We start from the raw sequence: 57671 nt of genomic DNA, 5'->3' as shown, positions 1-57671 counted from the left end.
ACTGATGGGGCTTCTTAACAAGACTGACCCCATATTTTTTTACCAAAAATCGGTTCTAGCCCCGTCATCTGTATTGGTTGATATATTTTACCATAAGCTCAGGAGAGCTAGAAACGTTATATATTCCTGCGTCTCGGATTGATATAAAAAAAGAAAATTAATAGTGTAGGTTTTGTTTCTCAACCTAACCTACACTATTAATAATTTGTGTAAGGGGAATGTTTATTCCTAACTCTCATTCTTCACGACACGGAAGTTACGGAAATACGGATAACTGTTGTTTTCCTGATTCCTTCTTCTTTTTTGCTTATTCCTTCTTCTTTCAACCTCCCAATTCCTCGTTACTAATTCCCAAATGACTCGCTTAGCCACAACAATAGAAGCCATACTTTACCTAAAAGGTCAGCCAGTGTCGATCGCAGAAATTGCCGAGATTGCCAAGTGCGATCGAGCCGAAGCCGAAGACGCCATCATCGAACTCATGTCTGACTCGTCCCACCGCGACAGTGCATTAGAAGTCGTCGAAACCCCCACAGGATACAGCCTGCAACTCAGAGAAGAGTTTGCCAGTTTAATGCAAACTTTAATACCTCCAGAATTAGGTGTGGGAGCTTTGCGAACGCTGGCTGCGATCGCCCTCAAAGGCGGCATCGCTCAGCCAGACTTAGTTAACTTGCGAGGTTCAGGCGCTTACCAACAAGTGCAGGAACTTGTAGAGATGGGTTTCGTCCGCAAACGGCGACCGAGTGAGGGGCGGTCATATTGGTTACAAGTTACCGAGAAATTTCATCGGTACTTTCAAGTAGACCAACTGCCAAAACAATTGCAACTTGACTTTCAGGCAAATTTGTACCCAAGCAATGACGAGTAGTTTGAAGTAGAATGTAACCAGCCAGAAATTAAGAATCGCCAAATGGTTTTTCACCCTGACTTTGACACATCCAATGCCCAACAAACCGCAGTCAATCCACTGCTGAAGTACCTCCAACACCAATCCCCGGAGGTTCTAGCCCGCGTCGCCAAGTCTGTGAGCCCCGACATCAGAGAAATAATCTCTCATAACGTTCAAGGACTTGTCGGCGTTTTGCCTTCCGAAAATTTTAACGTCGAAATTACCACGGATCGCGAAAACTTAGCAGGTTTGCTAGCTTCAGCGATGATGACAGGCTATTTTTTGAGGCAAATGGAGCAAAGGATGCACCTAGAAGAAAATTTAGCAAGCACCAGCTCGATTAAACCAAACTCACCCAAAGACAAGTAAAAAAATCAACGGGTTGGGGAAGCAAGAAAGATGAAAGTTGTTCAGAAAAATCCATAATCCTGAATCATGGAGGCACAGGGAATTAAGAAACCGGGCTGTTAACCGGCTATCCCTCGCGCTACACCGAGGCTTTTGGTAAAAAAACCCGGTTACTGCTTCTAGGACTATAAAGCATCAGATTCATCTTCCATCCTCCACCCTTGCAACTAATACCAATTTAAAAAAAGAATGCAACTGCTGATAAGCTCCAAATCCTTATGCAGTAAGTCATTCTTAATTATTTAATCGAAAATCGAAAATCGAAAATCGAAAATCGAAAATGGTATTACCCACCGGCGGAGCTACCCGATAGGGGAAAAGCACCCGGACGTACTTTAATATTCTGAACTTGACCCAAACGGTTAATTTCCAGTTCGAGTTCTTTGCCCACAACCGTGTTTTCCACCCGTTCTTGCACGTCACCGGGAGTGTTAACCGCAATTCCGTCAACTTTTTGAATGACATCTCCGGGACGCAAGTCTGCTTTTTGAGCGGGGGAATTTTCCACGACTCGCGCCACGGCTACGCCTTGATCGAGGGTAATTTTATTATTATCGAGCTGTTTGTTGAGTTCTGCCTTGGTGGCGGCAGTCAAGCTGACCATTTGAATGCCGAGATAGGGATGTTCGGCTTTACCTTTGGCGAATAGCTGATCGGAAACTCGTTTGGCGGTTTCGATCGGAATTGCAAATCCCAAGCCTTGAGCGTCCGCGCGGATAGCGGTATTGATGCCAATTACTTCGCCTTGGTCATTCAGCAGCGGGCCACCAGAATTGCCGGGGTTGATGGCAGCATCGGTTTGGATGAAGCGGACTCGCTTGTCGGGGATGCCGACTTGGGAACTCGATCGACCCGTAGCGCTGATAATGCCCACAGTCACGGTATTGTCGAGACCTAAAGGATTGCCGATCGCGATCGCCCACTGTCCCGGTACAATATTGTCCGATCGACCCAAAGCCACCTGCGGCAGTTCCTTAGCATTAATCTTAACCACAGCCACATCCGTCAGCGGATCGACTCCCTGCACCTTACCCTCAAACTCGCGGCCGTCTTTGAGCGTCACCTTAACAGTATCAGTCCCGGAGACAACGTGAGCATTAGTAACGATGCGGCCGTCAGAAGTGAGAATAAACCCGGAACCGGTACCTCTCTTGACTCGTTCTTCCGGCTGTGGCAAATTCTCCCCAAAAAACCGACGAAACAAAGGATTTTTGAATGCTTCCGGCACTTGATTCGCCACCTTGCTTGATGCGTCAATCCGCACTACAGCCGGGCCGACTTTTTCCGCTGCTTCAGCAATAAAATTGGGATTGCTGCGATCGACTGCCCGATTTTCCTGAACTGAAGGAGAGGGATACGGGGGGATTTGCTGGCGTACTACTGGCAAAACCAATCCGGTTTCCAGATTGTTTGAGCCTTGCAGATAGCGATTTCCCAACCATCCCATACCTCCGCCGATTGACAGCAGAGTCACATAAAGGGTCGCTTGCTTAAAAGATAAACTCATTTAATAACTCCCGCTAAATACCTCATCCCCGCAGACAGGTTCCGAATCAAGCATTTTTGTCTTGGCGACGGGAAGGAAGCGGGGCGGGGCGTACCGCTTCCTCAAGAACATAGCTGTTAACAGGCAGGCGCCCATCGGCATCACAGGCAATTTTGCCGGATTTGCCAAGAGCGAATCAAACTAATAATTCTCATCCTAACTTGGCTTAGCCTGGGATTTACAGTCTGGGGGGTGGCTAGAGCTTGTAAATATGCAATTTTACAGGATTTTAAAATTGTCAACTGTCCGAAATGAATACTTTTTTATGTACATAATGACTTTTAAACGCTTATTTCCGCTGATTTTTGCACTAATTTGGTCGATCGCACCCGTTGAGAAAACGGCGGCAAATACCGAAATCCCACCTGCAAATCTTCCTTTAGGTACACCTGTAGAAAACCCCGACCCCGCCCGCGATTGCCCGAGTCCGGCTATGTCTCGGTTGCGTCGCCACACTGTGGCCCAGGGCGAGACAATAGAAAGCATCGCGCGGCAGTACAATGTGATTCCTGCGGCGCTGATCGGGATAAATCCGACGTTGCGGGGCGGTGAAGTATCTGCTGGAAGTGCGATCGTCATTCCTCCGTACAGTGGCATCGAGGTAGAAGTGCCTGCAGGCTGGAATTGGCAAAAAGTGGCCGAAGCTTACAAAGTGCCCGCAGATTTGCTATTTGAGGCGAACGGGTGCAGGCCTTTGGGGAAAACGGTGTTTGTGCCAGCGGTGAATAGGTCGATCGGGCCTTCTATCAATCCCGATGCAACGCCATCGGTGCAAGGATTTCCGCTGCCCGCCCCAGCAGTGGAAGCTTTGGGTTACGGGCGGCAATTGCATCCGGCGCGGCGCGAATTTTTTTTCCACAGCGGCGTAGATTTTTTGGCGTCGGAGGGTACGCAGGTTTTGGCGGCGGGCGAGGGGACTGTCGCCTTTGCCGGGCCGCAGGGGGATTACGGGAATTTAGTGGTGGTGAACCATGAAGCGGGGAAGCAAACGCGCTACGCTCATTTGAAAGATATTGCGGTAAAAGTCGGTCAAAAAGTGCAGTCTGGAGAAGTTTTGGGAACTGTGGGGACGACGGGAAAACGGGACATTACGCCATCTCATTTGCATTTTGAAGTTCGGTACAATTCGGGTTTGGGTTGGGTTGCTGAAGACCCGTTGCTTTATTTGCAAGCGACTATTAAAAAATAGGATTGTTAGTGTGCTGGGGGGGTGACAACCCGCCCTAAATCCAGAGGGGGTAAGGATTGATCTGTGTGGTGGTAAAAAAAGATAGGCAGCAGAATTGTTACACGTTTGCCTATCCCAAAAAATATGTTACCAACATTTGACCAGACTCAGTTACAAAAACAAATGATGAAAAACCCGTTGATTTTACTCACAATGTTTTTGAACCTGATAGAATTTCAGAAACAAGTAACGATCGCACTAATCTGGTTCCTATTAATCACTTATTGGTTAACTACTTAGGAATGAGAATTAAATAACTTCCACAAGTTTGTGGGATGGGCGGGACGCCCATCCCACAATAATAATTAAAATTGTAAGTTATTTAATTCGCGATCCTTATTGCCCGATCGCACATTTCTCTCAAATTCGATCGCCCGTTTCCCAAAAAGTCGATCGCACCTCCACAAAAAACCCGATCGCGGGGCCCCAGAAACCGGGTTTTTACCGAAATACTTCGTTACAACCAACAGATTCGGACAAAAACCCGGTTTCTTGGATCGGCGGGGCCCCAGAAACCGGGTTTTTTCCGAAATACTTCGCTACAACCCACAGATTCGGGCAAAAACCCGGTTTCTTGGATTATCGCCCGTCGCTAACTCCCTCCAATCGCAGGAAATGCACCCGGCCCGATCGATCGCCCGCTACAACTGTCACGCCATCAGGGGCGATCGCACAGCAAGCAAACTCAGCATCTCCACTGAAACTAGCAATCTCTTTACCTGTGAGCAAATCCCAGATTTTCAGGGTATGATCCCATGAAGCGGAAATCGCTGTTTTACCGTTGGGTGCGATCGCCACTGCATTTACCCAGTGAGTATGACCGGTGAGAGTTTTCAGTTCCCTGCCACTGTCTGTGTCCCAGATTTTCAGGGTTTTATCCGATGAAGCGGAAATCGCCGTGAGGCCGTCTGGTGCGATCGCCACTGCTTTTACGAAGTCAGTATGACCGATGAGGGTTCTAAGTTCGATGCCTGTCTCGGTGTCCCAGATTTTCAGGGTGTCATCCTCTGAACCGGAAATCGCTGTTTTACCGTCTGGTGCGATCGCCACTCCTGTTACCGGGCCAGTATGACCGGTGAGAGTTTTCAGTTCCCAACCCCAGTCTGTATCCCAAATTTTCAGGATTTGATCCCATGAAGTAGAAATCGCTGTTTTGCCGTCTGGTGCGATCGCCACTGCTATTACCGAGTTACTATGACCCGTGAGAGTTCTAAGTTCGGTGCCTGTCTCGGTGTCCCAGATTTTCAGGATTTGATTCAATGAAGCGGAAATCGCTGTTTTACCGTCTGGTGCGATCGCCACTGCATTTACGAAGCTAGTATGACCGGTGAGGGTTCTAAGTTCGATACCTGTCTCGGTGTCCCAGATTTTCAGGGTGTTATCCCGTGAAGCGGAAATCGCCGTGAGGCCGTCTGGTGCGATCGCCACTGCATTTACCGAGTCAGTATGACCGGTGAGGGTTCGCAGTTCGGTGCCTGTCTTGGTGTCCCAGATTTTCAGGGTTTTATCGTATGAAGCAGAAATCGCTGTTTTACCGTCTGGTGCGATCGCCACTGCATTTACCTCGCCAGTATGACCGGTCAGGGTTCTCAGTTCGATACCTGTCTCGGTGTCCCAGATTTTCAGGGTTTTATCGTATGAAGCAGAAATCGCTGTTTTACCGTCTGGTGCGATCGCCACTGCTGTTACATAGCTACTATGACCGGTGAGGGTTCGCAGTTCGGTGCCTGTCTCGGTGTCCCAGATTTTCAGGGTTTTATCGTATGAAGCAGAAATCGCTGTTTTACCGTCTGGTGCGATCGCCACTGCTGTTACCGCATAGTTATGACCGGTGAGGGTTCGCAGTTCGGTGCCTGTCTTGGTGTCCCAGATTTTCAGGTCCGATGAACCGGAAATCGCCGTGAGGCCGTCGGGTGCGATCGCCACTGCACTTACCCCGGAACTATGACCCGTGAGAGTTTTCAGTTCCCGGCCTGTCTCGGTGTCCCAGATTTTCAGGGTTGTACCATCGGAATCCGAAATCGCTGTTTTACCGTCTGGTGCGATCGCTACTGCATTTACCCCGGAACTATGACCCGTGAGAGTTTTCAGTTCCCGGCCTGTCTCGGTGTCCCAGATTTTCAGGGTTTTATCCGATGAAGCGGAAATCGCTGTTTTACCGTCTGGCGCGATCGCCACTGCATTTACCCCGCCAGTATGACCGGTGAGGGTTCGCAGTTCGGTGCCTGTCTTGGTGTCCCAGATTTTCAGGGTGTTATTCCGTGAAGCGGAAATCGCCGTGAGGCCGTCTGGTGCGATCGCCACTGCATTTACCGAGTCAGTATGACCGGTGAGGGTTCGCAGACACCCTTCTCCCGATCGCTCTAAACTAGCCCTCAAAGGCCGCAGCCAAGGACTATCTTTCCACTGCTTTGCCTGTTCCAACATCCCCCGAATCTCAGGCATTTCAAAATCCACCAACCTCCCCCACAAATGCTCTACCAGTTGCGTTTTATCCAATTCCAAAACGTGCGCCGACTTGCGAATTGCCCCTTGAATCAACTTCAGAGTTTCAGTTTGCCCCTCCGACAACAGAACATCAGAAACTCTCGCCAAATCGTAATCCTCAATTAACGCTTGAACCCCCAACGCATCCAGCTTCGCCTCAATAAAATCAAAATCCGTCAACAATTGATGCAGCCGTTCCCCTTGAACACTCTCTGCCAAATGCCCCGGCAGAGTTTCCAAAGCATAAAGCCGCTTTTTCGGCGACAGTTTCCCCAACCGTTCTTTAAACTTACTCATCGCCGTACAAATCCTCCCACAAATTATCAGAAATCGCCGCTTCGATATCCCGCAGCGAAACCCCAGCTTTCTGCACTACATCCTTACGATGCAGAAATCTTTGGAAACTCGCGTGATAGATACTGTAATCTGGCGGAGTGTCGCTGCTACGGCGCAGAAACTGTTCCCAATCATCCAGAACTTCTTGCAAATCTAAAGCATCTTCCTCAGCAAAATCCGCCAAAATATCGCAGGAAACAGGCTTACGAGTTTTAGTCAACAAATAAATCACCTTCAACTTCCGGCGGCGCAATTCTTTATCTCTAACCGCCATTTCCATGCGCGCCCAGTGCTTCTCATAATATCCTTCCAACTCCCTCGGCAAATCTTGCAAATTCACATCGCTGTACTTGCCGCTATCGATATCATTCAGCACATAGCGCAGGTACATAAAGTTATTCTGGCTTTTTTCAGCTACCGCCGCCACAAACTGTTCTCGCTGCAAATTTTGACGGTTAATCCAACTCTGAATTGACGCGCTGTTGCTGGTGCGTTTGTCAATATAAAGCTTGACATCCGCCAAACTTTCTGCACTGTACTGCATCAAATCAAAAACCTGATGATTTGGCAAAGGCAGAGATTCCGGTCGCTTCGAGACAATAAAATAAACATTATCCGGCAAAGCATCAGGCAAATAGAGGACATTGCTGCCACGCCCATGATCGCTCCGATCTACTTCATCCAGGGCATCCACAATAAAAACTAACTTTTTTCCGCCCAGTTTAGCACTGACTTCCCCCAACAATCGACTGAGAAAATTGCCATCTGTAGTCGCATTTTCTGGCAATTTTGGGTAATCCAGTTTAAAGGCTTGAATTAACTGAGTGCAGGCATTTTCCAGAAATTGCTTTGCCTTAACCGTGCCTTGAGATTGCGAGTTAAAATGGACAACACAGCGCCGCTTCATCAGCAGCACTAACTTTGCCATAATTGAACTTTTGCCGACACCCGGATCGGCTTCTAAAACAAAATATCCTTTGGGATTTTTCTGCAAGAATTCGATAATGGCTTCAAAGACAAATTGGCGGCCGGTAAAGTCTTGAGTGCGGTCTTGAATAATCGTTTCGCACTCGTAGGGAAGCGGCAATCGGGGCGCGGAAGTATCAACAAATCGTTCCAGCAAATTCTGAACTTGCGCCAAATCGGATCGGATACCAATTTCTATGGCTTCCAATTTGACCATCACTTGACAAATCTGCTGCCCAGTTGCCACGGCCTCCAATTTGTCCAGAATTTCCCCATTTTGCAGCCCCAAATCTTTGAGTTGTGCCAAAGCAATTTGGTGCAGATTCAACAGCATCGCGGCAAACTTTTCTCCTCCCTTCGCGGCATCCAGTTTCAGCACTTCGCGGTACGCTTTCGGGAAAGTTGCGTACAGTTTCTCCGCGACAAATTCCACAATTTCCGCATCGAAGGATTTGCCCTCGCTGGCGGCGAATTCGTTGACGAAACTTGCCCAATCTGCCGTTGTCAATCCGGTAACTCGATCGAACTCCTCGGCCTCCGCAGAAAAAATCTTGGTTAGCTGGTCTTCGGAAATATTTAAACCCCTTGACAAGTCGGCTGTATTCGTGTTAATATCCAGCCAGTATTCAGGAGTTTTCTCTGCTAATTGACTGAGTGCTGTTTCTGGATAAGGCAAATTTTTGGTTTCGGCGATCGCAATTAGGCGATCGGACTTCGCAACCTCTCTCAAAATATAGCCGATCGCCTCACCCGCCGCCTTAATCAAATCGTGATTATCGAGAATCCTCGGATTTTTGCTCAACCCTTCCGTCAACCGATTTCCGAGGTCATTAGCCGCGATATTCCCCGCTATACCAGTAGCAATCGCTGCTAAGATAGAAGCTCCCCCAAGTGCGATCGGGCCGCCCATCATACCCGCTGCTGCTTGAGTTGCCGGATTGGCGATCGCACTTGAAATAACTTGTCCAATAGCCATCACCGCACTGCATCCAATTACCCTAGTTTTAAAATTAGCTAAGTCCATTAGTGGCATACAATAAATATTTTTCTTTTCAAAAGTTAGGAGTAATTATATCTTGCCGGCTGCCGTTTAGTCCGTCGGGGGTTGAAATCCACATTATGCACCATTCTCACTAAGTCTTTCATGAACAGGCAAGATGCCTGTTCCACAAAGAGTAAATTTCTTGTGGAACAGGCATCTTGCCTGTTGCTGACGCAAGATGCCTGTTCCACAAAGAGTAAATTTCTTGTGGAACAGGCATCTTGCCTGTTGCTGACAATATTAATTATCTCGAAGTTCTTTTTCTTGCAAAAGTTGGGTAGCCCAAACCCGATCTTCTTCCGATAGAGACGGTACGGGTTCTTGATTATAGTCGATCCGATAATCATAGCCAGCGCGATCGTAAACACCTGCAAATATTTCTGGGAAATTAACAATAGGTTCTACATCTTCCTCGCGCAAGGGAAGCGGAAATATAGGTAGAGAATCGCGGAGATTAAAAGCATAAAGTTCGGCAAACGGACGGCGATTACTGGGACTGACCAAAACCCGATAATCGCTTTGAATAGAATTATTAAGAATGGGCATAGATTCCCATTTTCGTAGTAAATCGATTTCGACTAAATTGGTTAAGCTACCTAAAATACTCTGGCGTTTTTTGAGATAAGTAATTCTTCCTTCTCCACTACGTTTGTTGACAGGAGAAAGAATTTCAATTGCGGTGACAACTTGTTTCGTTGCCATTTCTCGCACTTCCAGGTAAGTCTGTTTAATTTTTTCAGGAGCAGGCACTTTAACGGTAGTCGGAAGTGTTATATTTAAAGTGGCAACTGAACCTGTAGGAAGATTCGGGTTATTAGATTGACGCTTAATCGCCACATCGGGGATACCTACTAAAAGGGAGTCGCTGTTACTGTCATTTGGATCGGTAATTTCATAGATGCGTTTGTCGATTGCAACCTCATATTTAGGGCGAATTTGAGGCATGATGGTATCAGCGATCGCGATAATCAATCGATTGTGAGTTTCCTGCCAGAAATCGGGGTGTTCTAAGTAGGGGTCCATTCCAGGAAAAGGTGAAGGCATAGGACTGTTTTCCGATGTATTGACTTTCAAATCATTTTAGCATTTTTAATTTGGTAGGTGCGTCGCTTTAAAGCGAGGCAGAGCCTCTGGATATAGGTTCCCAGGCTGGAGCCTGGGAACCAGTTAAAGCTTGTCAAGAACAGGCATCCTGCCTGTTCCACAGTAATTATTGGAGATGTCTATTTGTAGATGAATTTAATCTGTTGTGGAACAGGCCGGAAAGCCTGTTGATTTTGGGCGGGCAAGATGCCCAACCCCTACTCCCCACAACAAATTTAATCTACTGTGGAACAGGCCGGAAAGCCTGTTCATAAAATCAGAGACACCCCAAATATCAACTACAAAACAGCAGCAACACTTGCCATCAGCAACCCTTGAAACAATTTCACCCCATCAGTTTCGCCCAACATCGGATCGGAAGCCCTCTCAGGATGCGGCATCATTCCTAATACATTGCCCGCCCGATTACAAATACCGGCAATATTATTTAACGAACCGTTGGGATTGCCAGCATCGCTAATTTTGCCCGCCGGAGTACAGTAGCGAAACAGCACTTGCTTGTGCTCTTCTAGTTCTGCTAAAGTATCGGCATCGGCATAATAGTTGCCTTCGCCGTGGGCGATCGGCAAATCGATGATTTCACCCGTAGTATAAGCCGCAGTCCAACGAGTATTACCGCGCTCGACTTTCAAAGAAGCCCGATCGCAAATAAAATTCAATCCCGCATTCCGCACCAGAGCACCGGGCAACAAACCAGCTTCAGTCAACACCTGAAAACCGTTGCAGATGCCCAGTACAAGCTTTCCTTGTTTCGCGTGTTCCGCAGTAGCCCGCATCGCCGGAGAAAAACGGGCGATCGCACCGCACCGCAAATAATCTCCGTAACTGAAACCACCGGGAATTACAATGATGTCAATATCCGAAATATCGGTATCTTCGTGCCAAATCATCCGCGTCGGTTGGTGGAGTAACCCTTGAGTCACCCACACCACATCGCGATCGCAATTTGAACCAGGAAAAACAATAACTCCAAATTTCATAAGCTGAAGGAAGAAGGAAGAAGGAAGTTCGGCAACGGATTATGTAACGGATGTAACGGATGTCAGGAAGAAGGAAGAGGTGTCAACATAAGACTAAAATCTTATGTTTTTCTCCCTTGTATCGAAGTCTCGATCCCCCTAAATCCCCCTTAAAAAGGGGAGTAGGGGTTGACTTTGAGTGTTCCGAGTGCCCGCTTTTTAACAGAGATTTTGAGAACCTCTTGTCCCCCCCTTATTAAGGGGGGTTAGGGGGGATCTCCGGGTTTAAAAACACCCTAGGGACGATCGCATTTATGCTGCCGCTGTCTCCACAGCAACAGGAATTTCAGTCAAATCAAAGCGATAATTTTCAATCACTGGATTGGCCAAAAGTTGGTCGCAAACGCGATCGAGTTGTTCGCGGGCCTCCGACTCACCAGCAGCAGTCAGCGTCAATTCAACGTATTTCCCAATACGCACGCGCTCAACATTGTCGTATCCCATGTGTTGCAAACCAGACTGTACGGCAGTGCCGGCGGGATCTAAAACAGAAGGGCGGAGGGTAACATAGATTTGGGCAAGATATTTCTGAGTCACGGGAATGTTGCGGTAGGTGATGTGAAAGTTAGCCCCATTGTATTCTACAACCGAGCAGCGCGCCGATCGCCCTTTGGTTCGCCCAAGTAAGATAGCCTAGAAACAGGGACTGATTTGACTCTAGCAGATTACACAAAAAAATTATGAGAACCAACCGCACCCGCAGTCAGGAGCGTATTTTACACTTGCTCAAGCACTTGAATCGATCGCTCTCAGCACAAGATATCTACTTAGAACTGCGTAACAGCGACCAAAGCATGGGCCTAGCAACAGTTTACCGCTCCCTCGACGGTTTAAAGCGAGAGGGGTTCGTTCACGTCAGAACGCTTGCTAGTGGCGAATCTCTCTACGGTGCCGCCCACCAAGACCAACATCACTTAACTTGTCTGGAATGTGGCGCGTCAATTACGATCGACGAATGCCCCGTCCACCACTTAGAAAGCCAACTACAACAATCTCATTCTTTCAAGATTTATTATCACACTTTGGAGTTTTTCGGATTGTGCGCTCGATGTACTTTGGCTCAAGAATCTTAGAGAAGTTATTAGTCATGAGTGATATCAATTCCGGTTGCACTCAGAAAGGATAGTTGACTGTTGACTGTTGAGTGTTGACTGTTGACCGAAAGCATCCAGGATACCAGCCCCCGGATTCATTCCGAAAGCAGACTCAGGACCCAGAAATAAAAAACCTGTATCCGATAAAGGAGCCCCCGAATTTATCCGTGGGGTCAATGCTTCAATCTAAAATCTAAAATCTAAAATCTAAAATCGATTGACTCGGTGTCGAACCGCGCAGGCTGGTTTTGTTTGTGTAGCGACAGATTTCAACCTGTCGTTTTATTAACTAGCTCAAGGATTCAAAAACTCTAAATGGTCTCCTGGAATCGCTCGCAATTTTGCAGCCGAGCCTTGCATTTTCAACCGGCCGCGTTCTAACATGATAATCCAATCGGCGCGATCGATCACTCGCGGCCTGTGACTGATAAAAATCGTCGTTTTCCCGTGCCGATACATCAACAACTGTTCTAAAACTTCCGCTTCGCTTGCGGGGTCAAGCCCTGCGGTAGATTCGTCTAAAATCAATACGGGCGGGTTGTTGAGAATGGCGCGGGCGATCGCCAATCTTTGTCTTTGTCCGCCAGAAATATTCGCTCCAAACTCCCCTAAAACTGTTTGATATTTATCCGGCAATTGGCTGATAAATTCATCCGCCCCCGCAATTTTGCAGACTTTAACAATCTGTTCAAAGCTGATATCTGGACTGCCCAATCGAAAATTTTCCATAATCGAACGGCTCCAAAAATGCGCTTCTTGAGGAACCAATACTACCTGCTGTCTGAGACTGTCGAGAGACAAATCCTGTAAGTTGTAACCGCCAATTCTAATATTACCAGATTGCAGCGGGTACAGACCAGCAATTACTTTTGCTAGCGTACTTTTTCCGCAGCCGGAATTGCCGATTAAAGCAATTGCTTGACCGCCGGGAAATGTGACAGAAAAATTTTCCAGCAAGTCAAGTCTGCCGGGGTAGTGAAAATTAACACTCTTGCAAACAATACCGTCGCGGTCTTGAATAGTTACAAAAGGTTTATTCGTATCGTCTTTAGTTTCCGGTTCAGCATCGATGACTTCCGACAGCCGTTGAGTAGCTGTCTGCACGCGAGTCATCTCATCAGTAAATCCTACTAGCGAATTCACCCAAGTAGTAACGTTTTGATTCATGCTAATAAACGCTAGCAACTGACCTATACTCAATACCTTGTCAATCACCAAACCGCTACCAAGCCACAGCAGAGTAATGCTGCCAGCAGAGGCAACAAAACCAGAAAATATATTGTTGAGAATGCCAATTTGTGTAGTGCGGAAAGTGAGCTTTGCTAAGCGACCGAAGCGGGTTTGAAATTCTTCCCAAAGTTGCTGACCGCTGCTAGTAGTTTTGACAGTCAGCGCGCCTTTAAAAGTTTCTACTAAAACGCCTTGAGTTTCTGCTTCCAGCACAAATAAACTGCGCGTTTTTTGCTGCAATACGGGCAGAAATACCACTGTAGAGGCAGTCATTAACAGAGCTATAGCTGTAGCTGCTAAAGTCAGTTCCTTGCTGTAAAATAACATAAAAATAAAAGAAACTACAGCGATAAAAAATTGACTAGGCAAGCTGATAGCGACTTGAGAAACTAATTTATTGATTTCTTGGATATCTTGTAATCTACTGACGATTTCGCCACTGCGTCTGGTTTCGTAAAAGCTCAAAGGCAATCGCAGGAATTTGCGCGCGAATTCCATCACCAATCCCAATTCTAAACGCTGGGAAAACTGAGCAATTAAGTTCGACTCTACCAATCCTAAACTGCTGCTAAAAAGGTTCATAACTATAACTGCGATCGCCACACTCGCCAGGAGTTGTCTGTCGCCCCGCACCAGGATGTCGTCGGTGAGCAGTTGAACTAGAAAAGGCGAAGAAATCGACAGCAAACCCAACACCATATTCAGCAAAAATGCTTCCATTAAAATCGGGCGATAAATCCCAATCCGGCGCATCCATTTTTGTAAGGAATTAGCGGGCGGTTGACCCTCTGCTGCTGCAAAAAACCGCTCCGCATCGGGTTCTACTAGCAAGCACAGCCAATCTGTCCAAGCTGCTGCTAATTCTGCTTTAGAAACATAGCGCATACCGACGGCTGGATCGCCGATCGCATATTTGTTGCCCTTTTTGCCGTACAAAACAACCCAGTGATAGCCGCTCCAGTGAATAATCATCGGTAGAGGGGCATCATCGAGCTTGTCTAAAATAGCAGCCGCTGCTCGCACCGATCGAGCATTAAAGCCGATCGCCTCACCGCCTTGTTTCAAGCCCAGTAAAGTCGTTCCTTGCTGGCCGGTACCGACCAATTCTCGCAAGCGACTAATTGTAAAGTTCTGTCCGTAAAATTTGGCGATCGAAGCCAGACAAGCTGCACCGCAATCTTCTTCGCTCTGCTGGAGAACAACCTGATATTTCAGAGAATTATTTGTTTTTCCATAGAATGGTATTCCTGGGAAAAATGGGATATTTTTTAGCATTTTTTCAAATGAGTAGAGCCTAAAGAACAATACCCACCGCCGCCTGGCCAATCAGCAAAAAGCACCCATAAAATTATGGGTGCTCGCTTTCTTCACAGTTTTCTAACTGAATTAAATGAAACAGCCCTGGGGGTTAGGGGGCTGGGGGGTTAGGGGCAGGGCGGTTTCATTCTCACGAAAATCGCGATTTTGACTCTTGTAGTGTCCTGAATGCCTACCCCCCCACAGACAACTTCACAGGCGTTTGAGACATGGGGGCAGCCACGGGGGGCAGCCCCTACAAGAGAATGAAACAGCCCTGGGGGTTAGGGGGGTGGGGGTTAACTGAACCGTATTGGTACAAAATCTATCCAAATAATAAGAAATATGTAGAGTCTATTGTATAAGTCCTGTTCAGTATGCTTATATAGATTCAAGGCTTTGGTATAGCCCTACACAAGTAGCACCTAGCCAACTTAGACGATTGATCCTCGGTCATCCTAAGTTCCCTCGTCTGGCAAGCATAAGATTGTGCAGCACTAAAACTAATTCCTAGGGATAAACCAATTGTCCTAATTTTTCTTTTCAAAAATTAAATTTGTGGCAGCATACGCACCACTAGTTTACCTTGAAGGTAAAAACGCACGTATCTATCAATAGGTGTAAAAAAACTACTCTATGCTGATTAGTGTTTGGAATACGTTTAAATGCTAGATACATTAAGTACGCTCTCCCAGGGAGATAGTAGTATTTGTATCGCCGTTTTGGATGGTCCTGTTGACCAAAATCATCTTTGCTTCCAAGGCGCCGACTTAACGTTTCTTCCCACCTTGGTTAAAGCCCAGGCCCAGGTCGGTGGCAATATGTCCACCCACGGAACCCACGTTGCCAGCATTATCTTTGGGCAACCGGGCAGTCCGGTGGAGGGGATAGCTCCCAAATGTAAGGGAATAATTGTCCCTGTCTTCGCCGACGATCGCCTCAGAACTTCCCAGCTAGATTTGGCTAGGGGGATCGAGCAAGCAGTCAATGCCGGCGCCAATGTTATCAACCTGAGTGGGGGACAACTAACCGACTTTGGCGAGGCCGATGGCTGGTTACAGAATGCCGTTCGTCTGTGCCGAGAGAACAACGTCTTGCTCGTCGCTGCCGCTGGCAACAATAGTTGCGATTGCTTGCACGTACCCGCTGCCTTGCCCTCTGTGCTAGCAGTAGGCGCGATGGATGCTAATGGCAAACCCTTGGACTTTAGCAACTGGGGCGAAGCCTACAAAGACCAAGGCATCCTTGCCCCAGGCAAGGACATCCTGGGAGCTAAACCCGGTGGTGGCACCGACCGCCTGAGCGGTACGAGCTTCGCCACTCCGATTGTCTCAGGTGTAGCAGCCGTGCTGCTGAGTCTTCAGCGGGAGCAGGGAGAAACCCCCGACCCCCACAAAATTCGTCAAGTGTTGTTGCAGAGTGCCTTACCCTGCGATCCTGACTTGCCAGAAGAAACCCGTCGGTGTCTCGCGGGCAGACTGAACATCTCTGGAGCCATAACGTTATTAAGAAAAGGAGGAAAAATGGCTGAGAATTTCGCATCGGTGGGTGCATCAGAAGTAGAAGCCGCAGGCTGCGGTTGTGATGGCGGCTTAACCAACGCCAGTGAAGCGATGGCTAATCAAGGGCAACCGGCTCCTAGCTTGGTTGCTGCTGCCGCCAAGCCAGGAGCGGCTGAGGCTGTCCCTAGCAACACCCCTAACTTGCAAAACTTGATGCAATCGTTTCCTACATCTGTAACCCAACAACAAATGATGCCCAACATAACTGCTAACTCCGTCACCGCCAGCCAAGCCCCCAGCGAACTTCCCGATCTCGGTCAGATTGTTTATGCCCTAGGAACCCTCGGCTATGACTTCGGGAGCGAAGCCCGCCGGGACTCGTTCAAGCAACTGATGCCACCGTTTGACATAGGGGGAGGGGTGATGGTGCCCGCGAACCCCTACGACGCCCGCCAGATGGTGGACTACCTGGGCGACAATATTTCTGAGGCCCGATCGCTCATTTGGACACTCAACATTGAATTGACTCCAGTCTATGCGATCGACCCCACGGGTCCCTTCGGAGCCGAGTCCTACCGCGCCCTCCACGAACTGCTATCCGGTCAAATCCAACCCGAAAACGATGCCGAATACGTTGAGCGCGTCAGCATCCCCGGCATCTTGACCGGGCGCAAAGTCAAGCTCTTCTCCGGTCAAGTTATCCCGGTAATTGAACCCCAAAGCACCCGCGGCATCTACGGTTGGAAAGTCAACAGCTTGGTGAGAGCGGCGATGGCAGCGGTTCAAGCTGAAGACGGCACTGCTGATGAAGACCGCATCCGCAACACCTTAGATGGCTTCCTCAACCGCATCTACTACGACCTCCGCAACTTGGGAACCACTTCCCAAGACCGCGCCCTCAACTTCTCCGTCACCAACGCCTTCCAAGCCGCCCAAACCTTCAGCCAAGCGGTTGCCGTCGGCATGGAACTCGACAGCATTACTGTTGAGAAAAGCCCCTTCTGTCGCATGGATAGCGACTGCTGGGATGTGAAGTTGAAGTTCTTCGACCCTGAAAACAGCCGCCGTGCCAAGAAGATTTTCCGCTTCACCATTGATGTCAGCGATCTGATTCCGGTCACATTGGGCGAAGTTCGTTCTTGGTCTTCACCGTATTAAAGGGCAATACAATTGCGGTGAGAGTTCCACAACAAAATGGACTCTCGCCAAGACATCTAGATTTGTTCACCCTATCCATACGGAGAATCCTTAACCATGCGACTTCCTGTATTGTCTCCCCCCGTCAAACGGCCTCATTTCATCCAGCCTGCGCTGTGCGTGGATGTGGAAGATGGTCTTACCGAGGATTTGGTGCATATTCGGATGGATCTGCTCCATGGCGCTAACTATAACGATCCTTCAGCCTATGCCAACCGTAGTTTCAACCAAGTGATGCACTCTAGTGTCAGCCCGAGTTCAGCCAGCCAGGGCTGGGGCGGCTTTGGGGGCATGGGACGATTTTATTAACGGGCCACTGATAAGCCCCTAATCACGATGCCTCAGCAAACTGAAACCCTATGGCAAATTGGTCAAGCTGGTAAAGGAGGTCAGGAGTTTTCGCAGGTAGGTGGCTGGCAAGAGGAATTTACCTACGTTGTTGGGTCAGATCCAGACCCGATTAACCAGCCCCAAATGCCATCGTTGCTCGTGGTTCCCGGTCGCAAGACCAAACCAAAGAGCAAAGGAAAGCAGCTTTTTTCCACCGACAAACTGAATATCCAATTCACTCTTGCCCAAAGCTACAGCACAGGCGAACTTACGCTCTTTTACAACTTTTTTGGATCTCAAGTTGACACCCTGTGGGTTGATGGTGAGCCAGTGACCGAACTCGTCGGGGTCGGGTCAGGCAAGCCAACCAAAACCCAGATTCCCTTGCCAGCCCTCAGCGCTGGGCAACATACCCTGACCCTGACCACAGATCGTGGGTTGGGAGATGGGGCACACCGGATCGACTACCTCAAGCTAGAGGGGGTTGTGGTTCCCCAGCAACGGCAAACCCTCCAAACACCCCAAACACCCAAGGAAACTAAGGAAACTAAGGAAACTATGGCTAACGAGAAAAAGGAAACGGTGGCTAAGGAGAAAACAGAAGTAAAACCCTCGGATGTCTCCTCCACCCTTGAAGAGAAAAAGTCTTACGTGCCCACTTCCCAGACCGGGCTGCAAGATTATGCCTACTGGTGCGACTACGCCAAGAAGCAAGCCAAGGAGTCAAAGAGACACCCTAAACCCTTCCGCCGGGGCCGCATCTGGTCCTAATCCCTAGCCTGTCTTGTTATCGTCCACTTAATGACTGACTGTTCGCTCTATGCAATCCACCACACTCCTCCAAATTAAGCCGCACTTTCATGTTGAGGCGATCGAGCCAAAGCAAGTCTACCTCCTTGGCGAACAGAGCAACCACGCCCTCACCGGGCAACTCTACTGCCAAATTGTGCCCCTCTTGGATGGGCAATATACCCGGGAGCAGATTGTCGAAAAGCTGGGTGGGGAAGTCCCAGAAGAATACATCGACTATGTACTCGATCGCCTCGCAGAGAAAGGCTACCTCACCGAGGTTGCCCCGGAACTATCCTCGGAAGTCGCAGCATTTTGGAGCGAGTTAGGGATTGCACCCCCCGTAGCAGCCGAGGGGCTACAGCAGCCGGTCACGCTGACAGCGGTGGGCGATAACATCAGTGAAGTAACCGTTGCTGCCCTCGCAACTGCCCTGCGGGACATGGGCATTCCGGTGCAAAACCCCACAGACGCGGGTTCGGAGGCGGCGCTCAACATCGTCTTGACCGATGACTATTTGCAGCCGGAACTAGCCACCATCAACAAGCAGGCTCTGGAGCGCCAACAAACTTGGCTGCTCGTCAAGCCTGTGGGCAGTGTCCTCTGGTTGGGCCCAGTGTTTGTTCCCGGAAAGACAGGGTGTTGGGGCTGTCTGGCTCATCGGCTGGGGGGCAACCGCGAAGTTGAGTCGTCGGTGTTGCGGCAAAAACAAGCCCAACAGCAGCGCAATGGTCAAAACGGGAGTGTATTAGGCTGCTTGCCCACAGCACGGGCGACGCTGCCTTCGACCCTGCAAACGGGGTTACAGTTCGCCGCGACTGAGATTGCCAAGTGGATTGTCAAGCAACACGTCAATGCCACTGCACCGGGAACGGCACGCTTCCCCACCCTCGACGGCAAGGTTATCACCTTCAACCAGACAATTCTGGACTTGAAAAGCCATATCTTGATTAAGCGGCCGCAATGTCCGACCTGTGGGGACTCGGGAATTTTGCAGCGGCGAGGGTTTGAACCGCTAAAGCTAGAATCGCGGCGCAAGCAGTTCACCCGTGATGGCGGTCATCGCGCCACCACTCCAGAACACACGGTGCAGAAATATCAGCACTTGATCAGTCCAGTGACGGGCGTGGTGACGGAACTGGTGCGGATTACCGATCCGGCTAATCCGTTGGTACATACCTACCGGGCGGGGCATAGCTTCGGCAGTGCTACCTCCTTACGGGGTCTACGCAATACCCTGAAACACAAGAGTTCGGGCAAGGGTAAGACCGATAGCCAATCGCGGGCGAGTGGCTTGTGTGAAGCAGTGGAGCGCTATTCTGGCATCTTTCAAGGGGACGAACCTCGTAAACGGGCAACCTTGGCGGAACTGGGAGACTTGGCGATTCATCCAGAACAGTGTTTGTACTTTAGCGAGGCGCAGTATGCCAACCGGGAGAGCTTGAACGCGCAAGCAACGGCGGCTCACGATTGGATTCCCCAGCGGTTTGATGCGAGTCAAGCCATTGACTGGACTCCGGTGTGGTCGTTAACAGAGCAGACCCATAAGTATCTGCCTACGGCGATGTGCTACTACCACTATCCCTTGCCCCAAGATCATCGCTTCAGCCGGGGAGATTCCAACGGTAATGCTGCCGGGAACACCCTCGAAGAAGCCATTCTGCAAGGGTTTATGGAACTGGTGGAGCGCGACGGTGTGGCGCTGTGGTGGTACAACCGCTTGAGGCGTCCGGCGGTGGACTTGACGAGCTTTGATGAGCCGTATTTTGTCCAGTTGCAGCAGTTCTACCGGGAAAATGACCGAGAATTATGGGTGCTGGATTTGACAACAGACTTAGGCATTCCAGCTTTTGTCGGGGTGTCGAATCGGAAAACGGGAAGCTCGGAACGATTGATTCTCGGCTTTGGGGCGCACCTCGACCCCACTATTGCCATCATCCGCACCCTCACAGAGGTTAACCAAATTGGCTTGGAACTGGACAAAGTGCCAGACGAGAACCTGAAAAGCGACGCAACGGATTGGTTACTCACTGCGAAGCTGGCGGATCATCCCTACCTTGTCCCTGATGCCACACAACCCCTCAAAACAGCCCAGGATTACCCCAAGCGTTGGAGTGATGATATTTACGCCGATGTCCTCACCTGCGTAGACATTGCCCAACAAGCGGGACTGGAGACCTTGGTGGTGGATCAAACCCGACCGGACATTGGTTTGAATGTGGTCAAGGTGACAGTGCCAGGAATGCGGCATTTTTGGTCGCGCTTTGGGGCAGGGCGGCTCTATGATGTGCCGGTGAAGCTGGGGTGGCGAGATGAACCGCTCGCTGAGGCTCAGATGAACCCCACGCCGATGCCGTTTTAAGTTTTTTAAAGTTTGCGGGCGATGGGTAGTCGCTACGTACCGGATGTCGCCCGACTAAGCTTCTTCTTACGAAGAAGGGGACTGGCCCACCCCAACGGGTCAATACGCCAAACAACACAATGAGGATTATTCTCATGAACAAGAAGAACATCCTGCCCCACCAGGGCAAGCCCGTACTCCGCAGCACCAACGGTAAACTCCCCAGCCACCTGGCTGAACTCTCTGAGGAATCTCTCGGTGGTAATGGTGTGGGTGCGTCCCAGTGCTTCGTAATCTGCTCCTATGACGACGGTGTGGGCGCGTCTCAGTGCATGCCCTGCGTCTGCGTCCCCGTCTGCTCCTACGACGGTGATGATGCCTAAATGCCTCTGATTTAGTCATCGCCAGCGAGCGATGCCATCTTGATCTTCTAAGTTCGGTAACATTAGGATTAATTATCCTATGCATCGAAACGAAGAAAAGCTGGGCTCTGAGCTAAAAACGGGGCTAACAATGCTTGCACAGTAGACGTTATTTTCAAAGTCTGGTGTTCCTTCGTTAGCCTCGTTTTTTATTTAAAGTGCTATTACACTGACAGTCTAATCATTCTTTTGGCTCATCATCTTCACTGGAAATCATGAACAGCAACCTCATCCGTCCTCATATTTCTACTCAGAGCAATCGGGCTGCTGAAGTCGAAAAAGTTCGTACTTTTTATAACAAAAATTCTATCAACTTTAGTCGAATGGTTCCTGATGCAGTAGCTAGATCGCACAACCTTAGTCTAGCGACTCGGATGGGAATACAGCCCGGAAACTATATATTTGATGCTGGTTGTGGAGCAGGAATTCCGGCAATTCATATTGCCCAGTCGTTTCCAGGAGTGCGGATTGAGGGTCTCACGATTTCTGAGGTGGAAGCGGCAGAAGCCCAAATTCGGATTGCCCAAGCAAATTTAGTGGATCGGGTACGGGTACAAGTGGGTGATTTTCATGCCCCACCCTTTCCTGATGCTGTTTTTGATATCGTTTTTTTTAATGACAGTATTAAGTATTCTAATCAGTTGCCTCAAGTTCTTGCCGAAGTTAAGCGTTTACTCCGGCCAGGGGGGACTTTGTACATCACCGGTCTCTTTGTCAAAGAGCCTCCTCTCTCCGTTCTGGAAGAACAAGCCTTGAATGAAATCAATCAACAAGAGTTACAAGGTAGCCATGTTATTCCGCTGAATAATTTGGTTGAAGCTGTTAGACAAGCAGGTTTTCAAAACATTGATTATGACAAAGATCAAACCCTTAAGATCCCAACCTTGGCTTTACGTTTAGCTAATGCAAACTTGATTCATCCTCATCTACCATTATTTTTTGGCGATATTAAAGCAGTCAGGCCTGCAAAAGTCAAGGTTCAAACTCAAAAGCATGGTGTTTTTGTCGCCTCTAGCCATATTGCGAATCGTCACGAAGATAACTTGCGTTACATCGAAGAACACAAACAAATCTTTGACATTGAAAACACCTATCTCCTCAACTTGTTTGAGGAATTTGTTGGCAAGCGGCGTCAAGATAAAGGCGGGTCTATCTCCTGTTGCTGCAATATTGAATGCGATCGCTACTATCCAGGGCGCTTTTATTACCTTTCTGAGGTTTATGTCCCCAATCCAGCGGTCAGATTGATTGATCTTGAAGATTTTCTGACGTTCTCTCGCCAAATCGAAGCCCGGTCAGAAGTGCAGCTTAATTTGGGACTACTTCAGCAGTTTTTGGCTGCGGGTCTAGATCCTTCTAAGCTAGATATGGTCAGTGTTGGTATTGATGTTCGTTCAGAACTAAGACCGTCGCGGATCAAATTGTACTTTAACATTAGGGACTATCCAGAAAAGACGGCAATTGCAACTGCGCTTTGTGGAGAACAGCGCAATTGGGAACAATTAATTGTCAATGGAACATTGTTGGTTGGGTTTGACTTTTTCTTTGACAATCGAGCAGCCGTAGAGGTTTACCCCACGTTCTACCCCAATGACCTTCAGCGGCCAGATGTCCAAGGCTATCTAGCCGACATTCTCCCAGCCAGAGCATTTCAGCTCGTCAAGGAGACTCAGGTTCTTCAAATCGGCATTAGTAGCGAGAATGATAGTGATGTGATATACTTTTGCATGGTCAATTCTCCGAACAGCTTCGTTGACTATCTTGGGAATGAGATGGTTAAGCAAGTTCACGAGCCCTATCGAAATCGAGTTTTTCATGGTTTATATATTGGTGTTCCTGAATCGGAGTTTGCTGCCAATTCAATCCAAAGGGTAAAAATGTACTATCACATGAATGACTCTGTGAACCAGACGAAATTAAGATGAAGATCAACTCAGGACAAACTCTGAATGAGTGCATATAATTCGCCTTAGATCCTTAAAAAACGTTGTATGAGGAAATACGATTATGACGATCACTTCTGTGTTTTCACCTGATTATCTACGAGAGCAGCGCCTTCGGTTCATGCGGACTCATCAAGATGGTTTTGATGTAGAACCTAGTTTTCCGATTCCTCTTTTTGAAGAAGCTGTTCTTAAAATAGAAGGCTCGTGTGGTGTTGAGCCTACTTGTAACGTTGAAGGCAATCGGTTATTCGCAGGAGACTTTCAAGTTGCTAATTACGGACACACTTGGCCTAGATCTCTGACCGATGCCTCAAATTTTTTAGACAAAATTGAAAGCAGAGTAGGTGTTAAAATCAATCGTCACTTGCTCGATCAATTTTCAGCCCTATACATTGGCTCTAGCAAAATCGAAAATAACACTATAGGCATTGACTTACGTCCGACACTTCAAGATTCTCTGATCAAGATATATATGCATATACATCCTGGGGAAAGTAACGGAGATTTAGTGATGACAGCGATCGCACTTGATAGTGCCAAATATTCGGCTGAGTTGACAGAAGTTCTGCTCAGAGATGTTGTTGTGATTGGATTTAATCTTTTCTTGGATGGTCGTAGTAACATAGAAATATGGGCGGGTTCTCCAGGAGGAAAATACCAAACTCAAGAAAATTTTGGAAGATATCTCGCTGCCTACATACAAAAAAGATCCTCACGCAAAGTAAATTCTATTTTTAATGTTTCAGATTCGATCTCGGCGAGTTTTTCTAGGGAAAAGATAGAGCCACTCTTCCATTTTCACTTTTTTGATATCAAAGACATACCACAATATTTTGCGTTCAATAGCTTGGGCGATAAGATTTATGACTTTTGTCAGAGTCAGGATTGCGTTACCTATGCTGGTATCACCGCTAAAGCGAGAGATTTGGAAAGTATTCGATTGGAAAACTATGGTTTTTTCTACAACCAAAGTGATACATGTCAACCGGATATAGATATAGGTAGATTGGCGAAATTTGTTTAAGAGTGAGTCATTTGTGCTTGTCGATGTTGCTGCGACTAATCTTCAAACAAAATACCGCTCCCGATCGCTTCACCGATCGCTGCCGTCATAAACTCACTTTCCCAATCATCGTTTCCCATTATCCATCGCTATGAGCAATCACCCCTTCGCTGTTTCCCTCAATCCCAATATCCAAGTTAAAAGCACCGAAGACCACTACACGCTGCACTCGGCAGAATCAGATCCGACTGCTTGGCTCACCCTAGCTACAACCCCTGGATTCGGTATTGCTCTCGATCGTCTCAAGGCAGGCAACACCACCCCCGACTCACTGGTGCAAGGGTTAGCCGAACTCGATGGTCGGGTAGCCGGGGAACAGTTCGCACTGACGCTACAACAATTGGATGAGCGAGGTTGGCTCAATTACGCCGTGTTGCCGCTGGCAGTGGCGATCCCGATGGTGGAATCCGCTGAATTGAATCTGACAGAACCCTACTGGACACAAACCCGTCTCACCCTCTCCCGCTTTGCCTATCAGCATCCCTACGATGGCACAATGGTGCTTGAGTCCCCCCTCTCGAAGTTTCGGATTAAACTCCTGGACTGGCGAGGGAGTGCGCTCCTGGCTCAACTCGCCCAGCCTCAATCCCTCGCAACACTTACGCCACCCCCCAACCTGGGGCCAGAAACCGCCTATCAGTTCCTCAGCCTGCTGTGGGCTGCGGGATTTCTGACGGCTGACCCCGAACCCCCCTCGCTCCAGCTTTGGGACTTTCATAACCTACTGTTCCACAGTCGCAGCCGCTTGGGCCGCCATGACTATCTAGCAGAAGATTTTAACATTGGGCAGTGGTCAGATTTCCCAATGGTGAAACCGGCTATGAGCGACCAGATTGTGCCGTTGCCGCGTCCGAACTTGGGGGCGTTGATGTGTAACGATGCCACGCTCACGGAAGCGATCGAAACGCGGAAATCGATTCGAGAATACGACGAGGCACATCCAATCACTATAGAACAACTCAGTGAACTGCTTTATCGGACTGCCCGTGTCAAAGAATTGCTTCACCCAGAGGAGTGGTTCGGTGAGCAGTTCGGTGAGAATTGGCGAGAAGTAATAGGTTTTGACGCGGACATGGACTATGGCGAGTTGAGCCGTCGTCCCTATCCGGGTGGCGGAACAATGTATGAGCTAGAAATTTATCCGGTAGTGCGGCGTTGTCAAGGATTGGAAAAAGGGTTGTATCACTATGACCCACTCAATCACCAATTAGATCAAATTTCCGAATCAGAGGATGTCTTAGCTCTGCAACCTTATGTGTATTACCAACCCCAACCACAAGTCCTTCTCGTGGTTACGGCACGGTTTGGACGGCTGTTCCGCAAGTATCGCTCTGTAGCCTATGCGCTAGTGCTGAAACACGTCGGAGTGTTGCAGCAAAATCTCTATCTAGTGGCAACGAATATGGGTCTGGCTCCCTGCGCGTTGGGGGCTGGGGATAGCGAGGGTTTTGGACAAGCAGCAGGTCTGGACTATGTGGAAGAGTCGGCGGTGGGTGAGTTCATATTGGGGTCACTGCCGAAGCGCGATGTGCAAGCGAGTGGAGTTGAGTCAGTTGAAGACGTCGATCCCTCGGATGAGTCTGCGGAGGTAGCAGTCTCGGTGAGCGCGGTTGAGTTGGATAGGGGTGAGGCGGAACCTGAGCCTGCTGATGTTGGGTTTCGTTCCTCAACTCAACCTACATCTGAACTAGATGTTGGGTTTCGTTCCTCAACCCAACCTACAGAATGGGTGGAGACAACAGAGGCAGCGGTTTCGGTGAGTGAGGCTGAATCTGTATCCCAGACGACGACTGAAGTCATGGACTCAGAGGCTTCCGAGAGTGAAGTGGAATCGGATGTTGTAGTGAATGAAACTGAATCTGCGGCTATTTCAGCCAGTGGGGTTGAGAGTTCTGCAACCCCACTCTCGGCAGCACTTCACCCCCACGACCTTGACGATCGCATCCCTGGACTGGCTGACCTACGCAACCAAACTCTTGGCGACCCCCGCATCACCATTGTAGTTATTGAAGGCAACCCCGACCACTCCCTGTCCTGTTTCCAGGGAGCCGAAATTTCTAAAGTCTTTCCCTACTGGCACGAGAATCCAGAGCCAATTTCCTCAGAAGAATACGCAACTTTCCGATCAATTGAGGACAGTGATCGCACAAAACAGGAGAAACAAGAAGCACTCAAAGCGGCTTTTTCCGAACCGCTTATCATGCGTCTTAAAATTGATGACCATACTTGCCACGTCACCAGCATCATTGTGGGTCAAGAGAACACCCCTTCTGCTGGTATTGTTCCCCACTGTCGTGTGATTAATTTACCGCTTAACAACAGGGGGATTACAGAAGAATTTATCTCTCCCCTCAACCTAGCCCGCGCCTTTGAGTTAGCCCTCAATTTAGGGGCGAATATCATCCACTGTGGAATCTGCCGCCCCACCCAAACCGGAGAAGGGGAAGAGCTATTCGCTCAAGCCGTACAGAAGTGCCTAGATAACAACATTCTGATTGTCGGGCCGGCGGGTAACAATTTAGGTGAATGCTGGTGTCTCCCTGGTGTATTGCCAGGAACCCTGCCTGTAGGAGCAATGGATCTAGGCAGTCCACCCGCCCACTACAGTAACTGGGGAGGCAATTATACCGAAGAGGGGATTATGGCTCCGGGTGACGACATTTGGGGAGCGCAACTGGCAACCGAGAAACCCAGACTCAGAACGGGAACCAGTGGAGCCGCCCCCATCGTGACCGGAATCGCCGCGCTGCTGATGAGTTTGCAACTGCAAGAAGGCAAAACCGTCGATGCCGAAGCCGTCCGAACAGCACTGCTCAATACCGCGATTCCCTGCGATCCGGCAGTTGTCGCCGAACCGGAGCGCTGTTTGCGCGGCTTTGTCAATATCTCCGGCGCAATGAGGGTGCTGTTTGGGCAACCCTCCCTCACCATTTCCTTCGCGGGCGACAAAGTGATCCGCACCGAACGGGCAGGCTATGCCGCCCCCGTCGCGAGTCATGCCCCCCCCAGTACCCAAGAGGTTGCTGCCAGTGCAGCGATGCCTGCTGTCTTGCCCGCCACTCCTGCCGAGGAACCCGTCACCGCCGCCGCGACTCCCGCAGACACAGGCACTGTCGAAGCCAGCACCGCCTACTCTGGCAACGTTTACGCCCTAGGGACGATCGGCTACGACTTTGGGGATGAAGCCCGCCGCGACACTTTCACACAACAGATGGCTCCCGCCGAAGTAAACGGCATCATAGTGCCTGCAGACCCCTACGATGCTCGCCAGATGGTCGAACACCTCGATCGCAATCCAGATGAAGGCCGTTCCCTGATCTGGACCTTGAACCTCGATGGAGACACGATATATGCCCTAGAGTCAACGGACGGCGAGGTCTACGAGATGTTTGTGCTGATGTTGGCGGGGCAACTCGAGCCAGAAGCCAGCGATGAATTTGTGGAGCGGGTCAGCATACCCGCCCGACGCACCAACCGCACGGTGGAACTCTCCTCCGGTGAGGTTGTGCCTGTAGTGACGGTACCTTACCCGCGGGGAATGTACGGCTGGAAAGTCAATACCCTGGTGGACTCGGCGATGGCGGCAATCTCTCGTCAGGTGGACGAAGCCCAAGCACCCCTCGTGCGACAGGCTCTGACAGCCTTCCTCAACCGAGTCTACAACGATCTTCGCAATGTGGGGCAGACTTCGCGCGATCGCGCCCTCAACTTCGCCGCCACCAACATCTTCCAAGCCGCTGTGACCTTTGCTCGGGCGATCGTCCAGGGTCGTCAACTCGACACCATTAACGTCGAAAAAAGCCCGTTCTGTCGCATCAACAGTGACTGTTGGGATGTCAAGCTTGAGTTCTACGACCCAGACAGTAGTCGTCGGGGGCGCAAGGTATTCCGCTTTACCCTTGATGTGGTGCTTCTGATGCCGGTGACTTTGGGTGAGGTGAGAAGCTGGTCAATCCCTGCTAAAGTGAGTTGAACGCACTGGTGACGGACTCACGCCACAAGAGTCGATATGGCGTGAGCTTCCGGGCAATTCCAAAATTTCCTTCAACTGAGATATTGCACCATTCTCAATTAGCCTTTCATGGGCGGGCGGGACGCCCAACCCCTACTCCCCACAAGAAAACTCACTCTTTGTGGAACAGGCCGGAAAGCCTGTTAAGCGAGAATGGTGCAATATCTCAGTTCAACGTACTCGTAATTTTAGGAATAATCCTAATACCTTTGCGCGACTTAAGTTAAAGAGTTTTTATGAACAGGCATCTTGTCTGTTCCACAATTTGTATTACTAAAGCTCAATCAGTAAAAACATGGGAATAGAATTTAACCATTTATATGTTACTCTCGACACAGAAACGCTAGAGTCGATCGCCAAATCAGAGTTCATTAGCCAAGAATTCTGCACAATATCCAGAGATACCGTAGAAACTGATAAAGAGAGTTGGGCGGGAACTTATCTCAGGGGAAAACATAGCTATATTGAGCTTTTTGCTCCAGGGGGTGTGGAAGGGTTTAGGGAAGGTTTTTCGGGTATTGGTTTCAATAGTAAACAAGCAGGACAGATTGATATTGTAGATGAAAAGCTAAAATCCTTAGTAGCCCAAGAAATGTTTTCTGATTTGCAAGTTCGTCAAACTGAAGATGGAAAAGTGCCCTGGTTTCATTATTTGGCACTCAAATCAGAGAGAGAAGCCTTCAGTGCGTGGTTGATGGAATTTCATCAGGATTATTTAGACTATAAAAACATCAAGCTTACCAGTGCTGGTTGCTTTGACCGTGCTGCTTATCTGAAAAACAGTGTTACTTCCGAAACTTCTTTATTTGACGACATTTCAGAAGTTCATCTTGAATTGACTTTAGCGGAACACGAGGAACTAGCATTACTACTTCGAGTCTTTGGCTATGACTCATCTTGCGTAGGAGATATTACTACCTATCGTTCTGATGGTTTTACTTTACAAGTATCTCAGAAAGTTGCTCCCAGTTATCGAATTCGCAAGGTTTTTTGCACGATGAAGTCTCAAGCTCATCAGGAAAGAAAGTTCACTTTCGGTGATAATGCACAGTTAAATGTGGGTGGAGAGTTGGCAATTTGGCAGTTTGGATAACAGATCTCGGTTTATAGATTAGTTTCGAGCGAGATTAATTCCATTTCAGCCAATTAGTTAGGTAGACTGAAAACTCCAAAAAATATCTGAATTTGAAAGAAATTTTCAAATTTTAAAACCATAAGTCAGAACCATTTCAGGCGACCCCGAAAGTTCTGAAGTTTATGCTGTAGGAGTTACGCAATGGATAGAACAAAGCACCCATAAACTTATGGGTGCTTTATTAATTCATATCAATTCCGGAAGTCAGCCGGAATGATATCAAATCCCCGCTTCTTTTGTCTGGCGTAAAGTCGAATCCCGAGGCCAACAAATAATTAGTGCAATTTTCATTTTTTTGACCCGCCCGTCAACCGTCAACCGTCAACCGTCAACCGTCAACATCACCTGACGGTGTAACCGGAAATGATATTACCAGTAGCGGTACACTACTCTAAAGGAGCCGTCGCAATTCCGGCGGTACACGACGTGACGGGTCGGACGGTAACAGTTTCGATAGTAATAGTGACCGCCGTTGACGCTAGCTGATTCTTCAGATGTAAGTTCAGCAAATAGTGAATCTTCCTTTGTTTCTTTCATGATTTGACTCCGTTTAAGTTAATAAAAGTGAAGGGAAACTAGAAATATTATTTAATTTCTAGAGCCTCGTTTAACTACTGACAAATACTTCGGGTAGTGCTGTACCACCTCCGGAATATTGCGGACTTGTTTCAAGCCAAGTAAACTCGTCCCTTTTTGGCCGGTGCCCGCACATTCTCGCAAGCGGCTAATAGTAAAATTTTGTCCGTAAAATTTCGCGATCGAAGCTAGACAAGCTGCACCGCAATCTTCTTCGCTCTGCTGGAGAACAACCTGATAGTTCTTAAACCTGTTAACTTGTCCGAATAATGGCATTTTGCCGATCAAAGGGATGTTCTTTAACATTTTGCAAAATGAATAATGGTAGAGCATAAAGAAGATTACTCATCACCAACTACCCAATCAGCAAAAAGCACCCATAAAGTTATGGGTGCTTTCTCGATTCCACAGTTATAAATCTGAATTGACTAGCACTAAACTTTAGTAGTAGGCGTAGCGGACTACTCTTCTGTATGAACCGTCGCAATTCCGGCGGTACACGACCCAACTGCGCCGCTGCCGGTGATAATTGTATCGATTGGCATAATAGTGACCGCCGTTGACGCTAGCTGATTCTTCAGGGGTGAGTTCAGCAAACAGTGAATTGTCCTTTGTTTCTTTCATGATTAGACTCCGTTTAACTTAATAAAATTGAAGGAAAACTAGAAATATTATTTAATTTCTAGATTCTCGTGTAAATACTGAGTAATACTTCTTGTAGTCCTGTACGACATCCGGAATACTACGGATAAATTTTCAAAATTTACTCAATCGCACAACTTGACTCAGCTATCTAAACCACTAGAGTTTTGTAAGGGCGATGGCTGTTCGGATCGTACAGATAAAACTGGCTAGGCTGCGGCAGGAAAAACAGCATATTCAGACCATAGCTGCTGTTATCGGTCTCGCTGTTGCTTTTAGCACCGCTAACATCGCTGGTAATACTGCCACCGTTGACAGTAGCAGATTCTCCATCGGTTACTTCGATGAAGAGTGAAGCTGGTTGATTTTTTGACATAAATAACTCCTATTAATACCTATGTACTTACTTACTACCTACGCATACAGGAAAAACCCGGTAACAGTGCCAAAACTCATGGCGGAAACGCCGTATTTTCATGACCACGAATTTCAAAGGTGGTACCCGCCACGTGATTTATCCGTGGAATCAATCCCAAATCGAAAATCCTCAAGAAAGAGCATTTATCTCGCGCAAGTCAATCCAAAATCTAAAATCTAAAATCTAAAATCGAATGACAGTCGCCCGCTGGCTTCACTCCTCTTGATATTTGGCGAAGTTTGTGGGTGGGAACGGCAAAGCTGTGCGGATTTTTACCTTTACCCTGTGAATTTTGATTTAGACTTCTAAACCTATACTTGGTTTCCGGAAAGCTGATCGTAAAAGTGACAAAACAAATCAGCGATCTCTCCCTCCCCCCCAACTCAAAACTCCAAACTCCAAACTATTCCCCTCTCCCCTTGCCGCCATGTCTCTCACTCCTGAAACCACACCCGCTGAAACCTTTGATAACGACCAGTTTTTGCCCCCTGTCAGCCGCTGGACGACTTTGGGGGGTATTTTGATGGTGGCGACCTTTGGCGGGGCGATCGCCCTCGCTAGCGTCACCAAATACAGCGCTACAGTCAAAGCAGACGCGATCGTCCGTCCCGCCGGAGAAGTGCGCGTCGTGCAAGCAGCAACCGAAGGAACCGTCGAAAGCATTGCTGTCAGAGAGAATCAGACAGTAAAAGAAGGAGATGCGATCGCAGTTGTAGACGCTTCGCGTTTGGGCGCTCAAAAAAAACAGTTACAAGAAATAATTAATCAGTCTCAACCAGCAGCACAGCAAATCAACCAGCAACTGCGCGACTTAGAAAATCAAATTTTGGCCAGCGCCCAATTTAAAACCATCCAAAGTGAAACTTCCGCCCAACAGGAATTAATCGAATCCGCTTTAATAAAATTCGCCACATCGCTACCAGATGTCGCCGAGAGACTGGGCCGAAGTCGGCGGGTTTTGCTCGTCAAGCAAGCCTCCATTCAACAACAATTAATTCAAGCTAAAAAAGAACTCAATCAAATTGAGTTAAAACTCGAAAATAGCGTGATCCGCACACCCACGGATGGTACAATTCTCAGATTGGAAGTACGAAATACTGGTCAAACCGTACAAGCCGGCAGCGCGATCGCCCAAATCGTCCCCAGCGACGTACCCCTGGTAGTCAAAGCCAAGGTGACATCCCAAGACATCGCCCGCATCCAAATCGGTCAACCCGTACAGATCAGGATTTCGGCTTTGCCTTTCCCCGATTACGGCACATTAAAAGGAACTGTCAGCGAAATCGCCCCAGATGCGATCGCCCCTCAAAATCCCACTAATAATTTAGGTACAGCTTATTACGAAGTGGCAATTAAGCCCGAACAAACTTATTTAACAAAACTCAAATCCGCCAACGGCCAATTCTTCGGAAACTCCCAGGCAAATGTCCCCCGCCAGTATTCGATTCAATCGGGAATGGAAGGCAGAGCCGATATTATTACCGGCGAAGAAACTGTTCTGACATTTGTTTTGCGGAAAGCAAGGTTGCTGACAGATTGGTAATTAGTCAGTTGTCAGTTGTCAGTTGTCAGTTGTCAGTCGTCAGTTGTTAGTTGTTAGTTGTCAGTTGTTAGTGTTAGTTGTCAGTTGTTAGTTGTCAGTTGTCAGCAGTTAACAGTCAACAGTCAGCAGTCAACAGTCAACAGTCAGCAGTCAGCAGTCAGCAGTCAACAGTCAACAGTCAACAGTCAACCGCCAGAAAATTAGAGGCTCTGAAATTGAAATAACGTGTCAATATAGAAATGTGAGTTCAATTCTATTCTTTCCTCATGGGCAAACAGCGCGTTCTTTCTGGAGTTCAGCCAACCGGCAATCTTCACCTCGGCAATTATCTCGGTGCCATTCGCAACTGGGTAGAAGGTCAAAGTCAATACGAAAATTACTTCTGCGTAGTCGATTTGCACGCAATTACCGCACCGCACAATCCAGCAACTCTAGCCTCCGACACTTACACGATCGCCGCACTGTATTTAGCTTGCGGCATCGATTTAGAATATTCTACTATTTTCGTGCAATCCCACGTCTCGGCGCACACAGAACTAGCATGGCTGCTCAACTGTATTACGCCGATTAACTGGCTCGAAGATATGATTCAGTTTAAAGAAAAAGCAGTTAAACAAGGTGAAAATGTCAACGCCGGTTTGCTAAATTATCCGGTGTTAATGGCAGCAGACATTTTGCTTTACGATGCCGACAAAGTGCCAGTGGGAGAAGACCAAAAACAGCATTTGGAACTCACCCGCGATATTGTGATCAGATTAAATCACCAATTCGGCACACCCGAAAAGCCAGTATTGAAACTTCCCGAACCCTTAATTCGGACTGACGGTGCGAGGGTAATGAGTTTGACTGACGGCACGCGCAAAATGTCGAAATCTGACCCTTCCGAACAAAGTCGAATTAATTTATTGGATTCGCCAGATACGATCGCCAAAAAAATCAAGCGCTGCAAAACAGATGCCGTGCGGGGTTTGACTTTTGACGACCCCGATCGCCCCGAAGCTAGAAATTTGCTGACCCTTTATCTCCTGCTTTCCGGCAAATCTAAGGAAGAAGTAGCAGCGGAGTGTGAAAACATGGGTTGGGGAGATTTTAAACCCTTGCTGACAGAGACGACAATTAATGCCCTCAAACCAATTCAGGATAAATACAAGGAAATAATGGACGATCCGGGATATTTAGAGTCTGTACTACGTCGCGGAAGAGAACAAGCAGAAGCTATTGCTAATCAAACTCTAACTAAGGTTAAGACAGCTTTCGGTTATTCTTTACCTGTTTAGTTGTTAGTTGTTAGTTGTTATTGGTTACTGGTTAAGAATGACAACTGCCAACGGCCCACTAACAACTGTCAACTGTCAACTAACAACTGTCAACTGTCAAATAACAAATAACCAATAACAGACAAATAATCATGAACCGTTTTCGCACAGCCTGCACCACCCCCGGAGAATTTATAATTACTGCCGAAGTTGCCCCACCAAAAGGCGGCGACATGACTCACACAATTCAAATGGCTGAACGCCTCAAAAACAGAGTGCACGCCATTAATATCACCGACGGGAGTCGCGCAGTGATGCGAATGTGTCCCCTAGCAGTTTCGGCAATTTTAGTGCAGCACGGCATTGAGCCCATTTGTCAAGTTGCTTGTCGCGATCGCAATCAAATTAGCCTGCAAGCAGATCTCATGGGAGCTCACGCTTTAGGCATTCGCAATGTATTAGCACTTACAGGTGATCCCGTCAAAGCGGGCGACCATCCTAAAGCAAAAAGTGTATTCGACTTTGAATCTGTACGACTGTTACAAGTCATTCAAAAAATGAATGGCGGCAAAGACTGGAATGACAAACCTTTAACAGACGGATTTACCGATTTATTTGTCGGTGCTGCCGTCGATCCGCAATGCCCCAGTTGGTCTGGTTTGCAAAGTCGATTTGAGAAAAAAGTAGAGGCTGGAGCACAGTTTTTTCAGAGTCAATTAATTACAGATTTTGAAATTTTGGATAAGTTCATGCACCACGTTGCTGCAGGCTGCAACAAGCCAGTTTTAGCAGGAATATTTTTGTTTAAATCAGCTAAAAATGCTGAATTTATTAAAAAATACGTGCCGGGAGTTCACATCCCACAAGAGACGATCGACCGTTTAGCAAAATCTCCAGAACCCTTGCAGGAAGGCATAAAAATTGCTGCCGAACAAGTCAAGCTAGCGCGGCATATTTGTCAAGGAGTTCACATGATGGCAGTCAAACGAGAAGATTTAATTCCTCAAATTTTGGATTTGGCAGGAATCGAGCCACTGAGCTAAAATTGAACCGTAGGGGCGGGTTTTACCGATAATAATTGCCTAAAACCCACTATCTCGTAAACCCGCCCTCCCCGCTACCATTTTGAACATCAATAAAACAATCATGGTTCAAACTGTAGACAATCCAACAACTTCTCCCGCAATCGAACAACGTTTCACTTGGCGCGGTTTGACATGGCATCAATTCAAAGCAATTCAAGCTGGCTTTGAGGATGTGCCGAATGTACGCTTATTTTATTGTGATGGAGTTTTAGAAATTGTGGGAATTAGTAAACCTCACGAGGCAATTCGATGTCTGATTGCAGCACTACTGAGCAATTTTTTTCAATTTAAGAGAATACATTTTTTTCCCAGTGGCAGTTACAGTCAAATTGTTGAGGGAAAAGTGGAGTATCAAGCAGATTTGTCTTATTGTTTCGGAACAGATAAAGATGTTCCCGATCTGTGTATTGAGGTAGTTATCACTAGCGGTAGTCCGATTAAACTTCAGAAATACCGACTGATGGGAGTCCCGGAAGTCTGGTTTTGGGAAGATGGCACTCTAGAGCTTTACCATCTGCGAGAGGAAGGTTACGATCGCATTACTAGCAGCGAAGTGCTGCCTGAGTTAGACTTGTCTTTGCTTAAACGCTGCATTTTGTTTGCTTCACCTTTGGATGCGCTTGAGGAGTTTGCTAGAGGAATGGGCGATCGGGAAAATTGATCAATAAACTACTTTTGAAATTCCTCGATCAACTAAACGGTTATTAAATAGGAGCACCTGGCAATGACTGACTCAGAAATACTTAATTCTGATACGATTAAAACACTGGATACTCGCATCTGTGAAGTTACAGTTTACACCGATCGCGCTTTGGTGACGCGGCGCGGTACAGTCGCTTTGACGGGAAACGAGCGAGAATTGGGGATCGTATCTCTCCCCGCAACCCTGGAACCAGAGTCAGTCAGGGCTACGGGTGCGGGTACAGTTGCTGTGCGATTGCTGGGAGTACGCAGCGAAAGAGTGTTGAGCAGAGAACCTGTAGCGGATGGCATCGCCGAATTAACCCAACAGATCCAAGAATTAGAAACCCAAAAACGGGCAATAAAAGACAAGTTAGATGCCCGAAGAATTCAACTCAAATTTGTCGAAGATTTAAGCGAAAAAAGCGTCCATTTCTTTTCCAGCAGCATCGCCAAACAGCAGGTAGGTTTAAACGAAACTGGCGAATTGCTCAACTTTTTAGGAACCAATTACCTAAAATATGTAAGTGCGATCGCGCAGCACGAAAGACAACAGCACGAATTAGACACTCAAATACAAATTTTAAAGTATAAGTTAGACCAAGTAAGAACTTCCCATTGCCATCAAAGTTTTAACATCATTGTCGCCATAGAACCAAGCGGCAGCGGCAACTTTGAACTACAAGTTTCCTATGTAGTAAAGCGAGCATCTTGGACTCCCCTTTACGACTTGCGAGTCAATACCACCAACAACCAAATTAATCTCCATTATCTAGCCGATGTCAAACAAAATACAGGCGAAGATTGGACAGGAGTAGCGCTGACATTATCTACAGCAAAACCCGGATTGGGAAGTCTCCCACCACAACTAAAGCCTTGGTATATCGAGATATTCGAGTTAATGGCACCCGCTGGTCGGGGTTCATCAGAGGATGATTTCTTGGAGCTAGAAGAGATCCTAGAAGAAGGTTATGCAGGCAATTCATTCCGCGGTGGAGGACGGCGCATAGAAGCTGAAATAGCAACAGCTCAAGTATCCAGAGAAGGCGGCACAGTCTCATTTCAAATAGGCGGAAATACCAATATTCCCAGCGACAGTTCGAGGCAAAAAGTGACTATTTTTAGCGATAATTATCCCTTTCAGCCTGAATATATTGCAGTTCCGCGATTAGTCACTTTTGCCTATTTGCAAGCAGTTGTTGTCAATCCGCTGACAGGTGCTACTCTGCTTCCTGGTAAAGCAAATATCTTTCGCGACAACACTTTTGTCGGCACTGTGGAGTTAGAAAATGTTTCCCCCGGCCAAGAATATAAACTGAATTTAGGAATAGATGAACGGTTAAAAATAGAGCGGGAATTAGTGGAAAGACAAGTAGATAAAAAACTGATCGGCCAGCAGCGGCGCCTGAGTTACGCTTATCGGTTAAATGTGACAAACTTGCAGCAGGTGCAGGTGCACCTGACACTAAAAGAGCAATTGCCAGTCAGCCGGAATGAACAAATTAAAGTGCGATCGACTCTCACTAATCCGAAGATAGTAGCAGGTGAAATGGGACTGCTAGAATGGATAATGTCTCTGCCGCCGCAAGCAAAGCAAGAGTTATATTACCAGTTTGTTGTCGAACATCCTCCTGACTTAACAGTCACGGGTTTAGATATTTAATACCAATCAGTTGTCAGTTGTCAGTTGCCAGTTCTCAGGAATTACATCTTCCTTCTTCCGACGGACATCGGGCTTCTTCCTTCGGCTATAAAGCAGCTTATTTCTTCCCGCCACACGCCACCAATTTTTTCTCTATACACAACTGTTGAAACAGTAAATCTGCTATTGATTCATAAGCTGGGGCTGTGGGGTGTACGCCATCCCGAAAATAACTTTCTACCCTCGTTTTCGGCAATTTTGACCAGGCTGCATGAGTGTCTATGACTGGAATTTTTAAAGCTTTTAGCCGATCGACAAACTCGGATTTAAACTTCGGCTGAGTCGGTACGGGCAGTAAATCCGCTCGATCGCAAGTATACAACACAAACAACGGAATATTCTTAGCTCGCACCAAAGCAACTATTTGCTCAAATCGCTGCATATTTTCCATAAACTTTTGTGATTCCGACACCGGCACTCCCGCCGCCGGAGAATTCGATACAAAAACACTTGACAATTCGGGCATAACGTGTCTTTGAAACACTTCTTGAATTGCCAATAATGGTTTGCGATTCGGCATCAGCGGGTCATTTCCCACCCCCGCGCTGCTGCTTGGAGGTTGTAGCAAATCGTGAGTACCAATTTGCAAAATGACAGCATCGCTTTCAAAAGTGCCAAACTTGCGAATATATCCCAATTGATTGCCAATTCCCCAAGAACCGGCAGAAGCATTCAGCACCTCAACTTGCTTTTTTATGCCCAACAAACGCGCTTCAAACAATTCTGGAATAGTTTCTTTCTGATCGGTGGTATTATTACCGTTGAGAACAGAATCTCCTATCATCAAAATTCTGAGAGTACCTTCAGGCTTTGCTGAATCGATTTGTTCAGAACGCTGAGAAAATTGATTGTACTCAACTCTATTGCCAAAGCGATATACAAGTTGATTTGGTGCAAATATATAGCCCGCATTAGCATCAGCTTGCAGCAAGGCAGGATTTCCGAATCCGAGCAAGCGCAAGGCAAGTTCTATCGCACTCAAAGATGCGATCGCACCACCGGCAATCCAATACTTAGCTTTCAAAAATTTACCTGTAATTGGTAAACTGCAAAGCCATCGGATAATCTTCTTGCTTCAAGCGTTGAATCACCAACTGCAAATCATCCTTATCCTTAGCAGAAACGCGCACTGCATCACCTTGAATCGAGCCTTGAATCTTTTTAAACTCATCTCGAATTAATTTAGTGATTTTCTTGGCAATTTCCTGGTCAATCCCTTTTTTCAGTTTGATTTCTTGGCGTACTCTAGTACCACTAGCAGCTTCAATTTTCCCATAATCAAAAATTTTCAGAGACAAATTGCGCTTGGCGGCTTTAGTTTGCAAAACAGTGTGAATTGCGTCGAGAGTAAATTCGCTGTCGGTATTGACAGTAATTGCTTCAGCGCCCAATTCTACAGTGGTTTTGGTATCTTTCAAGTCGTAACGGCTTTGAATTTCTCGCGTTGTTTGGTCAACAGCATTGACTAATTCTTGCCGATCGAACTCGCTGACAATATCAAAGGAATAACTAGCAGCCATAAATTAGTAATTGGTAATGGGGCATTGGGCATTGGGCATTGGGCATTGGGCATTGGGCATTGGCAAAACAGGGCATTGGGCATTAACAACTAACCAATAACCAATAACCAATAACCAATAACCAATAACCAATAACCAATGACTACTGAAAATTAGCCGTTAACAGCCATTAAACTGAAATAGAATAAAGAAACAGTGCAAGAAGAACTAATCGCAAACATGAGCGATCGCCCCAGCGGCACATTCAGAATATAGAAAACCGAAAACAACAACCGGGCGATCGTAAAAGCGATCGCAGCCCAACCCGCCGATTCCGAATCTACCCCCGTCACAAAAGCCATCAAAGCCGCCGCTGAAAACAGCATAAACGTCTCAAACGAATTTTGGTGAGCCCAAGTTGCCCGCTGAGCGTAAGCAGGCAACTTATCAAACATAGCGCGGGGGGCTGCTTGGTCATAGCCTAGCTGCAAGCGGGCGATCGCAACCACCAAAAACGGTGCGTAAACCAGCGCAGCAGCAGCAGCAATACAATCAAGCAGAATAACCGACACAGGTAATCCCAACAGCATCATCCGCCTCGCAGTTCAATCAAAATAGAACAGAGTAACTACCTTGCGCTGTTCCTCCGCATCCTGGCAAGTTTTCAGCAAAGTGTGGCTTTCGTGAAAAGCAAAACATATCAGTTGCTGGCAGCGAGAAATAATCTCCTGATTGCACATGGCGCTTGCTTCCGGGAGAGACAAGCTATCATTTTTGGGATTTTCTACCAAATGTATCACTTGTTCGAGTTGGTCGCGAGACTCCCGAGGCTGGCGACTCATGCTTTGTGGCAAAATCACCGTCAGCAGATTAGGATCTGCTCGCATTGCCCCCCGAATTGCGGCTGAATTGGTGCCTGTAGCGCCAGAAGTGATGAGCTGATTGCCTCCCAGAACTATGGCGTAGCTCAGCATCTCAATTAGCTGCTGGTGGGTAATAGGAACGTGGCGAGAACCCAAAAGAGCAATCCGCTTGGAGCTGGTTTGCTGGATCGCCGCTAGTTCTTGTAAAAAATCATCTACTCTGGGTAGCTCAATTGATTGACTCAAAGAATTTATTAAATTAAATAAAACTACGTTGTGGATTTTAGCAGACTCACTAGCCATTGCCGCCAAAAAGAAGTTAAGAATTGCTGATTTACCGGATCAGACTAGAGGATGGGGAGATTTGAGTTCGCCTGAAGGCAGAATGTCTTAACACAGTCGGCAGCCGGAGCTCAAGGTAGAATTCAAGAAAAATTGAGAATTTAAGAATTTTACCTTTTTATTTATTTAAACAAAAAGTTCTCTCTGCCGAATACCTTCTTCCCTCAGCTCCGGCTCTCTTCTTAATGGACTCGATCGCTCAGGCCCAAGGATGCCATCATGCCATCAAGGTCAAAATGTTCTGCCATTAGCTGAGTAACGCATTCCACCTTGATCGGTTCGTGCAGGCGCACGCTGCCAAAGGTGCTGTCGATAATTTCCACCGTGGTTAAGGTATCCAAATCCACAGACAAAACCGGAATTTCCATTTCTTCTGCCCTGCCAATCACTAGGGGAGAAGGAGGCAAGTGGCCTGTCAAAATTAAGCACTGAGTCGAGCTTTCCAGAGCCGCTAGCTGAATGTCCGTGCGATCGCCCCCCGTCACCACCGCCATATTTCTCGCTTTGCGGAAATACTTCAGAGCCGAGCTAACATTCATCGCGCCAATTGTCAAGGTTTCCACCATCAAGTCCAAACGGTCTTTACGGCAGAGCACATCAGCTTTCAATTGGTGCACCAATTCTTTGACGCTGACACTTCGCAGCAAAGCACTTCTCGGCAGCATTCCCAAAACTGGAATACCCGCAGCCTCCAGAAAAGGCCGCACAGTCGCCGTTACGGATTCGAGTTTGTCCGTGGGAACGTCATTGAGTACCACGCCGAGCAACCGCGAACCCAAACGCTGTTTAGCCGACAGCAAATCGTCTACATACAGATCGATCGGGCGAGCTACCAACAGCACAGAGGCATCAATTGCCTCAGCGATTTGAGCCAAAGACAAGTCAAACAGACTGCCTTCCTCCAAATTAGCTGGGCCTTCTAACAGCGCCAAGTCTCCGCTGGGAGCTTGCAAATATTGCGCTAAAGACTGGCGGTAATCTGTCTTGTCTTCTCCCCGCAAACGCTTGTGAACCGTCTCTTCATCCAAATACAGCAATGTTGACGGCATCTGACTTTCTGAGAGATTCAGCGTCTCTACCGCGAACCGCACGTCTTCGTCCTCGATCCCAGCTCCGGGCGAGCTGAAACAGGTTCCCAGAGGTTTGCCGTAGGCGACGGCCAGTCCTTTTCCCCGGAGTCCGAGTGCCATCCCCAGGGCGATGGCCGACTTGCCGCTGTAAGCTTTTGTGGAACCGATCAGCAAATATTTAGTCAATTTTGGTACGCCTTCAATCCTCAATTTGCACCTGTCTATTTCAATAAATTTAGTTTTTTCTACAGTATTTCTGAACTGCGACTCAATTTGGCAATACTATTATACTCGATTTTGTCGCTTTTGGGCAAATTGTTTTTTTGCGGAAAATTTTTATTCACCTGTTCGCAACCCTTTTCTTCCCATTCTTTTTACTTGATTTTGGGAAACCACTTTTTCAATTGTTTGTTTTGCCAGCAGGTTTTGATAATTATTTATCGCCTATGATTCCTTTAAGAACCGATTTTAATTGTAATATTTTTAGGCCTTCTGATTGCGTACCTTAGATATTAACCTCGAATTTTATCGAGTAAAAATAACACGGTAAAAATGGTTTACCTTACCTTAATAGCCTACTTAGAGGGTTGAAGATAGTTTTTTTAGTGGCTAAATAGAGGATTGTATAGGAAGAGAACACGGTGCTTGCATAGGCAGTTTTGCATATAATTGAAAAGGGATAGGTTCTATTATTAGTTATTAATTATTAGTACGATCGCCCGCGTTAAAACAGATCGGTGGCACTGCGAGCAATAAGCTGCTTAGAATGGGGCTTCTAGCTTCTCAATACATAAATTGTCGGGCGGCGTGGGCTGGCATTTCGGCAGCCCCAAGGCTGATTGCGATGCTAGCCCGATCGCAGTTCAAGGGCTGTAGATTGATTTTCCTTGGGCGGATCTACAGCCCTTTCCTCTCAGCTACCGAGTCGCAAAATTTGAACGAAATCGGACGGCGCGATTCGTCTCACGGCGATAGCTTCGCTCGCGCGTACTCGCACAGCACCAATATCCGCAATAGGCTTTTAGACTTTTCCCACAACAAATACAGCAGTTTTCAATTGGATGAAATACAGGGAGGGACTCAGGCAAAGCCTGAGTCCCTACGCGAAATCTGTATCACGCTCAACTGAAAACTTCAGTATATTTACTTTACCAATGGGGATAAGTGCTGACCCCCAAAGGGATTATTGAGAATGATCCAACAACTCACTTACTATTTCCGCTTCTCAAATAGGGCTGGCGCACCAATCATGTAATGTTGCCGTCGTGGCTTTACACTATTGGCGCGTCAGTTATAGCGCCCGTCAATCGATTTTAGATTTTAGATTTTAGATTTTAGATTGAAGAAAGCAAGCCCACTGATAAATCCGGGGGCTGGCTCACGGGAGCGAGGAGCTTTTTTCTCGATCCACGAATCAATCCGGGGGCCCCGGATTAAATTGCTTGATTGTCAATTGCGGACTTTCGGGAGTGCGACTGCGGTGAAAGTTATTCATCCATTCGCATTTGAGTGAAGTGGTAGTCGGTGTTTCGTTTTCCAGCTAAGAGTGCGACTGCGGTGAAAGTTATTCATCCATTCGCATCAGCTTGCGGTAAAACGTTTTAGAAAAATCGACGGTACGAGTTCGCTGAAAAGTCAGGAGAACCTCAATTAAGCAACTAACAAACTCAGAGCTTTGCATAGTCACTTCGTAGCTGAGTTCAGCATTGCCGTCAAACAACACCCGACAGCGGGTTAAGTCGATCGGCAGCGACGAGATATTCCAACTAGCGACAAACGGCACGCTGTCCCCACCGTCAATTTTTCTTGCCCCCTCCAAGCTTTTGAGCTTGTAGAGGGCAATAGCGTGCGGTAAAAACTTGCGCCTGGGCTCTTGACAGAAAGGCGCGTAGACTTTCACTTCTTTGTCATCGGCTGGCTTGAGTTGAGGAATAGACATATTTCCACCTCAGACAATTATTACTAACAGATAGTTTAGATCCCCTGAAAAAACTAGCAGATATTCCAGGTCGATCGCAAGCAAAAGTCAACCCAAATACTCTATGCAGTACCCGTTTACCAGGGCCGTACAAACACCTAACCCGCTGGTTGTCCTCCCGTCCGCTTTCGACAAAAGCCCAGAAACTGATACAGTAGATGCTTATATCTAAAATCAAAAACTATTGGTGGTTGAATCAAGTAACCTATGCAGGAGAGTTCTTGGCCAGAAAACGACGCTCGCAGCGAGCTTAACTTAGACATCTCTGATTTAGCTCAAGAAGAGCTCAAGAGTTTGACCTCGCACTCGAAGCTCAGCAAAGTATTTGCTATACCAGACATTGGCGACAAGGTGTTTGACGCGGAAACAAAAGCAGATCTCCCAGTTGCGGTGCCTGTGCCGGGAACTCCCTCTTTTCCTCAAAATCTGTACCGGGGACGGCGCGGAAAAGCCGCCGCAGTGCTGACTGCGATTTGGGCCGGCACGATCGCCCTGCACTTGATTTCTTGGGGCGCGTGGGTAGTGTGGGGGTTGACGGGACTGCTGTGGATGCAAGCATTTCGAGTTTTGTTTGCGGAACCCAAGCCCGCACTGCCACCTCTTGCCGATGAAAGTCGAGAGGATTGGCCTTACGTGTCGCTGCTGGTGGCAGCGAAAAATGAGGAAGCCGTGATTGCCAGATTCGTAGAATCCATCTGCAATGTAGATTATCCGATCGACCGCTACGAAGTTTGGGCGATCGACGATCACAGCAGCGACGCCACGCCGCTAGTATTGGAACAGCTAACCAAAAAGTACCCCCAGCTCAAAGTATTTCGCAGAGGAGCAAATGCCAGCGGCGGCAAGTCGGGAGCACTGAATCAAGTGTTGCCGCTGACTCGCGGGGAATTTGTCGGAATATTTGACGCCGACGCGACGGTAACGCCGGATTTGCTGCGCCGGGTGCTGCCAGTGTTCGATGGAGAAAAGGTAGGGGCTGTGCAAGTCAGAAAAGCCATCGCCAATGCTGCGGTAAATTTTTGGACTCGTGGCCAAGAAGCAGAAATGGCTCTCGACAGTTTTTTCCAGCAGCAGCGGATTGCGATCGGCGGCATTGGAGAATTGCGCGGTAACGGCCAATTCATGCGCCGCACCGCCTTGGAAAGCTGCGGCGGCTGGAACGAGGAGACGATTACCGACGACCTGGATTTGACGGTGAGGCTGCACCTAGACCGATGGGACATTGAATTTCTCGCTTTCCCAGCCGTGTCAGAAGAAGGAGTCACTAACGCTCGCGCTCTTTGGCATCAGCGCAATCGCTGGGCAGAAGGTGGCTATCAGCGTTATCTTGACTACTGGCGGCTAATTTGGCGGAACCGCATGGGAACTGGGAAAACTTGGGATTTATTTGGATTTTGGGTATCTCAATATTTCTTACCCACAGTAGCCCTACCCGACTTTGTGATGTCAATTGCGCTGCGCCGGATGCCGATCGCCAGTCCCATAACTTTTATGACCCTTACCTTGTCGGTGGTGGGAATGTTTGTCGGTTTGCGCCGCACTCGCAAAGAGACCAAATTTGACGTAAGGCGAGTTTTTGTCACCTTGCTGCAAACGCTGCGGGGTACTGTGTATATGTTCCACTGGCTGCTGGTAGGGACTGTGACGGCTCGGATTGCGGTACGGCCGAAGCGACTCAAATGGGTCAAAACTGTCCATCAAGGTGCTGCTAATAGCATCAAGTAAACAATTCGCAGAAATATCTAGGCAAAGTATCGCCGAACGTCCGAAGATTTTCCGAGGCAAAAAAACACCAACGCTCGCCAAATACCTCCCCGCCATCTCCTAAGAGTAAAATTTGGCAATTCCGAGAAAAAAACACTTTGAAACAGCTTAGGTAATAGGTAATCGGCGAGCGGTAATAGCGAATAAGTAATCGGCAATACAAAAGTCTAAAATTAAAAGATAAAAGCGAGAATTTTTAACTTTTAACTTGACAAAAAACCAATTACTATCTATTAATTATGAATTGCCAATTAGGACGAATTGCTTGTTGCCAACTACCCGTCACCCGTAATTGATAATGGATTTGTTAGAGTACCAAGCTAAATCTTTATTTCGCCAGATGGCAATTCCGATTTTGCCGTCGCAGCGGATTGACAATCCCGCCGACCTCAAAGGACTGAAAATTCCTTACCCCGTTGTACTCAAGTCGCAAGTGCGGGCTGGGGGACGGGGCAGGGCGGGCGGTATCAAGTTTGTGGAAAATACGATCGATGCAGTAGCAGCCGCTCAAACAATTTTTAATTTGCCGATCGAGGAGGAATATCCCCAAGTCCTGCTGGCAGAAGCAAAGTACAACGCCGACCAAGAATTGTACTTAGCGGTACTCCTAGACCCCGTAGCGCGACGCCCGGTGCTTCTGGGTTCGAGCCAAGGAGGTATGGATGTCGAAGGGTCGATCGAGCAAATGCAGCAAGTTGCCGTAGATCAAGAATTTTCCCCATTCTACGCGAGGCGTCTCGCGCTGAAAATGGGATTGCAGGGAGACTTGATTCAATCGGTGAGCACCATTGTCGAAAAAATGTACCGGCTGTTTGTCGAAAAAGATTTAGATCTAGTAGAAATCAATCCTCTCGGTATCAGTCCGACGGGAGAGGTAATGGCTTTAGACGGTAAAGTCACCGCCAACGACGATGCCTTGGGGCGGCATCCAGATTTGGCCGCACTTTCGGGGAAGAGGCAAAGCAGCGGGTTGGCACGGGAAAGGAGAAGTCCCCATGCTGGGGGCGATCGCTCCCATTCCCAGTCCAAGGTTCAGCAGTCGCCGGAGTTTGACCCCAAATCTAAATCTTCAATCTCGAATTCCGAATCCCTGCAATTAATCGAACTAGACGGGAATATCGCGATTTTGTGCAACGGAGTGGGCCTGACAATGGCAACTTTAGATGCTGTAACCCACCAAGGAGGAAAACCAGCTAATTTTGTGAATATTGGTTCCCTAGACCGCTACTATGCAGCAAATGCCCTGCGCGATCGCGTGGAGTTGGGTCTGGAGTTAGTCGCTCAGGATAAAAGCGTTAAGGTGATACTTGTAAATATTTTGGGCAGCGCCTCCAAGACCGAGGAAATAATCGCTGCAGTGGCCGGCTATTTGGAACGGAAAGCTCGCGCTAACCGCCACATCCAAGTTGTGCTGCGGCTGGTAGAGATCGATGCTGATGCTGTAAAAAAGCGTTTGGGACAGTTGCCGGTGCAGCTAGCTAGCACTTTGGATGAGGCCGCGGCCGCTTCTGTATCCTCCGCCAAGTAGGTAGGGGCTGTCGATCGGCAAAAAATTAGATTTCTGTACAGGTCAATCACCCGGCGCTGCTCGGAGTACCGAGACAGCGCGGGCACAGAAATTGCCTAGTTGACCAGTCTAAGTGGTTCGCCCACTACGTTTAAGGTAAGTGTTGAAGTACCTACCGGAGGATGCGTGCTAGTCTTCCGCTCTAGAACTTAAAAGTTAAACAGGTGTAAGGGTTAAGCCAGTGCTTTTAAGATAGTTACCGACCTTAAACATTGACGAAGCAAACATTACCCCGTAAGGGAGGACTTAAATGTCTAATTTGGTTTTTGTACTTGATACCAAAAAACTACCGCTCAATCCAATCCGCCCAGGATTGGCACGTAAATTGCTAACTATTGGCAAAGCTGCTGTCTTCAAAAGGTATCCATTTACGCTAATTTTGAAAGTAGAGGTAACAGTACCGCAAAAACCAATTACTCTCAAAATAGATCCTGGCTCTCGAACTACTGGAATTGCGTTAATACAAGGAGAAAACGTAATCTTTGGTGCAGAGCTAACACACCGAGGACAAGCTATTAAAGCCAGCCTTGAATCTCGCCGTTCATTGCGTAGAGTCAGGAGAAATCGCCATACCCGCTATCGTCGGGCTAGATTCTCAAACAGGACTCGCCCTAAAGGTTGGTTAGCACCAAGTTTGCAACATCGTGTCGAAACAACCCTTACATGGGCAACTAGATTGATGAAACTCGCCCCCATTGCTTCTATTGCTCAAGAGCTTGTGCGATTTGACTTACAGCAATTAGAAAACCCAGAGATTTCTGGAATCGAGTACCAACAAGGCGTTTTGCATGGCTATGAGATCCGCGAGTATTTGTTGAACAAATGGGAGAGAAAATGCGCTTACTGTGGTGAAATAAATACACCATTACAAGTCGAGCACATTCATCCCAAAGCCAAAGGCGGATCTAATCGCATTTCTAATCTTTGCCTTGCTTGCGATGCTTGCAATAAAAAGAAAGGTACTCAAGATGTTGAGCAATTCTTGTCTAAAAAGCCAGAGATTTTGAAGCGGATTCTATCTCAAGCAAAGCGTCCGTTAAAAGACGCAGCAGCCGTTAACTCAACTCGTTGGACATTATTTAATCGACTCCGTACAACTGGCTTGCCTGTTTCTACAGGTAGTGGTGGCTTAACGAAGTTCAACCGCATTCAATTAAATTTACCTAAAACTCATTGGCTAGATGCAGCTTGTATCGGAAAGGTTGAGTCATTGAAGATTTTAACAAGCAAGCCACTATCGATCAAAGCAACTGGTCACGGGACACGTCAAATGTGCCGCACTGGTAAATTCGGCTTTCCATCTCGCTATGTTCCCCGGTTTAAGTTTGTTAAAGGTTTTCAAACGGGAGATATTGTCAAAGCGATTGTAACCTCTGGCAAAAAAATTGGTACATACGTTGGACGTGTTGCCGTAAGAACCAGTGGCTCATTCAATATTTCCGCCTCAGAATTAGTATCAGGAATTAGCCACAAATATTGTTCAATTATTCACAGAAAAGATGGTTATTCGTATGCAGCATAAACCTTGCCCCCCTTTTCCTCTCGCCCCTGACCTGGGTACAGGTACAGCGGGAGTCTCCAAGGGGGAAGAAAGATGAATTTAACTCCTGAAAGCAAAGTCCTAGTACAGGGCATTACAGAATCTCCCGCGTCCACCCGCGCCGCCCTGATGATGAAAGCATACGGCACGAATGTAGTCGCCGGTGTCAGTCCCGGTCGGGGGGGGCTGGAAGTGGAGGGAATTCCGATTTTTGATTTGGTAGAACAAGCAGTGGCTGCAGTGGGTCACGTTGACACTGCGGTAATTTTGGTAGACGCTTACTCAGTGCTGGATGCGGCTTTAGAAGCGATCGCCGGAGGAATTCGGCAAATCGCGATCGTCACAGGGGGAGTGCCTCCTCTGGATATGGTGCACTTAGTCAGAAAAGCAGAAGCCACCGAAACTTTGGTAATCGGGCCCAACAGTCCGGGGATTATTGTGCCCGACAAACTGCTGCTGGGAACTCACCCCAAGGAATTTTACACTCCCGGCCCGGTGGGAGTGATCAGCCGCAGCAGCACTTTGACTTACGAAGTTGCCCTAGAACTGACGGAGGCGGGGTTGGGACAGTCGATGGCGGTTTGTATTGGCTGCGACGCGATTGTCGGTTCTTCTTTTATGCAGTGGCTGCAAATTTTGGACGAAGACGACAGTACGGAAGCGATGGTTTTGGTAGGGGAAGTTGGCGGGTGGAGTGAACAAGCTGCTGCTTCTTACATCGCCTCGGCGATCGACAAACCCGTGGTTGCTTATCTAGCCGGCCGCTACGCTCCCAAGGGGCCGTCTTTGGGCCACGCCGGCATCCTGATCAGTTCTCGGGCTGCTGCCCAGAAAGCCTTTGGAGTTTCGGCCCCAAACAAAATGGCTGCCTTTGAAGACGCCGACATACCTGTGGCGGCTCGACCTTCAGAGATTCCTAAGTTGCTCAAAAAATTGCTCAAGAAAAATTGATTGCTTTGGGAGTTTTCACAAAAGTCCTAACCCTCTTGGGGGTTGGGATAGGGGTAGGGCTGGGGCGGGTTTGGTCTCATATCATTTCCGGTAACACTCATACATGATGTTGACGGTTGACGGTTGACTGTTGACGCCGTGAACCGTCAACAGTGAACAGTGAACAGTGAACAGTGAACTCGGATTTACTATTCCGATGAAGAGTGGATTTGATATCAAAAGTGTCTGCAGAATGCCACAACAGCCCCTTCAACCCGCCTTTAGCACAAATTTATGATTTTTTTACCAAAGCCCTCTGACCGGCCTCACAGGCTGCGGTGCTGGTGCTGGCAAGGGCGCAGCGCGGCGCGGCGCTGGAGGCGGAGTTGTGGGCTGCACGCTGGGGCGAGGTTCGATCGGGCTTTCGGGGCGAGTTGTTTCACTTGTGCGAGCTGTCGATCGCGTCACATCTTGAAGCAGGCTTCGCAGAGTTCCGGCTATACTCTGAACTTTCCCAACAGCGGTGCGAAGGCTGGCAACATCTACGTAAACCTCGTTGAGAGGATACTTTTTCAGGATTTCTAGCAGTGATACCTTACCGTCATCCCCGGATGCCAGGATCACCGCTGCCCGCAAAGCTTTCCCGCTTTCTGTGCGGCGCTGAGTCCGAATTGCTTGACCGATGTCGTCAGTGATTTTTTCTCCTGGGGTGCTGTAAACGACCCTGGCCAGATTAGCAGGCTTCAAACCAATTTCTAAACCCATGAACCCCCGCAGCATTTGCGCGTCCATTTTGGAGAACCGGATAATTTGTTGGAGGGTTGGCGTCGTCGTGCCGTTTTTAGCAAATTCTTCTAAGTCGCTGATATTGATGGCTTGTCTGATCGGGCCAAATGTGAGGACTACTTTTTCTGCCCCTAATGCTCTACTGCTGCTAGATAATATGCTCCCGCTTGATCCTAAAAGTAGGGCAATGCCGATCGATACAAATTTTGTTAATTTCATATTCACCGCTACATTAAAATTATTTTTTCGAGATTTGTACATTTTTGTACATTATAGATGCAGCAGTTATATTCTACAATGTCGCCCGTGTAATTTGTGCCCGCGTCACACCCACAATCTCGACAGAGACTTTTTTTCGATCTTGACTTGAAAAATAAGTTACCACATCTGCCGAAATCTGTTCGCTTCTATTCCTTCTGCCTTCTACCTTCTAAATCTCCAGCCTTCTACATCAGAGTGTCTTCCGCCTTCTACATAAGTGCCTTATAAAAATTCTAGGTACTGCCCTGACGGGAGGACTTTCTTAATAGCACAAACATAAGGACTCGATTGCTTCTTCTTTCTCACTTAGGCAACTAAATCCCTCTTCCTTCTTCCCTCCTTCTTCCTTCTTCCGACGGACATCGGACTGACATCCGTTACATCCGTTACATCCGTTATAGAATCCGTTGCCGAACTTCCTTCTTCCATCCGTTACATCCGTTACATCCGTTATAGAATCCGTTGCCGAACTTCCCTCTTCCATCCGTTACATCCGTTACATCCGTTACATCCGTTACAAAATCCGTTGCCGAACTTCCCTCTTCCATCCGTTACATCCGTTACATCCGTTACATCCCGTACATTGCTCGTTGCCGAACTTCCTTCTTGTATATGTTGAAAACCAAGCGCAAATCCAAGAAATCCAAACACAAGCACAGCGAAAAAACAACAGCGCTAAGCAAAAAAGAAGTAGCTGCACAAAAACGCAAAATTTCTGAAAAGCGCAATGAATTGGTGCAGGCGATCGCCCTAAGCTGCTTAGTCAGCGTTGCTCTCAGCATCCCCCTGTTGTTCGTAGCCCGCCCTAAGATTGCTATTGCAGGAGGCGCAGCCGCAGCCATCTTGCTGCTTTCCTACAAATACCCCCGTCAAGCTTTGTGGACTTTTCTAATTTACTTGCCTTTCAGTGGTACAATTACCTACGCAATTGGTGGCGGAAATGCTGCATTTCAAGTAGCCAAAGATGCTTTCTACATACCAGCCCTCATCGCCCTAATTCAAAGCTGCAAAAAGAAACAGTTGCCCCTGTTCATTCCTAAACAAATGCTTTCTACCTTCAGCATCCTGTTGATGATGGCAATGCTGACTTTAATTTTTGTCAACGGGGAGATGCAGCTCAACCCTATGAAAGGCGACAAACCAATTCTGCAAGGAATTCTCGGTTTAAAAGTATTGATAGGTTACATACCGCTGATTGCTTGTACCTATTATCTGCTCCGCACTAAGAAGGATTTGGTGTTTTTTAGTCGAATGCACATCGTTTTGGCGATCGTTTGCTGCCTTCTCGGTTTGATTCAGTACCTGTTGCTGCAAAGTGGAAAGTGTGCAGGAACCAGAGGCATGACCGGAGCAGAATTATATAAAGCAACGCTGGAAGCTAGATGTTTTGTCGGCGGTTCTTTAGTGTTCAGTCCAGAAGTCAAGTTTGTCCGCTTGCCGGGAACTTTTGTCGCGCCTTGGCAGTGGGCGTGGTTTTTAATTTCTAATGCTTTTTTAACCTTTGCCTCTGCCTTTTGCGACCCTTCCTTCTGGTGGCGAGTTATCGGTTTATTTGGCATGGCATTAGTATTTGCCAATGCAGTTATTTCCGGTCAAAGAGCTGCTTTAGTTATGGTTCCCGTTGCTACAGCAATCCTGCTAGTTCTCACCGGTCAATTAGTTAATTTAAAACGATTTATTCCCATCGGTGCAGGACTGGCGATTCTGCTGTTTGTCGGTGCAGCTATTAACCCGGGAATTGTCGAGCAGCGGTGGGAGAGTTTTGTTAATCGCTGGAATGCTGCACCGCCCCAGCAGTTTCTCTTTAATCAGTTCGAGCAGAGCAACAATTTTATCATTGACAAACCTCTCGGTAGAGGTGTGGGACGAGCAACTAATTCAACGCGAATATTTGGTGCAACGCAGCTAATTGAAACTTTCCAACCTAAGTTGATCTACGAACTCGGTTATCCGGGAATGATTAGTTTTCAGATCATGCTTTTACACTTAGCTTTTCTAACTTTTAGAGCTTACCGATCAGTCAAGGACAAAAGTTTGCGGAGTTACGGAGCTAGTTTTTGGGTGTTTGTTGGATTTATTACGATCAATACTCAATACTATCCGCTAGATGTAGATCCAGTGTCCGTGTATTATTGGGTTTTAGCTGGGGCGATTTTAAAGTTGCCCAAAATTGATAAACAGGTGCAGGATGAAAAGCACCAGGAAGTTGAGTCAAAGGAATTGCAAGTTCACCAGCCATTAAAGGAGAAAAAAATTATTGCGTCTTCCCCAATTTGAGAATAGTTTTGAGTCTTGAGTTTGGTGGATTCTTTCTTGTTCAGTAACCCGCTTTCTCTCCAAGGCGGTGCAAAGATAGCCCGCCCTTCTGGGTTTATCTGTGCTAAAACCCACCCCGACAGCATATTTTGGCTCTTAACTTTACTGCGGTTGCCAAACCGGATGGCTAGCATTCAAATCCTGGTCTTTTGTCAATTTAGTTAATGCCGAACCGTCCCGATTAATTACATACAAGTTGCTTTTGTCTCCTGGGATTTCATTAAATATAAAAGCAATTTGCTTGCTGTCAGAAGACCAAGCTAATTCTGAAATTCCCGACGGTTTTAGCCTGGTAGCTAGTTGATTTAGCTGGTTCGCGTCAGCATTGATTGTGTAGAGTTTTTGATTGTTGAACTCTCCGGCGACGAAAGCAATAACTTTGCCATCCGGCGACCACGAAATTTGGTTGTAGTTTCTGGGTTTTTGGGTGAGATTCTTGGCTGTCCCCCGGTTAATGTCGAGCAGGTAGATATCTTGCTGTTCGCCTGATGAATCGCCCGATTTATTGTAATAGTAAGCAATGCTGCTGCTGTCGGGCGCCCAAAATATTTTGACGTTGTAAACCTCATTGTGCGGGTTGTTCGTCAAATTTTTGAGGTTGGTTCCATCGGCATTAATTGTGTAAATTTGCTGTTTCGGATAAGCACCGAACAGGAAAGCAATTTTTGTGCGATCGGGCGACCAAACAAGTTGACTGCCGCCGGATATATATTCGCCGGGACTTTTAGTTAGTTTGGTCATTGCCGAACCGTCGGCATTCATTTTGTAGATATTTTTATCCTTGACAAATGCTACCTGCTGACCGTCCGGCGCAAGGTAAAATTCCGATGAAATTTCTGTTTTAGGCGGCTCTCCTCCTACTTTCAATTCCCGAACTAATTTAGTTCCTTGGATACCAGAAGTGTCGCTTATATAAAGTGATTGACTGCCGGGAGTATCAGAGGTAAAACCGTCGCAAGAACGGGCAAAAATAAATTTCTGGCTGTTGGAAAACCAACCTATTGCAAAATTAGCTGCTTTGCAACCAGCCTCAGCAAACTGTTTAGTTAGTCGAGAACCGTCAGCATTGACTGTATAGATGTCGCTGTATCCGCCAACGAAAGCCAGTCGCTGGCCGTTGGGCGACCACACTAGGGGAGGGCTAACATCTATATTGGGTGTAAGTTCGCGGCGAGCGGAACTGGTAGCATTGAGGGCAAATAAATTGGATATGGTCTCGCTGCCGCGCATTTGGAGGGCGGTAAACGCTAGTATCCTTGGTTTTTGGGCTGCGGTTGGGGGAGGGCTGTGAAGGCTCAAAAACAATGTGATTGAGAGTGTTAGGGAAATAAGAGCGATCGAACTAAGTCGCAATACTTTATTCAAAAGCATTTTGTCAATATCATCTCCTTACTTTTAAATTTTCACAGTCTTCAGTCCTCATATCTCCGACTTCTTAAAGTCCTGCGGGGATATGGCAAATTCTAAGTCGAAGCTATTACCAATGCCCCATTCCTAATGCCCCATTCAAAGTGTTTGTCTGTCTATATGTCTCGACAGCCTCAAACTCTGTTTAATTCTGCCAATAATTAGCTCGAACATTTTTTTGCGGGACGGATTCTTGCTGCTGGGCGGCATCCCTAACTCGCAACACATCAAGTTCAAGTCAGTTGCACTCATTGCCAACAACTTTTGCCTCACCTCTTCTTCATTACCCTTCTTAGCTTGTAAACGAAGTTCTTCATAAACTTCTAGAACATTGGCCGCCGATAAATTAGCAGGTTTATTAACATCAGCACCCCTGGGAATATCCGAAGTTTTTGAGCCAGCAGAAACCACTCCCCGTTTGACTTGAGTCTCAAGCCGGGTTAATTTTCGAGCAACGTCCCGCAAGATTTCCTTAAGTTCGCCAATTTCCTCAACCAACCCCCCGCTTTCTTGTTGGGAAGCCGCCAAAATTTCTTTTTTACTCATTTCAGATACTCCTCACACTCGCGCCAGAGTTTTTCAAATTCTCTAACTAATTCTCGCGGCAGTTCTCCCTCATTAATCGCCCGTTTTAGCCCGACGCTTTCCCGAATCGTCGATTCTAAAAATCTAACTTCTATGTTATTATCTTTTGATATCTCATCGCAAAGTCTCTTTACTTCTCTCATGTAAAACTGAACTTCATTTGTCAGCAATCCTCCATAGGTTTTAGCTTTATTCATAAAGACTGCTATCTTGGGAAACGGATAAGGCTCAATCCGTTTCTGGAGCGAGTTTAAAACTAGACTCAATCCCCTAGAACCAAAATAATCGGGATTGACGGGAATTAATATTAAGTCGCAGCAAGAGAGTACGCTGTAGGTGAGGAGACTGAAGGAAGGCGAACAGTCAAAAAGCATCAAGTCGTATTTGGGGAGATTAGCAGAGTTGGCGATTTTGCCGATGAATCGGCGGATGAAGTCTTTAACACTTTTTCCCTCAAATCCATCGATATCCAACCAATACAATTCTTCAACTGAAGGAACAAAATGTAACTGTTCGTCAATCTGATAAATGGTGTCGAAACCAACGGGAAATTTAAAATTCTGTCCGGCTTTTTTAAAGACTTCTAGAGCGTCATAAATTGTAAGTCTGTGCTTGAGAGATTTTTCGTACCACTTACCAAATTTGTCATCTAAATGACCTGTATTTTCGTTAAGTCCGATCGCCTCTGTGAGCGACATTTGCGGATCTAAGTCTAACATCAAGACTTCTAAGTCGGTTCCTTGGGATATAATATTTCCCAGACTCCAAGTGACGGTGGTCTTTCCGACACCGCCTTTGAAGTTGATTACGGCTATTGATTTAGGACTCATGGCTGGCTTTGTTTGGATTTTGCTCAATTTTTTATTAAAACATAACGATCGCCCAATTAGCGTTTGCTAAGTATTATTACTCGAATAATGGCGATCGCCTTGAGTAGGCGATCGCCAGATTAACAGCGAGTCTCTTTTTAGAAAAGAACGTCAGGAAACTTGAAAACGTGACTAGCAATATTCCGCACCTTTACTAATGGAACAGGTAATCCAGTTACACTGTAGCCTCGATTTGGTACTACTTTCTGCGAGAGTTCTGGCTGTTGCTGCGAAACTAACAACCTGAATTTACCCGGTTCGACGACCAATATCTCCTGTTGAGGAATGAAAAATATCCAGAGATCGGCTTGCGAAGTCCATCCCCAACAGGGACGGTTGCGATCGTCAAAAGCTTCAAAAAACAAGTTTCCAGTTTGCTTGGCTTTTAAATCGGTCTTATACTCAGCAGTTGCAGTTGAACCGTTTGGGCGAATTAGTACGCGGTCAATACCTGCTTTCTGATACTGTGGCAAATCTGAGACATCCTCAATGCGATAGCCATGAATCTGCAACCACTGGTCTACGATCGCCTCTCCTGTCTTTCCTACTTTCTTTTGAGTTTGGAAGTCGTATTCCTGTTTTTGGGAAAGCGGGGGTAGTTGCTGGGATAATTTGGCTTCGCTGTGCTGATTGTTGTTGTACATGATTAATTCCGTCAGCTAAGTTTTGAGTAGTGAATCACTACATCTTTAGCTTCGCAGAACTTTCTCTGGCAGCTACCAAACAAGTGTTAGGAACTTTCTCTGGCAGCTACCAAACAAGTGTTAGGAAGTTTGTTAGGATAGTTTGTTAGGAACTGAATAAAACCCTAGAAATGGCACCTAATTCACCAGAAGAACAATTCATCCTAGCTGCTAATGACTGGGATTTAGAAAAGTTGTACAAAGATTTGGCTGATGCCAAGCGACAAGTAGCATCGCATAAGCAAAAGGAACTTACAGAAGTCGAGAAGCTGCATTTACGAGGATTGCTTTGTGATTGTAGTCCTAGTGACATCGCTAAAAAGCTTCACAAACAACAGGGAGGATTGAGAGCCGAGCTAAGTTCAACTGTGTATCTGTATGTCAAACACCTTACTCAGGGAAAAGTAGACATCAAGCTAAAAAACTGGAGATGTATCCTTGCTTGGCTTGAGCAAGCAGGATACAAAACCAGGTCATCTAATTCAGTTGAAAATAAGCCTGAGATTACACCTTCTGTTTCGGAGAGTGATATTGATGATCTGTTGGAGAGGGTGCGCTCGAACTCTCCTCTCTGTGCTGAGGATTTCAATAAACTGGGAATAAAAAAGGCTGAGGAAGAAGATTTTGAGGTAGCACTTGAAAATTTCGATCGAGCAATTAAGCTCAATCCTGATTATGCAGATGCCTACAATAACCGGGCTAGTGTTCGCCATGAACTAGGAGACGATGCCGGAGCAATTGAGGATTACACAAAGGCGATATTGCTCAATCCTGATCGTGCAGTTTATCACAACAACCTGGGTATTATTTCTTATAACTCAGATGATTACCGAGGAGCGCAGGCCGATCACACCCGAGCAACTCAACTAAATGCTGGCGATGCTCAAGCCTACAATAACCGAGGTTTTGCTCGTTTACGCCTGGGCGATCTGCAAGGGGCACTTAAAGATTTTACCCAAGCAATTGAACTAAATGCTCATGATGCCCTTGCTTGGAATAATCGAGGTGATGTCTACTTCTTGAAATTAGGCGATCTGCCAAAAGCGCTTGATGATTACACCCAAGCAGCTCGGCTGAATCCTAATAATCCTAAAACCTTCTACTACTTGGGAGTTATTCACTCTCGTTTGGGGAACAAAGAGAAAGCGCTTGAGGATTTCACCAAGGCAATTGAGCTTAAACGAGACTTTGCTGAAGCTTATCAAAACCGAGGCATTGTCCACTATGAACTGGGCGATTCCCAAAAAGCAAATGTCGATTTTCACAATGCTAAAAATTTATATCGTGTCCAGGGAAAAGAAGAAAATTACCAAAAGTTACTTGATATAATAGAAGGACTTCAGCAAGAAGATTGAGAGCGATCGCATTTAGTAAATTGATAAAAAGAGCAATCGCTACATTGCTTAAAGCTTCATTCACTATAATGATTCTTACAAGCTGCGATCGCAATTTCTTCATCTGTAACTTGGTAAACCAAACGATGTTCGTTATCAATGCGCCTCGACCAAAAACCACTTAACTCGTATTTCAGAGGTTCAGGTTTGCCCAATCCTTCAAAGGGCGATCGATCTATATCTTTAATCAATTCTACAATTTTGCGATAAATCTTTTTGTCTAATTTTGCCCATTCATTAAAATCTGCAAAAGCCGAAGATTCAAAAATAATTCTTCTACTCATTACAAATCCTGTAAATCGACTTCAACTAAATTTTGTCTGTCTTTAACATTTTCAATAGCTTTCAACAGTTTGTTTTTATTGATTTCCGATTTTAAAAGATATTCGGTTTCATCGCATTCTGAGACAATTATTTCAATCTCTTTATCTCCAAAAATCGCTTTAATTTGTTCTAAAAAGTTACGATCTAGTTCACTGGCTTTTAAACGATAAACTGTTGACATCGTTTTTACCTATTTTTGATTTCG

Annotated in this window: 52 protein-coding genes (1 of these 52 only partly in view); 25 read left to right on the top strand and 27 right to left on the bottom strand. The window is 47.1% G+C overall.

Annotated elements, in window-relative coordinates; all coding sequences use genetic code 11:
• Window positions 1-46 carry the beginning of a hypothetical protein gene (locus QUB11_RS06350; protein ID WP_333390036.1) on the bottom strand. 362 nt of this gene lie to the left of the window's left edge, so 46 of the gene's 408 nt are visible here — the first part of the coding sequence; the start codon lies at window positions 44-46; the stop codon falls past the left edge of the window.
• A 309-nt stretch (window positions 47-355) separates the two neighbouring features.
• Between QUB11_RS06350 and scpB the strand changes: the two genes are divergently transcribed.
• Window positions 356-871: an SMC-Scp complex subunit ScpB gene (gene scpB / locus QUB11_RS06345; protein ID WP_333055484.1), complete on the top strand. Its 516-nt coding sequence runs from the start codon at window positions 356-358 to the stop codon at window positions 869-871.
• Between the two features lie 42 nt (window positions 872-913).
• Window positions 914-1261 (top strand): DUF760 domain-containing protein, encoded by a 348-nt coding sequence (locus tag QUB11_RS06340; RefSeq protein ID WP_015177249.1) that lies wholly within the window; start codon window positions 914-916, stop codon window positions 1259-1261.
• Window positions 1262-1586: 325 nt separating this feature from the next.
• Here QUB11_RS06340 and QUB11_RS06335 read toward each other — a convergent pair whose 3' ends face one another.
• Window positions 1587-2807 (bottom strand): HhoA/HhoB/HtrA family serine endopeptidase, encoded by a 1221-nt coding sequence (locus tag QUB11_RS06335; protein WP_333055483.1) that lies wholly within the window; start codon window positions 2805-2807, stop codon window positions 1587-1589.
• A 304-nt stretch (window positions 2808-3111) separates the two neighbouring features.
• On the opposite strand from QUB11_RS06335, the gene QUB11_RS06330 reads away from it, so the two are divergent.
• Window positions 3112-4035: a M23 family metallopeptidase gene (locus QUB11_RS06330; protein ID WP_333390034.1), complete on the top strand. Its 924-nt coding sequence runs from the start codon at window positions 3112-3114 to the stop codon at window positions 4033-4035.
• 344 nt (window positions 4036-4379) lie between these two features.
• Here the strand turns inward: QUB11_RS06330 and QUB11_RS06325 are convergent, their stop codons facing one another.
• The 6 genes from QUB11_RS06325 to purS form a co-directional block, all read right to left on the bottom strand.
• Window positions 4380-4541 (bottom strand): hypothetical protein, encoded by a 162-nt coding sequence (locus QUB11_RS06325; RefSeq protein WP_333201635.1) that lies wholly within the window; start codon window positions 4539-4541, stop codon window positions 4380-4382.
• A 112-nt stretch (window positions 4542-4653) separates the two neighbouring features.
• Window positions 4654-6858, bottom strand: coding sequence for a hypothetical protein (locus QUB11_RS06320; protein WP_333390032.1), 2205 nt, complete (start codon window positions 6856-6858; stop codon window positions 4654-4656).
• On the bottom strand, window positions 6851-8896 hold the full coding sequence (locus QUB11_RS06315) for an ATP-binding protein (protein WP_333256556.1): 2046 nt from the start codon (window positions 8894-8896) through the stop codon (window positions 6851-6853). Before QUB11_RS06315 ends, QUB11_RS06320 begins: the two co-directional genes overlap by 8 nt.
• Window positions 8897-9145: 249 nt before the next feature.
• Window positions 9146-9949 carry a DUF4058 family protein gene (locus tag QUB11_RS06310; protein ID WP_333201644.1) on the bottom strand — a complete coding sequence of 268 codons (804 nt, stop codon included), beginning with the start codon at window positions 9947-9949 and terminating at the stop codon, window positions 9146-9148.
• A gap of 338 nt (window positions 9950-10287) precedes the next feature.
• Entirely contained in the window at window positions 10288-10989 is a 702-nt protein-coding gene (gene purQ / locus QUB11_RS06305) for a phosphoribosylformylglycinamidine synthase subunit PurQ (RefSeq protein ID WP_333201630.1), read from the bottom strand.
• Between the two features lie 291 nt (window positions 10990-11280).
• Complete coding sequence (gene purS / locus QUB11_RS06300; protein WP_333042010.1) at window positions 11281-11565, bottom strand: phosphoribosylformylglycinamidine synthase subunit PurS; 285 nt, start codon at window positions 11563-11565, stop codon at window positions 11281-11283.
• A gap of 143 nt (window positions 11566-11708) precedes the next feature.
• Here purS and QUB11_RS06295 point away from each other — a divergent pair, with 143 nt between their 5' ends.
• A complete protein-coding gene (locus QUB11_RS06295) occupies window positions 11709-12101 on the top strand; it encodes a Fur family transcriptional regulator (protein WP_333201627.1) in 393 nt (130 codons plus the stop codon).
• 315 nt (window positions 12102-12416) lie between these two features.
• Here QUB11_RS06295 and QUB11_RS06290 read toward each other — a convergent pair whose 3' ends face one another.
• The gene (locus tag QUB11_RS06290; protein ID WP_333201625.1) at window positions 12417-14627 is read right to left on the bottom strand and encodes a peptidase domain-containing ABC transporter; all 2211 of its coding nucleotides are present in this window, start codon (window positions 14625-14627) and stop codon (window positions 12417-12419) included.
• A gap of 686 nt (window positions 14628-15313) precedes the next feature.
• On the opposite strand from QUB11_RS06290, the gene QUB11_RS06285 reads away from it, so the two are divergent.
• From QUB11_RS06285 to QUB11_RS06245, 9 genes are all read left to right on the top strand, one after another.
• Window positions 15314-17308: a PatA/PatG family cyanobactin maturation protease gene (locus tag QUB11_RS06285; RefSeq protein ID WP_333201623.1), complete on the top strand. Its 1995-nt coding sequence runs from the start codon at window positions 15314-15316 to the stop codon at window positions 17306-17308.
• A gap of 96 nt (window positions 17309-17404) precedes the next feature.
• Window positions 17405-17656 carry a cyanobactin biosynthesis system PatB/AcyB/McaB family protein gene (locus QUB11_RS06280; protein WP_333201621.1) on the top strand — a complete coding sequence of 84 codons (252 nt, stop codon included), beginning with the start codon at window positions 17405-17407 and terminating at the stop codon, window positions 17654-17656.
• A 27-nt stretch (window positions 17657-17683) separates the two neighbouring features.
• Window positions 17684-18448, top strand: coding sequence for a cyanobactin biosynthesis PatC/TenC/TruC family protein (locus QUB11_RS06275; RefSeq protein WP_333201619.1), 765 nt, complete (start codon window positions 17684-17686; stop codon window positions 18446-18448).
• A 49-nt stretch (window positions 18449-18497) separates the two neighbouring features.
• A complete protein-coding gene (locus QUB11_RS06270; protein ID WP_333201617.1) occupies window positions 18498-20828 on the top strand; it encodes a TOMM precursor leader peptide-binding protein in 2331 nt (776 codons plus the stop codon).
• 119 nt (window positions 20829-20947) lie between these two features.
• Window positions 20948-21190: a DUF5837 family cyanobactin class RiPP gene (locus QUB11_RS06265; RefSeq protein ID WP_445300757.1), complete on the top strand. Its 243-nt coding sequence runs from the start codon at window positions 20948-20950 to the stop codon at window positions 21188-21190.
• A gap of 254 nt (window positions 21191-21444) precedes the next feature.
• Window positions 21445-23154 carry a DUF5838 family protein gene (locus QUB11_RS06260; protein ID WP_333201613.1) on the top strand — a complete coding sequence of 570 codons (1710 nt, stop codon included), beginning with the start codon at window positions 21445-21447 and terminating at the stop codon, window positions 23152-23154.
• Window positions 23155-23236: 82 nt separating this feature from the next.
• Complete coding sequence (locus QUB11_RS06255; protein WP_333201611.1) at window positions 23237-24199, top strand: LynF/TruF/PatF family peptide O-prenyltransferase; 963 nt, start codon at window positions 23237-23239, stop codon at window positions 24197-24199.
• A 130-nt stretch (window positions 24200-24329) separates the two neighbouring features.
• Window positions 24330-28211 carry a PatA/PatG family cyanobactin maturation protease gene (locus tag QUB11_RS06250; RefSeq protein WP_333201609.1) on the top strand — a complete coding sequence of 1294 codons (3882 nt, stop codon included), beginning with the start codon at window positions 24330-24332 and terminating at the stop codon, window positions 28209-28211.
• Window positions 28212-28545: 334 nt separating this feature from the next.
• Complete coding sequence (locus QUB11_RS06245; protein WP_333201607.1) at window positions 28546-29343, top strand: DUF5829 family protein; 798 nt, start codon at window positions 28546-28548, stop codon at window positions 29341-29343.
• Between the two features lie 411 nt (window positions 29344-29754).
• On the opposite strand, the gene QUB11_RS06240 is transcribed toward QUB11_RS06245, so the two are convergent.
• The 4 genes from QUB11_RS06240 to QUB11_RS06225 form a co-directional block, all read right to left on the bottom strand.
• Entirely contained in the window at window positions 29755-29922 is a 168-nt protein-coding gene (locus tag QUB11_RS06240) for a hypothetical protein (protein WP_333201605.1), read from the bottom strand.
• A gap of 51 nt (window positions 29923-29973) precedes the next feature.
• Entirely contained in the window at window positions 29974-30267 is a 294-nt protein-coding gene (locus tag QUB11_RS06235; RefSeq protein ID WP_333201603.1) for a cysteine peptidase family C39 domain-containing protein, read from the bottom strand.
• Window positions 30268-30402: 135 nt separating this feature from the next.
• On the bottom strand, window positions 30403-30585 hold the full coding sequence (locus tag QUB11_RS06230) for a hypothetical protein (RefSeq protein ID WP_333201601.1): 183 nt from the start codon (window positions 30583-30585) through the stop codon (window positions 30403-30405).
• Window positions 30586-30754: 169 nt separating this feature from the next.
• Complete coding sequence (locus tag QUB11_RS06225; protein ID WP_333201599.1) at window positions 30755-30979, bottom strand: secretion protein HlyD; 225 nt, start codon at window positions 30977-30979, stop codon at window positions 30755-30757.
• Window positions 30980-31448: 469 nt separating this feature from the next.
• Here QUB11_RS06225 and QUB11_RS06220 point away from each other — a divergent pair, with 469 nt between their 5' ends.
• The 6 genes from QUB11_RS06220 (at window position 31449) to QUB11_RS06195 (ending at window position 37249) form a co-directional block, all read left to right on the top strand.
• Window positions 31449-32564 (top strand): HlyD family efflux transporter periplasmic adaptor subunit, encoded by a 1116-nt coding sequence (locus QUB11_RS06220; RefSeq protein WP_333201598.1) that lies wholly within the window; start codon window positions 31449-31451, stop codon window positions 32562-32564.
• A gap of 57 nt (window positions 32565-32621) precedes the next feature.
• Window positions 32622-32768, top strand: a complete 147-nt coding sequence (locus QUB11_RS06215; RefSeq protein WP_333201596.1) for a hypothetical protein — start codon at window positions 32622-32624, stop codon at window positions 32766-32768.
• 62 nt (window positions 32769-32830) lie between these two features.
• The gene (trpS, locus tag QUB11_RS06210; protein WP_333201594.1) at window positions 32831-33841 is read left to right on the top strand and encodes a tryptophan--tRNA ligase; all 1011 of its coding nucleotides are present in this window, start codon (window positions 32831-32833) and stop codon (window positions 33839-33841) included.
• A 131-nt stretch (window positions 33842-33972) separates the two neighbouring features.
• A complete protein-coding gene (locus QUB11_RS06205; RefSeq protein ID WP_333201592.1) occupies window positions 33973-34863 on the top strand; it encodes a methylenetetrahydrofolate reductase in 891 nt (296 codons plus the stop codon).
• A 103-nt stretch (window positions 34864-34966) separates the two neighbouring features.
• On the top strand, window positions 34967-35566 hold the full coding sequence (locus tag QUB11_RS06200) for a Uma2 family endonuclease (protein WP_333201590.1): 600 nt from the start codon (window positions 34967-34969) through the stop codon (window positions 35564-35566).
• A gap of 63 nt (window positions 35567-35629) precedes the next feature.
• Window positions 35630-37249 carry a mucoidy inhibitor MuiA family protein gene (locus QUB11_RS06195; RefSeq protein ID WP_333201588.1) on the top strand — a complete coding sequence of 540 codons (1620 nt, stop codon included), beginning with the start codon at window positions 35630-35632 and terminating at the stop codon, window positions 37247-37249.
• 97 nt (window positions 37250-37346) lie between these two features.
• Here the strand turns inward: QUB11_RS06195 and QUB11_RS06190 are convergent, their stop codons facing one another.
• The 6 genes from QUB11_RS06190 to ebsA all read right to left on the bottom strand — a co-directional run bounded on the left by QUB11_RS06190 (window position 37347) and on the right by ebsA (window position 43001).
• Window positions 37347-38312, bottom strand: coding sequence for an SGNH/GDSL hydrolase family protein (locus QUB11_RS06190; protein ID WP_333201586.1), 966 nt, complete (start codon window positions 38310-38312; stop codon window positions 37347-37349).
• A gap of 4 nt (window positions 38313-38316) precedes the next feature.
• Window positions 38317-38808 carry a YajQ family cyclic di-GMP-binding protein gene (locus tag QUB11_RS06185; protein ID WP_333201584.1) on the bottom strand — a complete coding sequence of 164 codons (492 nt, stop codon included), beginning with the start codon at window positions 38806-38808 and terminating at the stop codon, window positions 38317-38319.
• A 152-nt stretch (window positions 38809-38960) separates the two neighbouring features.
• Window positions 38961-39377, bottom strand: a complete 417-nt coding sequence (locus QUB11_RS06180) for an MAPEG family protein (protein ID WP_333201642.1) — start codon at window positions 39375-39377, stop codon at window positions 38961-38963.
• A gap of 15 nt (window positions 39378-39392) precedes the next feature.
• Window positions 39393-39896, bottom strand: coding sequence for a hypothetical protein (locus QUB11_RS06175; RefSeq protein ID WP_039887610.1), 504 nt, complete (start codon window positions 39894-39896; stop codon window positions 39393-39395).
• Window positions 39897-40174: 278 nt separating this feature from the next.
• The gene (locus QUB11_RS06170; RefSeq protein ID WP_333201582.1) at window positions 40175-41272 is read right to left on the bottom strand and encodes a phosphotransacetylase family protein; all 1098 of its coding nucleotides are present in this window, start codon (window positions 41270-41272) and stop codon (window positions 40175-40177) included.
• A 1354-nt stretch (window positions 41273-42626) separates the two neighbouring features.
• Entirely contained in the window at window positions 42627-43001 is a 375-nt protein-coding gene (ebsA, locus tag QUB11_RS06165) for a type IV pilus biogenesis protein EbsA (RefSeq protein WP_333140917.1), read from the bottom strand.
• A gap of 246 nt (window positions 43002-43247) precedes the next feature.
• Here ebsA and QUB11_RS06160 point away from each other — a divergent pair, with 246 nt between their 5' ends.
• The 4 genes from QUB11_RS06160 to QUB11_RS06145 all read left to right on the top strand — a co-directional run bounded on the left by QUB11_RS06160 (window position 43248) and on the right by QUB11_RS06145 (window position 48862).
• A complete protein-coding gene (locus QUB11_RS06160; protein WP_333201580.1) occupies window positions 43248-44765 on the top strand; it encodes a glycosyltransferase family 2 protein in 1518 nt (505 codons plus the stop codon).
• A 337-nt stretch (window positions 44766-45102) separates the two neighbouring features.
• Window positions 45103-46332: a succinate--CoA ligase subunit beta gene (locus tag QUB11_RS06155; RefSeq protein ID WP_333201579.1), complete on the top strand. Its 1230-nt coding sequence runs from the start codon at window positions 45103-45105 to the stop codon at window positions 46330-46332.
• Window positions 46333-46621: 289 nt separating this feature from the next.
• Complete coding sequence (iscB, locus tag QUB11_RS06150) at window positions 46622-47893, top strand: RNA-guided endonuclease IscB (protein ID WP_333201577.1); 1272 nt, start codon at window positions 46622-46624, stop codon at window positions 47891-47893.
• 72 nt (window positions 47894-47965) lie between these two features.
• A complete protein-coding gene (locus QUB11_RS06145; RefSeq protein WP_333201575.1) occupies window positions 47966-48862 on the top strand; it encodes a CoA-binding protein in 897 nt (298 codons plus the stop codon).
• A 282-nt stretch (window positions 48863-49144) separates the two neighbouring features.
• Here the strand turns inward: QUB11_RS06145 and QUB11_RS06140 are convergent, their stop codons facing one another.
• Window positions 49145-49846 (bottom strand): alpha/beta hydrolase, encoded by a 702-nt coding sequence (locus QUB11_RS06140; RefSeq protein WP_333201573.1) that lies wholly within the window; start codon window positions 49844-49846, stop codon window positions 49145-49147.
• 348 nt (window positions 49847-50194) lie between these two features.
• The gene (locus QUB11_RS06135; protein ID WP_333201571.1) at window positions 50195-50317 is read right to left on the bottom strand and encodes a hypothetical protein; all 123 of its coding nucleotides are present in this window, start codon (window positions 50315-50317) and stop codon (window positions 50195-50197) included.
• 183 nt (window positions 50318-50500) lie between these two features.
• Here QUB11_RS06135 and hpsL point away from each other — a divergent pair, with 183 nt between their 5' ends.
• The gene (gene hpsL, locus QUB11_RS06130; protein WP_333201569.1) at window positions 50501-52165 is read left to right on the top strand and encodes a hormogonium polysaccharide biosynthesis protein HpsL; all 1665 of its coding nucleotides are present in this window, start codon (window positions 50501-50503) and stop codon (window positions 52163-52165) included.
• A 141-nt stretch (window positions 52166-52306) separates the two neighbouring features.
• On the opposite strand, the gene QUB11_RS06125 is transcribed toward hpsL, so the two are convergent.
• The 4 genes from QUB11_RS06125 to QUB11_RS06110 form a co-directional block, all read right to left on the bottom strand.
• The gene (locus tag QUB11_RS06125) at window positions 52307-53575 is read right to left on the bottom strand and encodes a DUF5050 domain-containing protein (protein ID WP_333256552.1); all 1269 of its coding nucleotides are present in this window, start codon (window positions 53573-53575) and stop codon (window positions 52307-52309) included.
• Window positions 53576-53710: 135 nt separating this feature from the next.
• Window positions 53711-54157, bottom strand: coding sequence for a hypothetical protein (locus tag QUB11_RS06120; RefSeq protein ID WP_333201565.1), 447 nt, complete (start codon window positions 54155-54157; stop codon window positions 53711-53713).
• The gene (locus QUB11_RS06115) at window positions 54154-55026 is read right to left on the bottom strand and encodes a ParA family protein (RefSeq protein WP_333029965.1); all 873 of its coding nucleotides are present in this window, start codon (window positions 55024-55026) and stop codon (window positions 54154-54156) included. The genes QUB11_RS06120 and QUB11_RS06115 overlap by 4 nt, the downstream gene beginning before the upstream one ends.
• A gap of 137 nt (window positions 55027-55163) precedes the next feature.
• The gene (locus QUB11_RS06110; RefSeq protein WP_333201563.1) at window positions 55164-55709 is read right to left on the bottom strand and encodes a hypothetical protein; all 546 of its coding nucleotides are present in this window, start codon (window positions 55707-55709) and stop codon (window positions 55164-55166) included.
• Window positions 55710-55879: 170 nt separating this feature from the next.
• Between QUB11_RS06110 and QUB11_RS06105 the strand changes: the two genes are divergently transcribed.
• Entirely contained in the window at window positions 55880-57103 is a 1224-nt protein-coding gene (locus QUB11_RS06105; protein ID WP_333201561.1) for a tetratricopeptide repeat protein, read from the top strand.
• Between the two features lie 56 nt (window positions 57104-57159).
• Here the strand turns inward: QUB11_RS06105 and QUB11_RS06100 are convergent, their stop codons facing one another.
• Together QUB11_RS06100 and QUB11_RS06095 are read right to left on the bottom strand one after the other, a co-directional pair.
• Window positions 57160-57426 carry a Txe/YoeB family addiction module toxin gene (locus QUB11_RS06100; RefSeq protein ID WP_333093428.1) on the bottom strand — a complete coding sequence of 89 codons (267 nt, stop codon included), beginning with the start codon at window positions 57424-57426 and terminating at the stop codon, window positions 57160-57162.
• Window positions 57426-57647 carry a hypothetical protein gene (locus QUB11_RS06095; RefSeq protein WP_333094472.1) on the bottom strand — a complete coding sequence of 74 codons (222 nt, stop codon included), beginning with the start codon at window positions 57645-57647 and terminating at the stop codon, window positions 57426-57428. The genes QUB11_RS06100 and QUB11_RS06095 overlap by 1 nt, the downstream gene beginning before the upstream one ends.
• Window positions 57648-57671 lie beyond the last annotated feature (24 nt).

It is taken from the genome of Microcoleus sp. B6-A1, from assembly GCF_036705085.1.
Classification (GTDB): domain Bacteria; phylum Cyanobacteriota; class Cyanobacteriia; order Cyanobacteriales; family Microcoleaceae; genus Microcoleus.
Note: the sequence above shows the minus strand (reverse complement) of the source record. Positions and strands in the feature narration are given on the sequence as shown.

Bases quoted from the DNA above. Each gene is read 5' to 3' on its own strand.
- QUB11_RS06225 (WP_333201599.1), bottom strand. From the start codon at position 30,979: ATGTCAAAAAATCAACCAGCTTCACTCTTCATCGAAGTAACCGATGGA.
- QUB11_RS06185 (WP_333201584.1), bottom strand. From the start codon at position 38,808: ATGGCTGCTAGTTATTCCTTTGATATTGTCAGCGAGTTCGATCGGCAA.
- QUB11_RS06260 (WP_333201613.1), top strand. From the start codon at position 21,445: ATGAACAGCAACCTCATCCGTCCTCATATTTCTACTCAGAGCAATCGG.
- QUB11_RS06310 (WP_333201644.1), bottom strand. From the start codon at position 9,949: ATGCCTTCACCTTTTCCTGGAATGGACCCCTACTTAGAACACCCCGAT.
- QUB11_RS06140 (WP_333201573.1), bottom strand. From the start codon at position 49,846: ATGAAATTAACAAAATTTGTATCGATCGGCATTGCCCTACTTTTAGGA.
- QUB11_RS06105 (WP_333201561.1), top strand. From the start codon at position 55,880: ATGGCACCTAATTCACCAGAAGAACAATTCATCCTAGCTGCTAATGAC.
- QUB11_RS06235 (WP_333201603.1), bottom strand. From the start codon at position 30,267: ATGTTAAAGAACATCCCTTTGATCGGCAAAATGCCATTATTCGGACAA.
- iscB (WP_333201577.1), top strand. From the start codon at position 46,622: ATGTCTAATTTGGTTTTTGTACTTGATACCAAAAAACTACCGCTCAAT.
- QUB11_RS06205 (WP_333201592.1), top strand. From the start codon at position 33,973: ATGAACCGTTTTCGCACAGCCTGCACCACCCCCGGAGAATTTATAATT.
- QUB11_RS06250 (WP_333201609.1), top strand. From the start codon at position 24,330: ATGAGCAATCACCCCTTCGCTGTTTCCCTCAATCCCAATATCCAAGTT.
- QUB11_RS06120 (WP_333201565.1), bottom strand. From the start codon at position 54,157: ATGAGTAAAAAAGAAATTTTGGCGGCTTCCCAACAAGAAAGCGGGGGG.
- QUB11_RS06275 (WP_333201619.1), top strand. From the start codon at position 17,684: ATGCCTCAGCAAACTGAAACCCTATGGCAAATTGGTCAAGCTGGTAAA.
- QUB11_RS06110 (WP_333201563.1), bottom strand. From the start codon at position 55,709: ATGTACAACAACAATCAGCACAGCGAAGCCAAATTATCCCAGCAACTA.
- QUB11_RS06200 (WP_333201590.1), top strand. From the start codon at position 34,967: ATGGTTCAAACTGTAGACAATCCAACAACTTCTCCCGCAATCGAACAA.
- QUB11_RS06335 (WP_333055483.1), bottom strand. From the start codon at position 2,807: ATGAGTTTATCTTTTAAGCAAGCGACCCTTTATGTGACTCTGCTGTCA.
- QUB11_RS06115 (WP_333029965.1), bottom strand. From the start codon at position 55,026: ATGAGTCCTAAATCAATAGCCGTAATCAACTTCAAAGGCGGTGTCGGA.
- QUB11_RS06255 (WP_333201611.1), top strand. From the start codon at position 23,237: ATGACGATCACTTCTGTGTTTTCACCTGATTATCTACGAGAGCAGCGC.
- QUB11_RS06340 (WP_015177249.1), top strand. From the start codon at position 914: ATGGTTTTTCACCCTGACTTTGACACATCCAATGCCCAACAAACCGCA.
- QUB11_RS06270 (WP_333201617.1), top strand. From the start codon at position 18,498: ATGCAATCCACCACACTCCTCCAAATTAAGCCGCACTTTCATGTTGAG.
- trpS (WP_333201594.1), top strand. From the start codon at position 32,831: ATGGGCAAACAGCGCGTTCTTTCTGGAGTTCAGCCAACCGGCAATCTT.
- QUB11_RS06265 (WP_445300757.1), top strand. From the start codon at position 20,948: ATGAGGATTATTCTCATGAACAAGAAGAACATCCTGCCCCACCAGGGC.
- QUB11_RS06230 (WP_333201601.1), bottom strand. From the start codon at position 30,585: ATGAAAGAAACAAAGGACAATTCACTGTTTGCTGAACTCACCCCTGAA.
- QUB11_RS06160 (WP_333201580.1), top strand. From the start codon at position 43,248: ATGCAGGAGAGTTCTTGGCCAGAAAACGACGCTCGCAGCGAGCTTAAC.
- QUB11_RS06330 (WP_333390034.1), top strand. From the start codon at position 3,112: ATGTACATAATGACTTTTAAACGCTTATTTCCGCTGATTTTTGCACTA.
- QUB11_RS06220 (WP_333201598.1), top strand. From the start codon at position 31,449: ATGTCTCTCACTCCTGAAACCACACCCGCTGAAACCTTTGATAACGAC.
- ebsA (WP_333140917.1), bottom strand. From the start codon at position 43,001: ATGTCTATTCCTCAACTCAAGCCAGCCGATGACAAAGAAGTGAAAGTC.
- QUB11_RS06095 (WP_333094472.1), bottom strand. From the start codon at position 57,647: ATGTCAACAGTTTATCGTTTAAAAGCCAGTGAACTAGATCGTAACTTT.
- QUB11_RS06100 (WP_333093428.1), bottom strand. From the start codon at position 57,426: ATGAGTAGAAGAATTATTTTTGAATCTTCGGCTTTTGCAGATTTTAAT.
- QUB11_RS06240 (WP_333201605.1), bottom strand. From the start codon at position 29,922: ATGAAAGAAACAAAGGAAGATTCACTATTTGCTGAACTTACATCTGAA.
- QUB11_RS06320 (WP_333390032.1), bottom strand. From the start codon at position 6,858: ATGAGTAAGTTTAAAGAACGGTTGGGGAAACTGTCGCCGAAAAAGCGG.
- scpB (WP_333055484.1), top strand. From the start codon at position 356: ATGACTCGCTTAGCCACAACAATAGAAGCCATACTTTACCTAAAAGGT.
- QUB11_RS06295 (WP_333201627.1), top strand. From the start codon at position 11,709: ATGAGAACCAACCGCACCCGCAGTCAGGAGCGTATTTTACACTTGCTC.
- QUB11_RS06195 (WP_333201588.1), top strand. From the start codon at position 35,630: ATGACTGACTCAGAAATACTTAATTCTGATACGATTAAAACACTGGAT.
- QUB11_RS06155 (WP_333201579.1), top strand. From the start codon at position 45,103: ATGGATTTGTTAGAGTACCAAGCTAAATCTTTATTTCGCCAGATGGCA.
- QUB11_RS06315 (WP_333256556.1), bottom strand. From the start codon at position 8,896: ATGCCACTAATGGACTTAGCTAATTTTAAAACTAGGGTAATTGGATGC.
- QUB11_RS06125 (WP_333256552.1), bottom strand. From the start codon at position 53,575: ATGCTTTTGAATAAAGTATTGCGACTTAGTTCGATCGCTCTTATTTCC.
- QUB11_RS06145 (WP_333201575.1), top strand. From the start codon at position 47,966: ATGAATTTAACTCCTGAAAGCAAAGTCCTAGTACAGGGCATTACAGAA.
- purQ (WP_333201630.1), bottom strand. From the start codon at position 10,989: ATGAAATTTGGAGTTATTGTTTTTCCTGGTTCAAATTGCGATCGCGAT.
- QUB11_RS06280 (WP_333201621.1), top strand. From the start codon at position 17,405: ATGCGACTTCCTGTATTGTCTCCCCCCGTCAAACGGCCTCATTTCATC.
- hpsL (WP_333201569.1), top strand. From the start codon at position 50,501: ATGTTGAAAACCAAGCGCAAATCCAAGAAATCCAAACACAAGCACAGC.
- QUB11_RS06245 (WP_333201607.1), top strand. From the start codon at position 28,546: ATGGGAATAGAATTTAACCATTTATATGTTACTCTCGACACAGAAACG.
- QUB11_RS06180 (WP_333201642.1), bottom strand. From the start codon at position 39,377: ATGCTGTTGGGATTACCTGTGTCGGTTATTCTGCTTGATTGTATTGCT.
- QUB11_RS06135 (WP_333201571.1), bottom strand. From the start codon at position 50,317: ATGGAAGAAGGAAGTTCGGCAACGGATTCTATAACGGATGTAACGGAT.
- QUB11_RS06290 (WP_333201625.1), bottom strand. From the start codon at position 14,627: ATGCTAAAAAATATCCCATTTTTCCCAGGAATACCATTCTATGGAAAA.
- QUB11_RS06285 (WP_333201623.1), top strand. From the start codon at position 15,314: ATGCTAGATACATTAAGTACGCTCTCCCAGGGAGATAGTAGTATTTGT.